This is a genomic window from Chryseobacterium gambrini (assembly GCF_900156825.1).
In the GTDB taxonomy this organism is placed as follows: Bacteria; Bacteroidota; Bacteroidia; order Flavobacteriales; family Weeksellaceae; genus Chryseobacterium; species Chryseobacterium gambrini.
Genome location: NZ_FTOV01000012.1, coordinates 1 through 57,671, shown reverse-complemented (window position 1 = coordinate 57,671; position 57,671 = coordinate 1). Strand labels below are relative to the sequence as shown.

Annotated in this window: 61 protein-coding genes and 1 tRNA gene (1 of these 62 running past the window's edge); 20 read left to right on the top strand and 42 right to left on the bottom strand. The window is 36.0% G+C overall.

What is annotated here, in order from left to right; all coding sequences use genetic code 11:
- The 11 genes from BW951_RS17845 to BW951_RS23070 all read left to right on the top strand — a co-directional run.
- Nucleotides 1-383, top strand: partial view of a heavy metal translocating P-type ATPase gene (locus BW951_RS17845; RefSeq protein ID WP_034741361.1) — the end only. It extends 2,158 nt beyond the left edge of the window; only the last 383 of its 2,541 coding nucleotides appear in the window; its start codon lies beyond the left edge, outside the window; its stop codon occupies nucleotides 381-383.
- A 525-nt stretch (nucleotides 384-908) separates the two neighbouring features.
- On the top strand, nucleotides 909-1,091 hold the full coding sequence (locus BW951_RS17835) for a hypothetical protein (protein WP_028122604.1): 183 nt from the start codon (nucleotides 909-911) through the stop codon (nucleotides 1,089-1,091).
- Between the two features lie 226 nt (nucleotides 1,092-1,317).
- Nucleotides 1,318-2,202 (top strand): DUF3347 domain-containing protein, encoded by an 885-nt coding sequence (locus tag BW951_RS17830; protein ID WP_034741366.1) that lies wholly within the window; start codon nucleotides 1,318-1,320, stop codon nucleotides 2,200-2,202.
- Between the two features lie 12 nt (nucleotides 2,203-2,214).
- Nucleotides 2,215-2,736 (top strand): DUF305 domain-containing protein, encoded by a 522-nt coding sequence (locus tag BW951_RS17825; RefSeq protein ID WP_034741369.1) that lies wholly within the window; start codon nucleotides 2,215-2,217, stop codon nucleotides 2,734-2,736.
- Between the two features lie 39 nt (nucleotides 2,737-2,775).
- Nucleotides 2,776-3,435: a DUF3347 domain-containing protein gene (locus BW951_RS17820; RefSeq protein WP_034741371.1), complete on the top strand. Its 660-nt coding sequence runs from the start codon at nucleotides 2,776-2,778 to the stop codon at nucleotides 3,433-3,435.
- Between the two features lie 2 nt (nucleotides 3,436-3,437).
- Nucleotides 3,438-3,887, top strand: coding sequence for a heme-binding domain-containing protein (locus tag BW951_RS17815; protein WP_034741374.1), 450 nt, complete (start codon nucleotides 3,438-3,440; stop codon nucleotides 3,885-3,887).
- 23 nt (nucleotides 3,888-3,910) lie between these two features.
- Nucleotides 3,911-6,181, top strand: coding sequence for a multicopper oxidase family protein (locus tag BW951_RS17810; RefSeq protein WP_034742681.1), 2,271 nt, complete (start codon nucleotides 3,911-3,913; stop codon nucleotides 6,179-6,181).
- 106 nt (nucleotides 6,182-6,287) lie between these two features.
- Nucleotides 6,288-6,701, top strand: a complete 414-nt coding sequence (locus tag BW951_RS17805) for a bleomycin resistance protein (RefSeq protein ID WP_198417452.1) — start codon at nucleotides 6,288-6,290, stop codon at nucleotides 6,699-6,701.
- Between the two features lie 59 nt (nucleotides 6,702-6,760).
- Complete coding sequence (locus BW951_RS17800) at nucleotides 6,761-7,135, top strand: ArsR/SmtB family transcription factor (RefSeq protein ID WP_027381139.1); 375 nt, start codon at nucleotides 6,761-6,763, stop codon at nucleotides 7,133-7,135.
- Nucleotides 7,132-7,734, top strand: a complete 603-nt coding sequence (gene merTP, locus BW951_RS17795; RefSeq protein WP_028122596.1) for a mercuric transport protein MerTP — start codon at nucleotides 7,132-7,134, stop codon at nucleotides 7,732-7,734. Before BW951_RS17800 ends, merTP begins: the two co-directional genes overlap by 4 nt.
- Nucleotides 7,734-7,943: a GDCCVxC domain-containing (seleno)protein gene (locus tag BW951_RS23070; RefSeq protein WP_072410579.1), complete on the top strand. Its 210-nt coding sequence runs from the start codon at nucleotides 7,734-7,736 to the stop codon at nucleotides 7,941-7,943. The genes merTP and BW951_RS23070 overlap by 1 nt, the downstream gene beginning before the upstream one ends.
- A gap of 382 nt (nucleotides 7,944-8,325) precedes the next feature.
- Here BW951_RS23070 and BW951_RS17785 read toward each other — a convergent pair whose 3' ends face one another.
- The 17 genes from BW951_RS17785 to BW951_RS17700 form a co-directional block, all read right to left on the bottom strand.
- Entirely contained in the window at nucleotides 8,326-9,132 is an 807-nt protein-coding gene (locus BW951_RS17785) for a PRTRC system ThiF family protein (RefSeq protein WP_028122595.1), read from the bottom strand.
- 2 nt (nucleotides 9,133-9,134) lie between these two features.
- Complete coding sequence (locus tag BW951_RS17780; RefSeq protein WP_051259640.1) at nucleotides 9,135-9,881, bottom strand: PRTRC system protein B; 747 nt, start codon at nucleotides 9,879-9,881, stop codon at nucleotides 9,135-9,137.
- A gap of 44 nt (nucleotides 9,882-9,925) precedes the next feature.
- Nucleotides 9,926-11,101, bottom strand: coding sequence for a hypothetical protein (locus BW951_RS17775; RefSeq protein WP_034741379.1), 1,176 nt, complete (start codon nucleotides 11,099-11,101; stop codon nucleotides 9,926-9,928).
- A gap of 90 nt (nucleotides 11,102-11,191) precedes the next feature.
- Complete coding sequence (locus tag BW951_RS17770) at nucleotides 11,192-11,410, bottom strand: PRTRC system protein C (protein ID WP_027379053.1); 219 nt, start codon at nucleotides 11,408-11,410, stop codon at nucleotides 11,192-11,194.
- 11 nt (nucleotides 11,411-11,421) lie between these two features.
- The gene (locus BW951_RS17765) at nucleotides 11,422-11,964 is read right to left on the bottom strand and encodes a PRTRC system protein E (RefSeq protein WP_028122592.1); all 543 of its coding nucleotides are present in this window, start codon (nucleotides 11,962-11,964) and stop codon (nucleotides 11,422-11,424) included.
- Nucleotides 11,937-12,179, bottom strand: a complete 243-nt coding sequence (locus BW951_RS17760) for a hypothetical protein (protein ID WP_028122591.1) — start codon at nucleotides 12,177-12,179, stop codon at nucleotides 11,937-11,939. The genes BW951_RS17765 and BW951_RS17760 overlap by 28 nt, the downstream gene beginning before the upstream one ends.
- A gap of 385 nt (nucleotides 12,180-12,564) precedes the next feature.
- Complete coding sequence (locus BW951_RS22425) at nucleotides 12,565-12,795, bottom strand: hypothetical protein (RefSeq protein ID WP_051889993.1); 231 nt, start codon at nucleotides 12,793-12,795, stop codon at nucleotides 12,565-12,567.
- Nucleotides 12,796-13,509 (bottom strand): DUF1281 family ferredoxin-like fold protein, encoded by a 714-nt coding sequence (locus tag BW951_RS22885; RefSeq protein WP_159437613.1) that lies wholly within the window; start codon nucleotides 13,507-13,509, stop codon nucleotides 12,796-12,798. It lies immediately after the preceding gene.
- A gap of 13 nt (nucleotides 13,510-13,522) precedes the next feature.
- Nucleotides 13,523-13,918 (bottom strand): single-stranded DNA-binding protein, encoded by a 396-nt coding sequence (locus tag BW951_RS17740; RefSeq protein WP_076395285.1) that lies wholly within the window; start codon nucleotides 13,916-13,918, stop codon nucleotides 13,523-13,525.
- A gap of 570 nt (nucleotides 13,919-14,488) precedes the next feature.
- Nucleotides 14,489-15,331: a toprim domain-containing protein gene (locus BW951_RS17735; protein ID WP_074231924.1), complete on the bottom strand. Its 843-nt coding sequence runs from the start codon at nucleotides 15,329-15,331 to the stop codon at nucleotides 14,489-14,491.
- A 417-nt stretch (nucleotides 15,332-15,748) separates the two neighbouring features.
- Nucleotides 15,749-16,873, bottom strand: coding sequence for a hypothetical protein (locus BW951_RS17730; RefSeq protein ID WP_117590634.1), 1,125 nt, complete (start codon nucleotides 16,871-16,873; stop codon nucleotides 15,749-15,751).
- Nucleotides 16,874-16,914: 41 nt separating this feature from the next.
- A complete protein-coding gene (locus tag BW951_RS17725) occupies nucleotides 16,915-17,577 on the bottom strand; it encodes a hypothetical protein (protein WP_034741385.1) in 663 nt (220 codons plus the stop codon).
- 2 nt (nucleotides 17,578-17,579) lie between these two features.
- Nucleotides 17,580-17,831: a DUF3853 family protein gene (locus BW951_RS17720; RefSeq protein ID WP_034741388.1), complete on the bottom strand. Its 252-nt coding sequence runs from the start codon at nucleotides 17,829-17,831 to the stop codon at nucleotides 17,580-17,582.
- A complete protein-coding gene (locus tag BW951_RS17715) occupies nucleotides 17,831-18,388 on the bottom strand; it encodes a hypothetical protein (RefSeq protein ID WP_076395281.1) in 558 nt (185 codons plus the stop codon). Before BW951_RS17715 ends, BW951_RS17720 begins: the two co-directional genes overlap by 1 nt.
- Nucleotides 18,389-18,398: 10 nt before the next feature.
- Complete coding sequence (locus BW951_RS17710; protein ID WP_034741391.1) at nucleotides 18,399-18,662, bottom strand: helix-turn-helix domain-containing protein; 264 nt, start codon at nucleotides 18,660-18,662, stop codon at nucleotides 18,399-18,401.
- A gap of 153 nt (nucleotides 18,663-18,815) precedes the next feature.
- Nucleotides 18,816-19,661, bottom strand: coding sequence for an RteC domain-containing protein (locus tag BW951_RS17705; RefSeq protein ID WP_034741394.1), 846 nt, complete (start codon nucleotides 19,659-19,661; stop codon nucleotides 18,816-18,818).
- 49 nt (nucleotides 19,662-19,710) lie between these two features.
- Nucleotides 19,711-21,378: a helix-turn-helix domain-containing protein gene (locus tag BW951_RS17700; RefSeq protein WP_051889997.1), complete on the bottom strand. Its 1,668-nt coding sequence runs from the start codon at nucleotides 21,376-21,378 to the stop codon at nucleotides 19,711-19,713.
- 307 nt (nucleotides 21,379-21,685) lie between these two features.
- Between BW951_RS17700 and BW951_RS17695 the strand changes: the two genes are divergently transcribed.
- The 3 genes from BW951_RS17695 to BW951_RS17685 all read left to right on the top strand — a co-directional run bounded on the left by BW951_RS17695 (nucleotide 21,686) and on the right by BW951_RS17685 (nucleotide 23,968).
- Nucleotides 21,686-21,970 (top strand): hypothetical protein, encoded by a 285-nt coding sequence (locus tag BW951_RS17695; protein WP_123855294.1) that lies wholly within the window; start codon nucleotides 21,686-21,688, stop codon nucleotides 21,968-21,970.
- 178 nt (nucleotides 21,971-22,148) lie between these two features.
- Nucleotides 22,149-23,690, top strand: a complete 1,542-nt coding sequence (locus BW951_RS17690; RefSeq protein ID WP_034741403.1) for a MauE/DoxX family redox-associated membrane protein — start codon at nucleotides 22,149-22,151, stop codon at nucleotides 23,688-23,690.
- A 5-nt stretch (nucleotides 23,691-23,695) separates the two neighbouring features.
- Nucleotides 23,696-23,968, top strand: coding sequence for a hypothetical protein (locus BW951_RS17685; protein WP_139326203.1), 273 nt, complete (start codon nucleotides 23,696-23,698; stop codon nucleotides 23,966-23,968).
- A gap of 18 nt (nucleotides 23,969-23,986) precedes the next feature.
- On the opposite strand, the gene BW951_RS17680 is transcribed toward BW951_RS17685, so the two are convergent.
- The 3 genes from BW951_RS17680 to BW951_RS17670 form a co-directional block, all read right to left on the bottom strand.
- A complete protein-coding gene (locus tag BW951_RS17680; RefSeq protein ID WP_164462451.1) occupies nucleotides 23,987-26,482 on the bottom strand; it encodes an alpha/beta hydrolase family protein in 2,496 nt (831 codons plus the stop codon).
- A gap of 62 nt (nucleotides 26,483-26,544) precedes the next feature.
- Nucleotides 26,545-27,930 (bottom strand): RagB/SusD family nutrient uptake outer membrane protein, encoded by a 1,386-nt coding sequence (locus BW951_RS17675; protein WP_034741412.1) that lies wholly within the window; start codon nucleotides 27,928-27,930, stop codon nucleotides 26,545-26,547.
- 219 nt (nucleotides 27,931-28,149) lie between these two features.
- The gene (locus BW951_RS17670) at nucleotides 28,150-31,137 is read right to left on the bottom strand and encodes a SusC/RagA family TonB-linked outer membrane protein (protein WP_034741415.1); all 2,988 of its coding nucleotides are present in this window, start codon (nucleotides 31,135-31,137) and stop codon (nucleotides 28,150-28,152) included.
- A 957-nt stretch (nucleotides 31,138-32,094) separates the two neighbouring features.
- Between BW951_RS17670 and BW951_RS17665 the strand changes: the two genes are divergently transcribed.
- From BW951_RS17665 to BW951_RS17645, 5 genes are all read left to right on the top strand, one after another.
- Nucleotides 32,095-32,439 carry a helix-turn-helix domain-containing protein gene (locus BW951_RS17665; RefSeq protein WP_034741419.1) on the top strand — a complete coding sequence of 115 codons (345 nt, stop codon included), beginning with the start codon at nucleotides 32,095-32,097 and terminating at the stop codon, nucleotides 32,437-32,439.
- A 28-nt stretch (nucleotides 32,440-32,467) separates the two neighbouring features.
- A complete protein-coding gene (locus BW951_RS17660; protein ID WP_034741422.1) occupies nucleotides 32,468-32,911 on the top strand; it encodes an HNH endonuclease in 444 nt (147 codons plus the stop codon).
- 80 nt (nucleotides 32,912-32,991) lie between these two features.
- Nucleotides 32,992-33,528, top strand: a complete 537-nt coding sequence (locus tag BW951_RS17655) for a hypothetical protein (RefSeq protein ID WP_034741425.1) — start codon at nucleotides 32,992-32,994, stop codon at nucleotides 33,526-33,528.
- Nucleotides 33,529-33,839: 311 nt separating this feature from the next.
- Complete coding sequence (locus BW951_RS17650; RefSeq protein WP_034741428.1) at nucleotides 33,840-35,252, top strand: caspase family protein; 1,413 nt, start codon at nucleotides 33,840-33,842, stop codon at nucleotides 35,250-35,252.
- A 97-nt stretch (nucleotides 35,253-35,349) separates the two neighbouring features.
- A complete protein-coding gene (locus BW951_RS17645; protein ID WP_034976031.1) occupies nucleotides 35,350-36,489 on the top strand; it encodes a hypothetical protein in 1,140 nt (379 codons plus the stop codon).
- Nucleotides 36,490-36,915: 426 nt separating this feature from the next.
- On the opposite strand, the gene BW951_RS17640 is transcribed toward BW951_RS17645, so the two are convergent.
- The 20 genes from BW951_RS17640 to BW951_RS17545 all read right to left on the bottom strand — a co-directional run bounded on the left by BW951_RS17640 (nucleotide 36,916) and on the right by BW951_RS17545 (nucleotide 55,360).
- A complete protein-coding gene (locus BW951_RS17640) occupies nucleotides 36,916-38,340 on the bottom strand; it encodes a bifunctional metallophosphatase/5'-nucleotidase (RefSeq protein ID WP_034741432.1) in 1,425 nt (474 codons plus the stop codon).
- A gap of 11 nt (nucleotides 38,341-38,351) precedes the next feature.
- Nucleotides 38,352-38,780, bottom strand: a complete 429-nt coding sequence (locus tag BW951_RS17635) for a DsrE family protein (protein WP_228427563.1) — start codon at nucleotides 38,778-38,780, stop codon at nucleotides 38,352-38,354.
- A 20-nt stretch (nucleotides 38,781-38,800) separates the two neighbouring features.
- Entirely contained in the window at nucleotides 38,801-39,406 is a 606-nt protein-coding gene (locus BW951_RS17630) for a TlpA family protein disulfide reductase (RefSeq protein WP_034741437.1), read from the bottom strand.
- An 18-nt stretch (nucleotides 39,407-39,424) separates the two neighbouring features.
- Nucleotides 39,425-39,967, bottom strand: a complete 543-nt coding sequence (locus tag BW951_RS17625) for a TlpA family protein disulfide reductase (RefSeq protein ID WP_034741440.1) — start codon at nucleotides 39,965-39,967, stop codon at nucleotides 39,425-39,427.
- Complete coding sequence (locus BW951_RS17620) at nucleotides 39,967-41,073, bottom strand: efflux RND transporter periplasmic adaptor subunit (protein ID WP_042279168.1); 1,107 nt, start codon at nucleotides 41,071-41,073, stop codon at nucleotides 39,967-39,969. Before BW951_RS17620 ends, BW951_RS17625 begins: the two co-directional genes overlap by 1 nt.
- A 14-nt stretch (nucleotides 41,074-41,087) precedes the next feature.
- The gene (locus BW951_RS17615) at nucleotides 41,088-44,246 is read right to left on the bottom strand and encodes an efflux RND transporter permease subunit (protein ID WP_034741443.1); all 3,159 of its coding nucleotides are present in this window, start codon (nucleotides 44,244-44,246) and stop codon (nucleotides 41,088-41,090) included.
- A gap of 9 nt (nucleotides 44,247-44,255) precedes the next feature.
- Entirely contained in the window at nucleotides 44,256-45,623 is a 1,368-nt protein-coding gene (locus tag BW951_RS17610) for a TolC family protein (RefSeq protein WP_034741446.1), read from the bottom strand.
- Between the two features lie 104 nt (nucleotides 45,624-45,727).
- Complete coding sequence (locus BW951_RS17605; protein WP_123851096.1) at nucleotides 45,728-46,096, bottom strand: hypothetical protein; 369 nt, start codon at nucleotides 46,094-46,096, stop codon at nucleotides 45,728-45,730.
- A gap of 97 nt (nucleotides 46,097-46,193) precedes the next feature.
- A complete protein-coding gene (locus tag BW951_RS17600; RefSeq protein WP_034741451.1) occupies nucleotides 46,194-46,898 on the bottom strand; it encodes a thioredoxin domain-containing protein in 705 nt (234 codons plus the stop codon).
- A 1-nt stretch (nucleotide 46,899) separates the two neighbouring features.
- Entirely contained in the window at nucleotides 46,900-47,196 is a 297-nt protein-coding gene (gene trxA / locus BW951_RS17595; protein WP_034976039.1) for a thioredoxin, read from the bottom strand.
- A gap of 10 nt (nucleotides 47,197-47,206) precedes the next feature.
- Nucleotides 47,207-47,440 (bottom strand): hypothetical protein, encoded by a 234-nt coding sequence (locus BW951_RS17590; RefSeq protein WP_034741459.1) that lies wholly within the window; start codon nucleotides 47,438-47,440, stop codon nucleotides 47,207-47,209.
- A gap of 8 nt (nucleotides 47,441-47,448) precedes the next feature.
- On the bottom strand, nucleotides 47,449-48,060 hold the full coding sequence (locus tag BW951_RS17585) for a class I SAM-dependent methyltransferase (protein ID WP_034741462.1): 612 nt from the start codon (nucleotides 48,058-48,060) through the stop codon (nucleotides 47,449-47,451).
- Nucleotides 48,060-48,374, bottom strand: a complete 315-nt coding sequence (locus BW951_RS17580; protein WP_034741465.1) for a rhodanese-like domain-containing protein — start codon at nucleotides 48,372-48,374, stop codon at nucleotides 48,060-48,062. The genes BW951_RS17585 and BW951_RS17580 overlap by 1 nt, the downstream gene beginning before the upstream one ends.
- A gap of 1 nt (nucleotide 48,375) precedes the next feature.
- Entirely contained in the window at nucleotides 48,376-49,767 is a 1,392-nt protein-coding gene (locus BW951_RS17575) for an MBL fold metallo-hydrolase (RefSeq protein ID WP_034976041.1), read from the bottom strand.
- A 99-nt stretch (nucleotides 49,768-49,866) separates the two neighbouring features.
- The gene (locus tag BW951_RS17570) at nucleotides 49,867-51,063 is read right to left on the bottom strand and encodes a hypothetical protein (protein ID WP_040995549.1); all 1,197 of its coding nucleotides are present in this window, start codon (nucleotides 51,061-51,063) and stop codon (nucleotides 49,867-49,869) included.
- A 124-nt stretch (nucleotides 51,064-51,187) separates the two neighbouring features.
- Nucleotides 51,188-52,387, bottom strand: a complete 1,200-nt coding sequence (locus BW951_RS17565; protein WP_034741473.1) for an NAD(P)/FAD-dependent oxidoreductase — start codon at nucleotides 52,385-52,387, stop codon at nucleotides 51,188-51,190.
- A gap of 218 nt (nucleotides 52,388-52,605) precedes the next feature.
- On the bottom strand, nucleotides 52,606-53,088 hold the full coding sequence (locus BW951_RS17560) for a DUF6691 family protein (RefSeq protein WP_034741476.1): 483 nt from the start codon (nucleotides 53,086-53,088) through the stop codon (nucleotides 52,606-52,608).
- 11 nt (nucleotides 53,089-53,099) lie between these two features.
- Complete coding sequence (locus tag BW951_RS17555; protein WP_034741478.1) at nucleotides 53,100-53,663, bottom strand: YeeE/YedE family protein; 564 nt, start codon at nucleotides 53,661-53,663, stop codon at nucleotides 53,100-53,102.
- 196 nt (nucleotides 53,664-53,859) lie between these two features.
- A complete protein-coding gene (locus tag BW951_RS17550) occupies nucleotides 53,860-54,654 on the bottom strand; it encodes a sulfite exporter TauE/SafE family protein (protein WP_034741481.1) in 795 nt (264 codons plus the stop codon).
- 73 nt (nucleotides 54,655-54,727) lie between these two features.
- Nucleotides 54,728-55,360 carry a Crp/Fnr family transcriptional regulator gene (locus tag BW951_RS17545; RefSeq protein ID WP_034741485.1) on the bottom strand — a complete coding sequence of 211 codons (633 nt, stop codon included), beginning with the start codon at nucleotides 55,358-55,360 and terminating at the stop codon, nucleotides 54,728-54,730.
- Between the two features lie 176 nt (nucleotides 55,361-55,536).
- On the opposite strand from BW951_RS17545, the gene BW951_RS23295 reads away from it, so the two are divergent.
- Nucleotides 55,537-55,917 (top strand): YidH family protein, encoded by a 381-nt coding sequence (locus BW951_RS23295; protein WP_034741488.1) that lies wholly within the window; start codon nucleotides 55,537-55,539, stop codon nucleotides 55,915-55,917.
- A 179-nt stretch (nucleotides 55,918-56,096) separates the two neighbouring features.
- Here the strand turns inward: BW951_RS23295 and BW951_RS17535 are convergent, their stop codons facing one another.
- Both BW951_RS17535 and BW951_RS17530 read right to left on the bottom strand, forming a co-directional pair.
- Nucleotides 56,097-57,332, bottom strand: a complete 1,236-nt coding sequence (locus tag BW951_RS17535; protein WP_034741491.1) for a site-specific integrase — start codon at nucleotides 57,330-57,332, stop codon at nucleotides 56,097-56,099.
- A 247-nt stretch (nucleotides 57,333-57,579) separates the two neighbouring features.
- Nucleotides 57,580-57,653 (bottom strand) — tRNA-Asp (locus tag BW951_RS17530).
- Nucleotides 57,654-57,671: the final 18 nt, after the last annotated feature.

The window sequence follows — 57,671 nt, the reverse complement described above, 5'->3', positions numbered from 1 at the left end:
AACGTTTACAAGCAGAAGGGAAAATTGTAGCTATGGCTGGTGATGGTATAAATGATGCTCCGGCATTAGCACAAGCCAATATCGGAATAGCTATGGGAACTGGAACTGATGTAGCCATAGAAAGTGCCAAAATAACTTTAGTAAAAGGCGATTTATTAGGTATCGTTAAAGCAAAAAATTTGAGCCATGCTGTTATGAAAAACATCAAGCAAAATTTATTCTTTGCCTTTTTCTACAATGTGCTTGGTGTTCCAATTGCAGCAGGTATTTTATATCCGTTTTTCGGAATTTTATTATCTCCAATGATTGCAGCTTTAGCAATGTCTTTAAGTTCTGTATCGGTAATCGTAAATGCATTGCGATTACGCAGTTTTAAACTTTAAATGAATTATTCAATAAACAAAATGGAAAAGAATAATCAAGACTTACGATTCAAAACAAATATTAACTGTGGTGGATGTGTAGCATCTGTAAAACCTCATTTGGATAATACCATGGTATAATATGCCATTGGGAAGTAGATACAACTAAAGACAAGGTGCTTACCGTAAAATCAGAAGGAATTACACAAGAACAGGTAATTGAAACTGTACAGAAAGCAGGTTTTAAGATAGAACCATTAAACAAAGATAATTTCCTTATCCTAATAACCTGTTTAGTTATTTAACTTATAACAAACACTTTAGGTAATTAACTGTATATTTATTTTAATAAGCATAAAAAGGACTATGCAGACTAGTGATTTAGATATTTTATCTATAATTCTGTGTTTGCAGTTCACGAAAGTGCAAAATATAGCAATTAAAAGAAATAATTTCATAATTTTGTAGTGTTGAAAAATTTGAGTAAACATATCAGCTTTGTCATCTTACTATGTTTGGGCTTTTTCCTAATGCCAAGCATAAGCTATGCTTGTGCAAAAAAAACAACTAAGACAGAGCAAAAGTCCTGCTCAAAAGATCAATCTGCAAAAGCAGAACATAAAAGCAGTTGCAAGGACAAGTCCTGTAAAAAATGCAAAAATGGTCACGACTGCGACGGCAATTGTAAGCACAGTTCATGTGGATGTAGCACTTCTTCATCTTCTGTAAGCTTACCAATACCAATAGATTTAAAAACAGCTAACCCTTTTGCTGAAATTAAAAAGCAAAAATTCGGTTTCAAAGAAGCCTACTATTCTTCAGGCTACTCTTCCATTTGGCAACCACCTAAAATAAGCTAAAACGATGGCTTGTTAGCCATACGTGTGCCTTGTCGAAAGCTGAATCCAGTTTTCGCAAACTCTTCGTATATCTTATTAAATTAAAAAAAATAAAAATGAAATCAATATCAAAAATATTGATGGTAATCATCGTATTACTATCAGCCGTAAACAGTTTTGCACAAATCAAAAATGCAAAAACAGAAACTGTAAAAATATATGGCAACTGCGAAATGTGTAAAACAACCATCGAAAAAGCAGGAAATTTAAAAAATGTAGCCACGGTAGATTGGAATAAAGATACCAAGATTGCTACACTCAACTATGATGGTAAAAAAACAAATCAGGACGAAATATTGAAACGCATTGCCTTAGCAGGTTATGACAGTGAGAAATTTTTGGCTCCAGATGATGTATATGCAAAATTATCCGACTGTTGCCAGTATAAAAGGGAACTAAAACCAGTTGCAAAAACCAGAGATGCAGGTATGGATATGAAAAATGAACACGCCAACCATAACCAAAGCGATATGGCTCAAAAAAATACCACTGAAACACAAAATGTACCGCAATTAAAAGCCGTTTTCAATAACTATTTTTCAGTGAAAGATGCGTTGGTAAAAACTGATGCAGGTACTTCTTCCGCAAAAGCTACCGAATTGGTAAAAGCCATTAAAGCAGTAGAAATGACAAAACTTTCCAACGAAGAACATACCGTTTGGATGAAAGTAATGAAAGATTTAACTGCTAATGCAGAAAAAATTGCTATAGCAAAAGATGTTACCAAACAAAGAGAAATTTTCGCTTTACTGGCTAATAATATGTACGAATTAGCCAAAGTTTCAAAACAAGAAACACCTGTTTATTATCAACATTGCCCAATGTACAATAATGGTAAAGGAGCAAATTGGCTAAGCAAAGAAGAAGCAATTAAAAACCCGTATTACGGCTCCAAAATGCTTACTTGCGGTAGCGTACAGGAAACTATTAATAACAAATAAAACGCTATTGTTATGGAAAGTATGGAAAACCAACACGAAATGCAACATAACCATAAGAATGAAAAGCATAATACTAATCACTCTTTAGCAATGTACAAACGCTTTGCTGTAATGGCTGTTGCTATGTTCATAGCTATGTACTTCATTATGTATGCTATGATTGACGGCTTACAGAACCTTATCCTGAACATCAATAATTTGTATATGACTTTGCTGATGGTTTCTGCAATGTTGATTATAGAACTATTGATAATGAAAGGAATGTATGAAAGCAAAAAAATCAACTGGGCAATCATAACGGTTTCCCTTGCGATTGGTATCTTTTCTTGGTTTGGTATTCGGGAGCAATTATTTGTGGGAAATAAAGAGTTTGTAAAAGGTATGATACCGCATCACGCAGCAGCAGTATTGATGTCTGAAAAAGCTAAGCTTACCGACCCCGAATTGATACAGTTACAAAAAAACATACTGGAAACACAGGCACAAGAAATCGAATTTATGAAGCGTAAGCTAAATGAATTTGAAAACAAATAAATAAGACAAATTTCTTCAATAATATCAAAAATAAATAAAATGAAAAATATAATTTTCTCAATCATTACATTAGTAACAGTTGCAGCGGTAACAATTTCCTGCAATCAATCTTCAAATAAAAATAGCGACCAGCAAGCTAATGATAGCACAACAATTGCTGCAACTCCGGAGTTACAATCACCTACACACAATGATACGGTAGCAACTGTTACTTCAACGGATACATCTTCTCAAGAGGCAGAAAAGTCCGATGTGAAGCAAGCTCAAAAGTTTACTGTCGCACCTATAATTAAGGATTATTTGGCTTTAAAAAATGCACTTGTTGCAGATAATGACAAAGCAGCGGCTAATGCAGGAAAGCAATTGTTTACTACCTTAAAAAATGTGGATATGAACGCTATCCCAGCGAATAAACATAAAGAATATATGGAAATAGCGGAAAATGCCAAAGAAAATGCAGAGCATATTAGTGACAATGCTGGTAAAATAGACCACCAGAGAGAGCATTTAGCATCGCTAAGTAAAGACGTTTCTGACCTTATCACATTATTTGGAACTACCCAAAAATTATATCAGGACTACTGCCCAATGTACAATGATGGTAAAGGTGCGGTTTGGATTAACGAAGCTAAGACTATCAAAAATCCTTATTATGGCAGCAAGATGCTTACCTGTGGCTCTGTAAAAAAAGAGTTCTAAAAATGAAGAGAGTATTAAAGATAATGTTGACAATAGTGCTGTTTATTTTTATTGCTATTCAATTTTATCAGCCTGCCCTTAATGTAGATAAAGGGCAGGTTTACACAACCGATTTTACCCAAGCGTATAAAATGCCTGTTGAAGTAAAAGCGATGCTTCAAACCTCTTGCTACGATTGTCATAGTAACAATACTAATTATGTTTGGTACGACTATGTGCAACCTATGAGAGCATTAGTAGAAAACCACATAAAAAACGCAAAAGAGGATTTGAATTTCAACGAATGGGGTACATACTCAAATAGGAAGCAGGACAGATTATTAAACTCAATTAAAGAACAAATCGAAACTAAACAAATGCCCTTAGCATCATATACAATGATGCATAAAAACACAAAACTGAATGATGAGCAAATCAAAGTTTTAACCAATTGGCTAAAAGAGCAGGATTAAGTTTCAAGAAAAAAAATATCAAAATGAATATACCTAAAAATGTTACGATCAGGTTGCTGCAAGCAGTTTTTATACTGTTATGTTCGCAATCTCTCTTTGCACAAAAAGTAGTTCGTTACGAGTTGTATGTAAAAGATACGCTTGTAAACTACGCAGGCAAAGAAAAAAGAGCCATTTCCGTAAATGGTCAAATACCAATGCCAACGCTCACTTTTACCGAAGGCGATACAGCCGAAATCGTTGTACATAACCAATTAAAAGAAAGTACCTCATTGCATTGGCACGGAGTGTTCCTGCCCAACAAAGAAGATGGTGTGCCCTGGCTTACACAAAAACCTATTAAGGCAGGCACAACCTATACCTATCGCTTCCCAATTATCCAACACGGAACGCATTGGTATCACTCACATTCTGGTTTGCAGGAGCAAATTGGGATGTATGGCAGTTTTATAATGAAGAAAAAGGATGATGATAAAACCTTTAGAAAAGGAATTGACGATTTGCCGACTGTACCCATCATTTTAAGCGAGTGGACAAATCTTAATCCCGACAACATCAACAGGATGCTGCATAATGCCAACGATTGGGCAGCTATTAAAAAAAATGCAACACAGTCTTATGCAGAAGCTATTAGAGAAGGACATTTCAAAACAAAACTAACCAACGAATGGAAACGGATGTTGGCAATGGATGTAAGCGATGTGTATTATGACAAAATTTTAATCAATGGAAACCATACGACCGATTTAAAAAAGGTGGACGGCAAAACGCTAAAAGCGGGCGATAAAGTACGATTGCGAGTTTCAAACGGTGGTGCTTCGTCCTATTTTTGGTTGCGGTATGCAGGCGGTAAAATTACCGTAGTTGCAAATGACGGTAATGATGTAGAACCTGTGGAAGTAGATAGATTAATCATTGCGGTTTCTGAAACTTACGATATTGTAGTAACAATTCCTGAAGATGGTGTTGCTTATCAGTTTCTAGCTACTACTGAAGACAGAACACAATCCGCAAGTTATTTTGTGGGCAATGGCATCAAACAATTAATATCACCACTTCCTAAATTAAAATATTTTGAAGGGATGAAGATGATGAACGATATGATGAAGATGAATGGAGATTTGGACGATATGGGAATGAAAATGAGCCTGAACCAAATGGATATGAACGTGGTAATGTATCCTGAAATTACTGGAGAGGCAAAACCAAAAGAAGACCATAGTCAACACAATATGAATATGGAAAATGATCCCAACCGTTACAATGCAAATGCTTTGGGAGAAATCAAAACGCTGAATTATGCAATGCTACAATCTCCTTCCAATACGGAACTTCCTAAAGATGCGCCAGTAAAAGAATTGAAATTTACCCTTACCGGAAATATGAACCGTTATGTGTGGAGTATGGATAATAAAATACTTTCAGAAGTTGATAAAATACCTGTGAAAAAAGGAGAAATTCTACGAATTACCATTCATAATAACTCAATGATGCGCCATCCAATGCACTTGCACGGTTTTGATTTCAGGGTAATCAATGGCAAAGGCGAAAAATCACCACTAAAAAATGTTATAGATATAATGCCAATGGAAACTGATACCATTGAGTTTTTAGCAAACGAAGAAGGAGATTGGTTTTTCCACTGTCATATCCTTTATCATATGATGTCAGGAATGAACAGGGTATTTGCAGTTGACGATTATCAAAATCCGAATTTACCTAACAAAAAACAAGCATATAATATGTTGCAAAGAGAAAGCAATATGCCACACTTAATGGCTCAGAATGATTTTGCTAGCAATGGAAATGATGGTGATGCGATGCTTCAGAATTCAAGATGGAGTTTAGGGACAGAATGGCGATTAGGCTATAACGATATGCACGGTTATGAAGTAGAAACACATTTAGGAAGGTACATTGGAAAAATGCAATGGTTTATGCCGTTTATAGGTTTTGATTGGAGGTATCGTAAAATGGGTATGGATGAACACGAAACCAATTTATTCGGACAGAAAAATGAAAAAGATACACGTAGAGCTATTAGCTTGGGCTTTATGTACACATTACCAATGTTAGTAAACTTTCAGGCAGAGGTATATCACGATGGAATTGTACGTCTTTCTTTAATGCGTGAAGATATTCCCATCACAAAGAGATTGAGGGCTGGTTTTATGGTCAACACCGATATGGAATATATGACAGAGCTAAAATATATTATCAATAAAAATGTGGGTATTCGTACACATTATGATAGCGATATGGGCTGGGGTATTGGGTTATCTTTAAATTATTAAAACAAAGGATAAACAGCTAAGCCAGGAAACCGAAAACGTTTTTTCAATCCGTTTGAGCTGTCTCAACTATTTACCACAATATTACAATTTAAAATTGCACATGACAATGATAGAACTGATAAAGGCAACACCCGCATTTCCTGTCAGGGAAATTGACAAAGCAGTTCAATTTTACAAAGACAAATTTGGTTTTGATTGTCGGCACAAGGAAGACACTTTTGCAATTTTGGTTCGGGGCAACATAGAACTGCATTTGTGGGCTTCCTGCAATTATAGTTGGAAATGGAAAAGCATTTTTCTATTTCTAAAACCGATTAGTAGTGGGGCAGAAAGCTTTTTAGCAGGAACACACAGTTGCAGAATTGAAGTAAAAGGAGTTGAAGAGCTGTATAAAGAGCTAAAAGAAAAAGAGGTGCTTCACAATGAAAAAACAGAGATAGAAAGTACCTATTATGGCACAAGAGAATTTGCAGCATTAGACTTATACGGAAATCTTTTATCCTTTTATGAAAATGTATAAAAAGATGTTTTTGTATTTTAGTATTTGCTTAAATAAACAATTTGCTTATCTTTGTACTTATGGATAATCTTTCTTGTATAAGGCAGCAGGCGGACGTTAAGCAGATAATGCGTTGCAAAGACCGGATTAGTGAAATCAAAGGGACAGTTGATTATTTATCCAGCGGACTTGAGTTAGCGGGTAACAATGTAAGACTGAAAATACTTTTTCTTCTTTATGAAGAAAAGAAACTTTGTGTTTGCGACCTAAGCGATATTCTCAGTATGACCATTTCGGCAGTTTCTCAGCACTTGCGAAAACTCAAAGACAGAAAACTCATTGAAACGGAAAGACAAGCGCAAACTATTTTCTATTCGTTGGCAAAAGAGTATGAAAAAATGCTCAAACCTTTTTTCAAAATCCTTAACGAAAACAAAATTTTGGAAGCAATATGAAAACAGAAAAAAAATTAATCGGTGCAGGACTTTTGACAGCAATTGCTTCGTCCTTGTGCTGTATTACGCCAATTTTGGCTATAGTTGCGGGTTCAAGCGGAATTGCTTCTACCTTTTCGTGGCTCGAACCTTTTCGACCTTATTTTATTGGTATGACTGTTTTAGTTCTTGGCTTTGCTTGGTATCAAAAACTGAAACCTCAACAACAAATTGACTGTAATTGTGAAACAAATCAAAAACAAAATTTTATGCAAACGAAATCATTGTTAGGAAGTATTACCGTAATATCAGTTTTACTTCTATCATTTCCGAGTTATGCTCACATCTTTGTTCCGAAGACAAAAATCACGGCAATTGTTACTTCGACTTCTAAAATTCAGAAAGTTGAATTTACTATTAAAGGAATGACTTGTTCAGGATGTGAACATCATGTAAAGACAGAAATTAGCAAACTAAAAGGCATTGTTGAAGTTATTGTTTCTTACGAAAAAGGCAACGCAATTGTAAAGTTCGACAACAAACAAACCAGCATCGAGCAAATCGAAAAAGCTATCAACTCTACTGGTTACAAATCACTAAAAAGCAAAATTATTTCATAATGGACATCATTTTAATATCCGAAATAACTTGTCCAACCTGCGGACATAAGAAATCCGAAGAAATGCCAACTGATGCTTGTCAATTTTTCTATCAGTGTGAGAGTTGCAAAACAACTCTAAAACCTATAAAGGGAGATTGTTGCGTGTTTTGTAGTTACGGTACAGTAAAGTGCCCACCTATTCAAGAGGGAAATGCTTGTTGTAAATAACTAAACCACTATGGACTTTCAGTCCATAGATTTGAACAACGAATGAAATTCGTTTAAAAAACTCCACAGATGCACAGATAATAAAATATTAAAAAATTCATTTTATTATCTGTGCATCTGTGTCGAATAAAAAATTTATAGAAACTGAAATTCTTGCACTGAAAGTGCATAGTTTCAACTAACTATTTTAATGCTTAATTGAAACTATGCACAACGAGTTTTCTATAGTCAGTTAATACTTACAACCTTTTTTCTAAAACAAACCAAAGCCAAAGTCCGGAATTGTTTTAGAAATGGGGTTGTTCCGCTTTCCGCAAAAATACGTTTCCGACCGCAGGGAGGAATTGCATTTTTGCCGCCCAACTTTTGGTCAGGCGGTTTTTTATATTTTTATCAGTTGAGAATGGAAATTTTTTAGATTAAGGAAAAAACCTCTGTTTTCAGTCAGTCCGTTGCGAAACAAGTTCCACAATAGAGAACATCCCATTTGTGCTAATGTAGAATTAATAAACAAATCCTGCTTTTCTAATGCTTCTGCTAAACTGCAACTTGGTGTATCATCTTGCGTTTCAGACTGCAAAAGCAGTTCTCCAAATTCTTCCGTCACATAAGGAAGATTCGACGTTGTTTGATATTTTTCGGAATCAGGTTGTTTTATATTCTCAACTGTAGAAAGCAAAACCTGTCCAGAATATCGGTTGTTGCCAAAATCCATCCAATATTTAGCCTGGTTTCTGTATAATCTCCTACCCTCTTTCAATTCATTCAGAATATCAGCAATTTCAAATCGTGATTTGACATTATCAACACACGACATATAAATTGCGGACTGCATATTCTCTTGGATTCTTCCTAAAGAATCTCTTTCAAACTTTCTGACTTCGGCTTTCCAATTCGTTCCAGACCATCGGTTTGCCCGATTTATCAGTGCAACTGCCTTTGGTAATCCTACTTCACATTCTGCAAAACGCTGTCTGCCTTGATTCGCTTCTGTGACAATATCATCATCCCACAACCGCACCTGTAATCCTGCGTGTCCCAATTCAATCAATGAATGGTTCATTTCGATCAAGGCGGTCAATACTTTAGAACCTGTACCACCTGCACCTATGAGGTTTACCATTACAGGATTGGTAGGATTTAAAAGGCTATCATCGGTAAAATGGACTTTTGTTTTTTCAGATTGTATCATTAGAGTAGATTTTTTAAAGTTAGATTTGAATTGATTAGAATATCTGTCGGAAACGGCTCTTTTGAATCAATAAGGCTTTTCCAAAGGATTACCAAGTTTCCTTTAATCGGATTATGGCTGTTGACCAAATGGCTGAAATAAGAATTGAAAAAATAGTTTTCCCATTTCTTAGTAAACTCTTCGAGTGATGCGGAACTTTTAATGTTTACGTCGACCGTTCCCATACAAACACTTCCGCTTTCGTAAACATTAAAGAACGGAGCGTGAAATAGTGGTGTATCTGTATTGGGGCGTTGGTCTGTCTCCAATGCGAATATTTTCATTCCCTGCTTATTGGCACACCATAGCAAAGGTGGCACATTCGCTAAACCATTTGGAATGGAAAGCTTTTCGGTAAATAGTAACTGTCGTTCCTGTGCTTTTGTGTACCAGACCACTTTTCCATTTTCCGATGTATCTATAAATAGTACAGTTTCAGAAATAATACCACTTGGTCTTAGAAAATCTTTTTCTTTCTTATTTTGAATATTTAAAGATTTGGAGAGTCGTTGTGCCTCCCTTACAGTCAAAGGGTGGGCATTGACAGGGTTTCCATTAGGGTCAATATCAAAATGTTCAACATAACCATCGCGATTATAATCTTCTGTCTCATAAAAGACCAGTGCTGATTTAGGATAGTAAAGTGTTCCAAAATTATTGGTTATGTCGGTTTCTTCGTTCTTAATTGTATTGGCTGTATTTCTCATAGCTTGTTTTTATAATTGAATTATTTGCGCCGTGTATGCACAGATTAGTTGAGCAATCGGCACAATTCGTTTAAGACCTTAAACAACTGATTTTCAAAATCAAGGTTTTTATCCAATATATCACTTCCGTCAAAGGTTTTAAAAATCATTGGTTGCTGTGTTTCAGCATATTCGTTGAACTCATTATTGACCATACTCGTTAGATTATCATAAATCAATCCGTCACTCTCGGCAAAAAAGGAAATATATTTATCCATTGCGATAACAGTTTCCTCATTATAATTGTCATCTCCCTCCATTTCTGAGGGCTTGTTTGCATTATTATAGTGGGCATTTCTGAAAATGCTTTCATTAGGGTAATCACAATAAAGTTTAAAGGTTTTTTCTGCCAATTGAAGGCATTCTTTATCAAACCTGTTTTTCGGTATAAAACGTTTCAAGCGTTGCTCAAAAAAAAGAAGATTCTTAGCATTGGAAATTTTTTGTCCCATCATATCTCCGTTGATTTCCGCCCGTTGAAGTTCTTTTTTGCAGATGTGGTTATCTTCTATTTCTTCGTCCTGCTCTATCCAATCAGTAAGCATTTCGTAATTCCAATAGAGATAAGAATCTTCCTGTCTGTAATATGGAATATCTACATTTCTATACAGATAAGTGCATACGGACAATAGTAAGCAAGCTGCTTTTCTGTGTACCTTATTGCGGAGCAATTGATAAAGCGGTACGACGGGAACATAAAACAAGGTTGCCCCTGTGTTGCATCTTTCTTCTATTGCAAAGCAAGTCTTACTCCCTTTTTCTATCAGCCTAACACTCTGCCAATTTTCAGTCTTGGTTTTCAACTGCGTTTCAATATCTCTCAAAGCAAGGCTGATATTGTATGGATAATTAAAATGCTGTGTCGGCATTGGGGTTATATCATAATGCTTTGCTAATTGAGAAAGGGACTTATAAAAATCCCTTTCTGTTTTAGCAGACTTACGTTTGCCCTGTGTTATTGTTATTTCATTCTCCTTTAATTTCGGCATAAAGCAGGTTCTCAGAAAAGCATTGGAAGTTGGGAGATTGGAACGGATTTCCGTTGGTCTTTCTGAACTTCCGAACTGTCTTTTATCTGATGCATCCATTGTGCGTATTCCCTCAATTGTAAGTGAAGTTGCCTTTGTTTTTTTTCTTCGGGAGGTTGAATTGTCCCCGATATGGTTTTTCGTTGCATTCATTTTATTTTTGTTTGTCAGTTTATGGTTGATGGTTGTTAGCTTTTAGATTGTAATTCTATCAACTGTCAACCAAAAACCATCAACTATTTATTATCCTTTTGTTCCCATCACACTTTCAAATTGATATTCAACAGCATCATCCTTGATTTTCGGTGCTGAAATTTTTGAAGTGGTCAGTATCGGGTACGTGTTGGCGTAAAAGTTCATTACTGATTCTACGCTCCATTTTGGTTCAGGGTCAGGTAAACGTATTTCCTGTCCGTTATCTTTGAGTATAAAAACTCGGTCTAATAGGGTTGCAAGTAACATTTATAATATTTTTAAGATTCAACATTTTCATTGGTCGTTTCAGAGAATAGGCTTGGTGCAAAATGTTTCTCATATTCATCCTGCTTTTTGCGGATGATTTCAGCATAATCGGGAAATTCCGATACTTTTGGAAGAGCTGACCACGCTTCTTTGTATTTGCCGTCTTTTTCGAGTTCTTCGGCTTTTTGCAAGGCTTCTTTGTACTTTTTATCTTTGCCTTCCTTTTCTTTTTTCTCCTTGTCGGATTTCTCCTTTTCCATTGCCGATTTCTTCTTGGCTTCTTCGACCTGTTTCATAAAACTTTCCATATCTACCATTAAGCCCGATGCGGTCTGCAATGGTGTCGAAATACTTTCAAAAAATCCGTTGTCCAATTCTTCCGCTGTCCCCCTTAAATTGAGTGGCGGAATCGTTTTCCTTGCCTCGTCTCCGCATTGCTCATTGTTGAGCAATACGGAAAGAACGAAACTGTTTTCTGCCCCTTGTCGGAGTGTGATTTGCAAATCTCCTGTAAGATTGAGTTTGCCTATCTGTCTGAAAAAATTGGTTTGCATAATTTTGTTTTTAAAATTGATTTTTTACTATTTCTGTTATAATTAATTTTATATTCATTATTTTGAATAATGCTCTGTAATAGGTTTCTTGCGTTTGTGGCATTCCAATCATCTTCTTTGGTCATATCCAAATAGTGTAATTTTTCATATTGTTTTACCATTTTGGCAATAATGTTCAATGCTTTATACTCCGTTTTGTCTGCGAGATTGCTCATATTGTTTTGATTTTAGTAGTTTTCCGTACATATCTTTCCAAAACCTTCTCAGTCTTTTATCTAATTCTGAAAATTCTTTGTTTGTATGTTCATATTCCTTACTCTGCTGTAATTTGGATAGCTTCATCAAGATTGGTTACTTTAATCTTGCAACCGTTTAAGTCTGTTACTCTCATTGTTGTTGAGTTAATTGATATAATGAAAATTCTTCTGTCCAAAATTCTTCGCCTGTCTGTTTTCCAAAAGCGTTGTAAATGGCATTTCCGTTTTTATAGACTTGCATTTGGTAGCAATTCAGATTATTTTCGGGTTGCAAAAATTTTTTCAAATCCTCTTTTTCCAATTCGATAAAAATCCTGCTTCTCTCCGAAAGCCATTCTTCAACTTAGGGATAATTTTCTTCCGAAAATTTGAAAAACTCTACATTGGTATCGGCATAATTCAGCCATTTTAAATCATAGTCATTTTCCAAAGGCTTTACGGCTTCGAGCCTTTTCTTTTGGATTTCTTTCCATTCTCCCGTAATGTGGATAATGGCAAAATCGCCATTATCCCATTCACTGTTGGTCATTGATTTTATCAGTAAATATTCTGTTTGTTGAAGTGATGTTTTCATTTATGCAATTTTTTGTTTGTTATTATTTATTTTCCTGTCTAATAGGATTCTCATAATCTCCTCTTTGTAATCGTAATTTTCACCTTCGAATTCGTAACAATCTGTATCTACATTGTAGATGAAGTCTTGAAAGTCACATTGATTGAGAAAATAATCCTGTAAGATTTGGTTTTCGCATATGGTCTTGCCAAAAACCATACAGCCAGATTCTTCGTAATCCAATACAAATCCGACATCGTAATGATTTGCAACAATCCATAATGCTTCGATATTTGGGCTCCATCTTGTCTCATAATGGAAAGAACATTCATCTGTTTCACTTCGATAAATTTCACAGAAGTAACCGTTTTTGCTCTTGACAAAATCGGGCAGTTGCCCAATATTTCCCTTAGTTTCCTTTTCTATCATTTCTTGAAATACATTCGAGACTTTGTCCAAAACCTCTCGATTTCCTGTGAATGTTACTTTATTGTTGCACCAATTTGCCATAATATTTGTTGTATAATTGTTGTTTTCGTAAATGTATGTTCCGCTTGTTTTGAAAGGTTCTTTTCCCTCTGTAAGGCGGATTTCTGATTTGAATTTTCTTGAAAGACTTTTTGCATACCGTATTGCTGTCGTTCTCTCGCAATAGAATTGGGAAAAGATTTCCACCTTTTCCCAATCATTCTTATCACTTTTCGGCTTCATTTGAAAGTTATATTGTGCTTCCATATTTTGAATGCTTTTAGAATGGTAAATCATCGTCCGTATCTTCCGCAAAAGCATTGGATTTCTGTGGCTGTGAAGCTGGTTGTTCTTCTGTGTCAGACTTTTTTCCGCCTCCGTGTACTTTGATGTTAGAAGTATGGAAATTCAACCCCGATTTTATTTCTCCATCTTTTCCAATCCACGCACTCGCACTTGCTCTGCCTGTAAGCTCTACTAATGTTCTCTTCGTTAAAATCTTAGCTACGTTGGCACTTAGCCAATAGGAGCAGTTATAATAAGTGGTCTGTTCTCTTAGTTCGCCTTGTTTGGTTTTAAATCTGTCATTAATGGCTAGTGAAAAATTCACGACCTGTTTGTCATTTTTTAAAGTGTTGATTTCTGCGTTTTTTGTAATTCTGCCTACGATGTTCATAATGTTAATTTTTGATTGTTAATAATTGATTTTCGAGTTTGTTAAAATTTTCGATTTGATTGATTTGGTTTCGAGGACACTCGTTTTTTTTTCTGCTTATATCCAATTGGAAAAGCAGAATTATTTGTTGTTTTATTTTGTTGTTTTTTCCGTTGATGTCAAAGACCGTCTGCGATTTAATTGATTCGTATAACTGAGGTTCCGTCTTTTTCTTTGCCGATGATCATAGGAAAGTATCAGGCATATAAAACCACAATCCTCCAAAGCTTTGGAGGATTGTGGCTCGAAATATTTTTGTCCGAAGGATTCAGGAGTGTCTGAAAAAATTATTGGAACTCGTGGAAAGAATTTTTATAGAAACCCAAAAATATTTTTTTAGGTGAATGATGCTGTCCTACATTTGCAATAGTAAAAAGCCAAAAATCAGTTAGAAGTGATTAAATAGAGGGTTTTGATAGTAGGAAAAATGTAAAATTAAACATTAGGTAATCTGTTTTTTTTAAGGTTTAACCAGTTTATGATTTTTAAAATTAAATTTCTCTTTAAAATCATTTTCAGAATTTTTACATTTTACTTTGTTGCACAAAACCACTCGTTTAAATCCTTAAAATCTTTGTACAACAAAGAACAATCTTCAACATTTTTATAGTTTTTCCGGATAACCTGTTTGATTGTAATTCCATTATCATCATTATCTAGGAAAAGTGAGGTTTTATAATATGCTCTAAGTTCTTTATCGACTTTGAAAAGCATTGCCGTAGAATTGAGAATCAAACAATCTGAAATTGAACTTTCTGCACTTTCCAAATTTTTAAAAGTCAGATAATCAAAAAAACCTTCAAAAACTACAATTTCATTGGAAGTCTTCAAATCATTTTTTATCAAAGTCACATCTTTTTTGCCCAAACATATCTTTGAATATTTATTTCGGATTTCAACGCCTCCGGAATTATTAAAAAAGCCAATTCCGAAATATTTCTTACCATTCAACATATACTCAATTTCTTTTACCAAATCTTTTTGTTCACAAACTTTTCGGGATTTTAAATATTGGATTAAAGCTGGGTGCTGAATTTCATTTACTTTTATGATTTGATAATTTTTGATTTGGACAGATTCTTCAATCTGAGTATTATTTTGAACTGAGAAGTCAAATTTATCAAGGTACTTCAAAGCATCAGAAACTGAACATTGATTCATTTGCTGAACAATTGAAATAACATCATAACTTTTCCCGGTTCCGAAATCAAAAGCTTTATTTTTCACAAAATCAACAGACAAACTCGGGATTTTTTCCTCTCTGTCGAGCGCAAAATAAAATGCCGTTTTTCGGTTTTCTTTCACGGGAAAGAGATTGAACGATTCCAAAACTGTTCTAATATTTACTTTTTCTTTTGCTTCTTCGCAATTCATTTTTTTCTTTTTTAAAGCAAATTTTTTATCCACATTTTCCTTTTAAATAAAAAAAGACTTTTTAATTACTTTTATAATACTTTTAATGATGCACCGAATCGCCTTATGGTAAAGCATTTGAACCCCATTTTCGGTGAGTGCAATTCCGAATTTCAGTGAGTGCAATTCCGAAAGTGGAGTGAGTGCAATTCCGAAAAAACAACTCATTTGTGGTGAGTGTAAATCCGAATTGTATTTTCTACTTTCATTGATTTTTCGTTTTTTTTCACATTTTCTTACAGTTATCCCTATTTTTAACGGGTTTTGAATTTTGGAGTGAGTGCAATTCCGAATTCTCAATCAAAAATTTCAATATTTTAACATTTTCTTAACTTCAGTGAGTGCAATTCCGAATTTTGGGTGAGTGGAATTCCGAACTCAAATAATTATTGGGTAGCCATTTGGCAGCAACTCTCCCATTTTTGTATTCCTGTAAATCTGTATGATGTGTTCCTGAATTTTATTTAAAAATTCGGTTCCTTGAAATTCTGTCGATTTAATTCCTTGCAATCGTGCTGTTCTAATAAATTCTTCAAAAGCTTTCTCTATCAATACTCTGGTTTGCGGAATATATCTGTATTGATGCGAAAACTGAATCATTTCACTTGTCAGCAGACCATATCTTTTTCTAAAGTAGATCAATCTTCGGCTGATTTCTTGCTTTTCATTAGGATATGCTTTTCTTAATTTCCGTTCTTCGTTACTGTTTTCAGATATATGATCATCTTCCTTCTTTTTTGTCAAACGCGGTATTACAAAAATTGAATCTCTTTTGTACTTATAATCGAAAGAGACCGTATTGAATGTATTAAGACTGCTTCTTGCAGGTTTTAGAAACTTGAAACAAAAATCCTTGGCAGTTTGATAATTCAATCCAAATTTTTTGTTCAGTGTTGACAGTTTTAATACCGTTCCATTTTCAGGGATTTTCGAAAGCCAGATAGCAAATATTATATGTTTGTTGTTTCTTACATTATAGACCAGATTGTACAGCACATAATTATATTCCGGAATGACCATCAATTTTTTCAGCCAATAACTGCTGATTAGAAAAGTGGTGTACCCTCTTTTATCGTAACTCGGTGTTGAAATGAGTCCACCGAAAGTTTTGATTTCTCTTCCTTTAGAATTAAACGATTTATACCAGCTCATTTTGAATTTTGCGAGAAATTCATAAGCATCTATCACTTGTTTTGTGGAACCGCTAGGAGAAATTTTGCTATTTCTGATTTTTATAGAAGCGAAAATATTGTTTTCGGTTTCAAATTCTTCATCAAAAAGTGAAAGCTGTTTTGGTCTGTCTTCCGGACGGAATTGTTCATTGCTGATGATGGAAATAATATTGAAAATCACCCGAAGTGCATTGATAGGAATATCGGCAGCTTCATGATCTTCAAAAATGAAATCGTCCACGAAATGGTTCCCTATTCTGATTTTTTCGGGAACTCTTTCGCTTTTATTGTCAAATTCCTTTCGGATAAGTCTTACATGCGGATCCCCCATGCTGTACATCTTTTTTATGTGTTGAATTTTTTATTTTAGTATTACTTTCGGTCTGGATTTTTAGGACGCTTTATATTTGGAATGCTTGATACGGAAAGCTGAAGGTTTGTATCCTCATTTTTTATGAACGGCAATATACTTTTTAGGGAAGATTTCCAGTTGGTAATACGTCGGTTTGAACTATTTTGCCAATCATTACGTACCCAGACTTCGTACTTTTTTTCTATGACGGAATCTAATTCAGATTCATAAGTTTCTAATGTTTGGGCATATTCAATAAATTCATCAAAACTTGGAATGTTCTTTTGATTGATTACAGGTGGTGATGGCTGTTGTTGTGATGGAATTTCTACACTTCCTGCTGTAAGAAAATCTGAACTTTTTACAATTTTAGCTTTCTTTATTTTTTCGGGTTTAGCAATTTTCAAGGGATAATCTAAAAGCAATCTGTAGTAACATGGAAGTCCGTTCTTGGTTTGAAATTCAATTAATCCAAAGTTCTGGAGTTTCTCTTTTACAGATTTTACGGTCTTTCGGGTTAATCCCAACTCTTTACTCACTGCAACATCAGAAATCTGGAACTCATACCCGTTATTGTCATATCCAATTTTAAGCAAATACAGATACATCGAAATTCCCGTAGAACCTATTTGATTTATTTTATTAAAATCCCAAAATCGGTGTATCAATTCAAGATAAGTCATCTTTATTTTTTTCCGAAAAGCGATAATGCTTTTTCTTTGTCTATGATGATAATGTTTCCGTTTTGGATGATGGCTTCATCCAATAACCCCGATGATTTTACTTCTGAAGCTTTTGAAACAGAACATCCCAATATTTTCGCTAAACCTTTCAGACCATATTCATATTTCTTTTCAGAGTTGACACCGCTCGAAATTTCTAAGAATTCTCCAACAGTCAGTTGCCAGATCGGAGTTTTAGGATCAATTTCTTTCATTAGTTTTGGTTTTGGTTTTGATTTGAATTTTTCAGCTTTGAAATCCAATTTCTTGCTGCAGATTTCCAACACTTCATGGGTTGATCATTGCACAACTTCCAATCCTTAGATTCGTATAATGAATAAAATTGATTCGCTTCTTCAGATTGAAAATCACACTCGTTAAAATATAGTTCAACCTCATACAGCATCGGTACAGAAAAGGAAATCTTTTTGTCGGGTACTATTTTTTGGTCATGTACTATTTTACTTTTTTCAAAATCTTCACTTTCAAAATCAATAATTTCGATTAAGCTTCCTTCATAAGGGTGATAACTAGGGGAATAAATGATAAACCCTGCGCTATGCAGTTCTTTTATACATTTGTGGTAAGTCGCAAAAGATTTTATTTTACCGAGCTTCATCACCTCTTTCCGACTCACACGAAATGGATTTTGGTATTGATGCCTACTCCACAACTGGAAAAGCGAAACATATAAACTGATGTGCGAGGGAACCATCCGATGATCCCTAATGACATTTCCAAAAAAATCAATAATTTTATTAGACTGCTTCATAACTACCGATTTAATGTTTGAAGTCTGTCAGTAGTTTCTCAATGTCTTTGTAATTGTAGTACAGAGTCCCTCCTACCTTACTGTATGATAACGTTCCGTTGATTCTCAGATTTTGTAATGTTCCTGAAGAGATGTTCAACAGCTTTTTGACCTCGGAGGTCCGAAGCCATAATTTTTGTTCTGTTGTATTATCGTGTAGTAATTCTTTAATCCCTTCCAGCAATTCAACTTTAAACTGCTGAAGATCTTCTTTGGTGATAATGGATATTGCCATGATTTCAAATTTGTTTTGTCTGACAAATTTTCGAAATCACGCAAAATATCTTTCGGTAGTTTGTCGGTACTACCGAAAGATTCCCTTGTGAAACCTATGAATAAAAGGTTTTAAATTAAAGATTACAATTTGTTTTATCTATCTTCATCCAAATCACACATCTAAATTATCCAGATATTGATCTAAATTCTTTTGAAGCAATGACAAAAATTTAGTTCTTTCCGTTTTACGTAAGCGTATTTCACCTAAAGTTTTATGATAATTGCCTAAATTAATATGAAGTGAGTTTTCTGCCCACCTGAAAATTTCAGCCAGATCTGAGTGACCACCGTTGAAACATTTTGTTTGGTGAAGCGCATACAACAACTCAATCAATGCAACTTTAGGAGCTGTCCATTCCAGATTTCTGATATGTGCGATTGAATTTTCTCTGACTTCTTTCGAATTTATTTTATTAGATAAATAGTGATCCAAAAGATCATTCGCTAAAATCTGAGATACCATATGATCATGGGATGTCGAAAATTCTTCATCATAGCTGTACAGTTCGGGGCTTAACTTCAACTTAAAGTCGAATTTGAACCTGACGAAATATTTCTTATCCAGATAGGTAGATTTTCGGCGGTAGTAACTAATAAATTCTCTCTGCTCATTATAAAAATACAAAAGATTGCTTCTCTCATTTTCGTAGTAGGATTGTAAGGCTTGAGGATCTGCATAAGGTTTTGAGGCTTCTATAGCTAAAACTTTGGAGTAGTAAATATAAACTGCTATGAATTGCGGTTTGGTATTTTTAAAAAAGTAGATTTCATCACTCCAATCTGAAAATTGATATTGCCGAAGGTGATCCTTCAATTGTCTAATGGCAATGTCTGTTTCCATCAGAATCTCTTCAGAACGAATGACAATGTCATTTTCGCTCCTGTTGATCTGATCTACAGTTGTTGTAAGATTTTTCCAAAGCTGGTCATTTTTTTTTCGGAAATTTTGTCCGTTCATACGTATCATTTTTTTGGTCACGTAAAAATCGGGCTAAAAAATAAAAAAATCAATTCTTCTGAATTTCATCCAGTCTTTTCCGGATAAAATCGGTAGGTCTAATTCCGTTGATTTCCAAGAAATGTGCTGAAAAGATTTGCCGGTTTGCCATTCCGCATTTTTCCGCAAGGCTGTCAATTTTAAATTTAAGATATTTACTGTCTTCTAATAGTAAATTGGTGATATACCTGATTCTTAAAATTTTTAAATACGTGGTAAATGTTACATCAAGATGAACATTGAGTACGTATGATAGATGGGTACGGTTGCTTCCAATCATTTTAGCCACAATCGGAAGCGTTAAATTTTGCTTCAAAAAGTTTTTTCTCTCTTCAAAAATCTTGAGATTTGCTTTTACTTCTTCAATAATTTCTGCGCTGTATATATTTTTTTCTTCGGAAGAAACAGGTTTCGATTCTAAAAAATGATCTGTAGGTTGAGAAGTATTAAATTTTTCTAACAATTCCTGATACTTGATCGTCAGTGCTTTTTCTCTCTTGCGGAACTTCCAGATTGAAAAGCATAATATCATCAATCCAAAACCCATAGAATAATATAAAATAATAAACCCATTTTTATGAACCCTTTGCAATTTATTCTTCTCTTCTAATAAAGTATTGGTATCGTATTCCCTGTGAATTTTTGAAGAAAGCATGGCAAAATCAGCATTGATAATTGAATCAGCCTTTAACAGCTGATTGGTATAATATAATTGCCTTTCATAATTTTTGTTTTGTTTGGCATCTTTAATGAGATATTCATAACCGGATCTGATCTCCGGAGTGACAAACCAAAATTTATTGACCAAAGAATCAACTTTATTAAGATACTGTAAAGATTCTGCTCTTTTTCTATCTGACCAATACGCTTTTCCCATATAAAAATAAACCGTCATTAATGAAGCATCATCCTGATGGTGACTCAAAATATCCTTTGACTGTTTAAAATATTGTAATGCATCATCGGTATTTCCCAATCTTAACAACTGTACCCCTTTTCCTTTTTGAAAATATCCATACTCCGTGGACAGCTGAGCGGTATTGTGAAGTCTTCTTAATCCTATATTAATCAATGAATCTTCCTTCTGATACAACCGTAAGTTCCTGTAACAGGTACTTAACCGGTAAATACTGTTAAAGTATCCTGATTCGTTATTCAGCCTGATGTTAGGATGAACATTCTCTTTGGATTTTTTTTCAAAATAATCTGCTGCTTCTTCAAAATGTACTGCCGCCTCCTTATAATAACCCAAATAGCTTTTAACCATCCCCAAATGATACGTGATCTTATTCTTGAGGTAATCATCTTTCGAATTCTTGGAAAACTTGAAGGCTATTAAATACTGCTCTAAAGCAGGTTTATATTGTCTTCTGTTATAATAGTATATGATCCCCTTTCCAAGATAAGCCCTGGAAATATCATCATCATTTTTGTTTTGTATGGCTGTGATTATCGTACTGTCTGCATATAATAATTTGCGGTTCACATCTCTGCTGTAGTAGATCGCTTCCTCGTATCCTCTTATGAGCTTTTTATAATTATGATCTTTTTTTGCTTTGCTGATGTACAGATTTACAAACACCAAGGCTCTTTCATCATTCTCGGAATACGAATTAAATAAGCCTGAAATATTCTTGTAAGACTGTTCATTTAGATTCTGACCTTGGATTAATGACAAAAAGAAAGTAAATATTAACAATAATAATCGATTATGATAATACATATAGATAGCGTATTCACAAATTTAATTAAAAAATCATAATTCAAACAGTTGTTTGATCTATTCAAAAGTTTTTATGACCTATGAGCTGATTTACAGCGTTATAAGATTCTATTTTGTGGGAATAATGTATCAATTATTCCCTTCTAATGAATCCATAGACCCGCATAAAGCTTTTCTGAATACCCCAACACTCCTAATTTCGACATCAGAATTCTAATCATATTTCAAACCGGCCGGGATAACTTTTAAAGCCATTTAAAAAATGAAAAAGTGTATCTCAATTTTAAGTTTAATAACTGTATTGCTTATGCAGTCTTGCGAAAGATCTGATAATGATTTTAACATAACAGAACAAAAAAATCTGAAAATCGAAGTTCAAAACTATAATGAATCTGAAAAAATTGGAAATAAAGAATCCGGAGAAAGTGATTCTGAAAATCTGGATACAGGAGATGATGATGACGATCCACCAAGAGATAAGCAGCATTGGAGGATTGAGCAGGATACCACCAGAAATAAAAACCTCTTTAACCGACAAAGTTTCTAAGTGTGGAAAACCAAAAGGTACTGATAAGCACAGGAAAAAAATGCACTGTGAGCGGTGAATGGGAAATTGAAGGGCGGATCAGTACTTCAGTTTTTGTATCAAAAGGTGAACTTATGCCGGCATATTGCGGAAAGAACGTACAATGGATTTTAGTTAGAAAAGGATAAATATTACGATTATGAAAACCGTCAGAACAAGATTTATAGAAATTGTCAGCTATTTTTTCATCCTGCTGTTTTGCTATGCGAGCATCAGTAAGATGATGGATTTTGAAAATTTTCAGATTCAGATTGCACAGTCTCCCCTATTGAGTGCATTTTCAAATGTTATCTCTTACGGAGTTCTAATCATTGAACTTGCAATATGTATTTTATTGATCTTTGAGAGAACCAGAAAAATCGGATTATACTTTTCTTTTGTTCTGATGGTTTTATTCACTGTCTATATTTACATGATCTTGAACTACAGCGAGTTTATTCCTTGCTCTTGCGGTGGAATTTTAGAAAAAATGGATTGGAAAACCCATCTGATATTTAATATTGCCACAGTTATCATAGCTGCTTTTGCAATTGTTTTATATTCAGGTTCTAAACGACAAGAGATTTTTAAATCTGTAAGTCTGCTGATTGTTTTATCGATTGTAAGTTGTTCAGCAATCATTCTGATGTACAGACAATCAGAATTTATGATCAAAAAGGAAAATAATTTTACACGAAGGTTTTTGCAGCATCCTATAACAGAAAAGAATCGTTTCAATCTTCAGATCAACTCCTATTACCTTGCGGGCATTTCAAAAGATTCAGTATATCTGGGCAACTATACTGCTCCATTTCTACTGACATCAACTGATTTGAATTTTAAAGCAATGAAAGATCACAGGATAATACCGGACAGGTACGACTTTGATTTTAAAAGAGCGCAACTGAAGGTGAATGCACCGGATTTCTATCTGTATGATGGAAGCGTACCTGTTATCTATCAGGGAATGCTGGGAAATCATCAGGCAAAGACCTTGAGCTTAGGACAGGCATATTTCAGCCAATTGGTGAATATCAGTAAAGATTCCTTTGCAATCAGCACTTATTTCAAAGATTCAGAAAAGCAGACCTTAGGATTGTTAAATCCTTTGCAGAAAAATCCTCTGAATCTGAAATCAGGAATTCTTGGAAAAACCAATGACGGAATCTTTGATACTGATGGACAACTGCATTTTGACCCAATCACTCAAACTGCTGTTTATGTACACTATTACAAAAATCAGCTCTTGATCATGGATAACCATCTTACCATCAAAGCGAAGTATAAAACCATTGATACGATAAGCATTCCGCAGATTGAAGTTTCTGAACTTTCGGACGGAAAAAAGAAGATGAGCAAACCTCCATTAAAAGTCAATAAAAAAGCATTTGCGTATGCGGGTCTGTTGTTTATCGAATCAAATCTCATCGGAAAATTTGAAGACAGGGATCGGTGGAAAAATTCTTTTATCATTGATGTTTATTCTACCGTAAAACAAGGATACATCGGAAGTTTTTATCTACCAAATCCCAAAAAGGAAAAAAAGATGCAGTTTCATATTGCAGATCAGCATCTTTATGTATTAACAGGAAATGAAATCATTAAATATCGTTTTGCGCAGAACATCACTCAGCATTTCATTGCAGGGGGAAGCCGAAAACCTGAACTAAGAGTAGGCACCAAATTTAATTTTACATCATGAAAAAAATGAGAAAAATCGCATTGCCCTTAGCAGTATTGCTTTTAGGCGCAGGAAGTGCGTACGCTACAAGCGTTGTGAAAAAAAACAGTTTAGTGGAAAACGGCTATCGTTTTGATCCTCTAGCACCTGTTGAAAAATGTATTATGACAGAAAAATCATGTCAGCCAGACGTTATTACGGAAGTATGTACCTGGTCTGATGGGGTCAACACTCATAATCTATTCCAAAATGCAGGTGGAACCTCTTGCGGGAATCCACTGTATGAAATTCCTAACTAATTAAAAAGGTGAAGGGTGCTACAACGCACCCTTCATTTGTTTATCAATCCATTCAACATCTCTTTTATCTTTTAAAAAATAATCCAGCCACTCCAGCATTCTTACAGATAAATCTTTTTGTTCTGCTCTACCGGAAAGAGAATGTCCTTCATCCTGATAAAACAATGCTATCACAGGCTTGCGGTATTTTCTCAGAGCCACAAATAATGAGCGGGTTTCCTCGCGATCTACATTACTGTCTTTTTCACCTGTCCAAAGTAATATGGGAGCTTTAACCTCTGAAGCAAAATACAACGGATTGTTATCCATATATTTTTGTTTATTTTCTACAAAGCTGCCACCCATACGCATTTGACCATATTCATACCGCCAATAGTCAGGACTTCCAAAATCGTAATTGAAAGAAAACGGAGTATGGATAACGTCAGATACCGATGCTCCCGAAATAAATGTAGCAAAGCGATCTGAGTGCGTTGCGACAAAGTTGGTCTGATATCCTCCGAAAGACTGTCCTGTCAAAGCAATTCGCCTCGCATCTACTTGTTCTATTTTTACCAATTCATCTAATACATTATGGATTGACTCCAGTGCAGACAAACCAGATCCTTTATCTCCGTATGTAATATCCGGAATGAGCACCATATAGCCTGATTCCAATAGCAACCGTACATTAAAGCCTCTTCCGTTTTTAAAGGTCGGAAGCAAAAAGGCTGACATGCCTTTCTGTTGTTTTTCGTAAATATTAAGTACGACAGGATATTTTTTACCCGAATTATAATCATGTGGCAAAAATAAAGTTGCAGTTAAAGTTTCTTGAGTTGCTCCTTTGTAATGCAGCTGAATCTTTCTTATTTTTTCCGCAGTTTTATCATGAACATTGGACGTGAATACGACATGATGTTTCTTTCCTTTTTGTTTAAATACAATGGATGGCGCTTCATTGTAATTTTCTTTAGTCCACACAAAATTTGAATGATTATCTGTAAAGATCAAATTTCGTATTTTATCTGTAGTTTCAGCTATAATTTTTTTTATTGTACGATGATCCCACTCTACGTATGATTTCAGCAAATCACCTTTTGAGAGACGAAATAAATAATTATTTTCAGGTACTGAAATAATTTCTCTAGGCAGCCCTTCCGTTATCTTTTGGTGTTGACTGTTGATAATTTCAACATGGTCACCATCTAAATTCACTTTCCTCACCAGTTTGCCGTTCAAAATATTTTGTTCCCATACCTTATTCCCTTTTACCCAGGTAATCAACTCAGTTCCTTTAAAATAGGGTGAAGCTTCACGATCTGATAATTGCTTTTTAGTTTTAAGGGTAATTGTGTTTAAAAGATTCCATCCATCGTTATCAGCCGTAAGAATCCATTTTCTATCCGGTGAAACATACAGTCTTTCATCAATCACACAAAAAAAACGATGTTCATTTGATCTTGAATTCCATACAAACAAGGAATCTCTTTTGGGCATGAAAAAATCATCTTTCTTATCTACAAATGAATGATCTTTTTTTATCTTCAAAAAATCTCCGGAATTGCCAATCGCTATTTCTGTATGAAAAATCGAATCCATCGGGATTACTTTACCTGTTTTGGGATACCACAAAAATTTTTCTTCAACCTGCATATCTTTAATATGATGAGTGAGATCTTTTTCAACGCCATACCAAAACTCTATCATTTTTTTTTCTTTCGGAATCTTTCTGATCAGCTTGATAAATAATGCATCAGGATCTGATGAATAGTCAAGATTTACATAATGATAATTTTTACTCCGCATCAAATCAAGGTTTCGCGGAATCGGCAAACCATCAACATAGTGCTTTAATGTATATTCATGCTTGTCTTTACCAAAGACTGTATATCCTCCTTCCGTAGCAGTGCCTTTCCAAACTTTCAAGACTTCTTCTGAAGTACTTGCAATCAGTTTTTTATTGCTCCCTTCAATCTTCCAAACTTTAATTTCTTGTGCTTTAGAATCGTTTTTCGTCCATAGAATCAATTCATTGTCAACCTTAAGAAATCGTACGACTTGATCAATCGACTGCAGCTGTTTTCCGTTCTTACCATAGATTTCCAGTCTGTTATTCTGATGCTCATCATAATGAATCAAAAATAAAGATTGCGGTTTCATCTGATCAATCGTCTTTATATGATTTTTTGTTTCAATAGTTTGAGTTGCCAAACTAATCAGTTCTAATCGGTCACCACTCAAAAAGGCAAATTTTTCACTGCCCATAAAAAATGAAGTCCTGATTGATTTTCTTTCAAACTTTTGAGTCTTATCATGTACATTTTGTAAAATGTACATCGGCGATTTACTTTCATATTTCATCAACCAGCTTACCCATTCTCCATCTTCTGACATTTTCAGAAAATCCGGGACTTCGGCTTTTTCTGCCAATGCTTCCAATTTTTTCAGGTCATCATGTTGTCCGTTGAATTGTAACGGCAACAACAGAAAAGTAAACACAATGAGGAGCCCTATTTTTCGAATCGTTTTCATCGTCTTATTATTTTCAGGTATGTCTTCCCTATTCTTCCAATTCTTCGAACTTCTGTTCATTATCAATATCCTGTATTTTGTGGATTAAGATTTGGATTGAGAAGCAGTTCTTTCTGCGGAAGCGGCCATTGGGCATGGTAGTTTTTCCAATTAGGTTTTACCGGAATCAACTGGTCAAGCAGTCCCCATCTTTTCAGATCAAAAAAACGGATGCCGTGTTCCACAAAAAATTCCCTGCGCTTTTCCTCTCTCAATTCTGTGGTTGCCGACGAAACGGATAATGAGGTGCTAAGAGCCGGTAATCCTGCCCGTTGGCGGGAACGGTTGATATACAAAACGGCTTCTCCTGCTTTATTTTGCTCGATCAGGCTCTCTGCCATCATGAAATTGACTTCATCCAAACGATAGATTATTGAATATTCATTAGGATTATTGACCGCAAGGTTTTTATATTTTGAAGAGCGGTAATTGATCTGCTGGTTAAAAGGAACTGCCGTTATATAATACTGTCTCCGCAAATCTCCCACAGAAAAGGTATTGATGAGATTCAAATTGAGGACAAACGATAAAGGTGCTCCCGTAAAGTTGTACAGTGATGCCTCTTTCGTAGCATCATTCGTATTTTTGGGCTTCAACTGCCAAATGATATGCGTGCCGCTTTTCTGAAATACTTTGGAAGGATCTGTTTGAAATGTATATTGTGATGATTGCAATATCGTACTGCAAAGCACTTCTGCTTCCGCCCATTTCTTCAACAGAATCTTCATTTTTGCCAATGCCATATATCCCGCAAATTTGTTGGGATAGATTCTTTCTGCATTTCTGTAAGCGGATGGTAAAAGATTGACCGCCTCAGACAAATCGGTTTCCAGTTTTATGAGGAACTGATCTTTATTCATTCTCCCCAAGTGGCTATTTATAAAATAGTTCGTAGTTTCTGTGTAAGCTATTTCTCCAAAAATCTGATAGAGATTAAAGTAAATAATGGATCGAACCAATAATGCTTCACCTTTGATTCGGTCTTTGGATGCCTGACTTAACGATTTTGAATTCGTAACGCCTTCTATGATGCTGTTGGCAGCATAAATCTGCCCGTAAGCATTCGTCCAAGCCGTCGTTACTACGGTATTAGTAGCAACCTGCTGATTGTTAGCAATATCCAAAATACCGTTTGATCCTGATGTGTACACACAGGTCAGGTCGTCTGTATACGTTCCCATCAATGCACCCATTCCATCAATACCTCCCGAAATAAGCGAGTTCGTCCAAAGTCCTGCATACAGTCCTGCCAATGCCGCTTCAGCGGTTTGCTCGTCTTCAAAAACGACTTCTGTCGGAAGCTGGTTATTGGGAAAATCAGTTTCTACGAATTTTTCACAGGAAATAACGGTAGTCAGTACGGCGGATATTATAGCTGCCACAATAGTATGTTCTATTCTTATTTTCATTTTTTCAATTTTTTAAAGATTTAATTTTTATTCAATGCTTAGAATGTGAAAATTTCACATCATCTGATTTTCAATTTTCGCAATGGAAAACATCCATTCATAAAGTCTCAAATTCTTTAAGGATAAGTCTTACATTAGCTAAAGATTTATTCTTAATTCTTATAAAAACTTTTTTTATAATATGGATTCAATTTTGAAATACTAAAAGCTTAACCCTTTTTAAAAAGTCAACTGAAAGCCCATTGAATAGGTCTTCAGTGGCGGTAAATATCCGGTCAGTACAAATTCAGGATCGACACCGAAATATTTTGTAAAGGTCAAGAGGTTTTGTCCCTGCACATAAATCATTGCTTCTCTGATTCCGAATTTCTGAACGGGAATGCTGTAATTAAGCTGTACATTTTTCAGTCTGATGAATGATGCATCACCAATCGCAGCAGTAGAATTCTGGAATAAAACGTGTGAAGCATTCTTTTGAGCATTGGCTCCCGAACTGTACGGCATATACATTCCAGAAGGATTTGAAGGAGACCAAACATCCAAGACTTCCACAGGCTGATTGTTCATTGATCCCGGCACCAGCATCTGACGGTTGTAATTCCAGTTTCTCTGCTTTACAAATTGCCAAAGAAATGATGCCGACCATTGTCCGTAACGGAAATTACTTGACCAGCCTCCGAAAAATCTCACGCCTATTCTTTCAATCACTTTATTGTCATTGGGAGAATTAATCTTTCCGTCTCCGTCAAAGTCGGTAAATTGGTATAAACCGGTGGAAGGATTTACCCCTTCAAACTGATAGACTTTGACGAGTGACATCGGATATCCTAAAACATATTGATTGGCATACGTTGATCCTTCCAGATTCGGAAACTCCAATAATTTACTCTGTGGTACAGAAAGATTGAATGACGTGTCGTATTTAAACTTGCTTTGTCTCAAAACCTGCATTGATGCCTCAAACTCCCAACCTGTATTCTGAACCTTTGCAGGAAGATTGGACTGTATCGTAGCAAATCCTGTCGTAGCAGGCAGTGGAATACCCACCAATTGATTGGATGATGTATTGTTGTAATATGCTGCTGAAAAATTAATTCTGCTTTTCAGAAATGATAATTCCAGTGCTATTTCTTTCTTTAATGTTTTCTCCCAGCTGAAATTGGGATTATAAAGTCTTGAAGGATTCAGAGCTGTGATGTTGTTGTAGATGTTGGATGAGATTGTATAGGTATTGAGATACTGATAATCTCCGATCCTGTCATTTCCGGAAGTTCCGACACTTCCTCTGATTTTCGCAAAGCTCAGCCATCGAACATTTTTCATCCAGCTTTCTTCTGAAATAAGCCATGCTGCACCTACCGCTCCAAAGTTTCCGAAACGATTGTCGGGACCAAAACGGCTTGAACCGTCCCGTCTTCCGGTAAGGTTGACAATGTATCTTTTCATGAATTGATAATTGATTCTTGCAAACGCAGCATTGTAGTAATACTGATTTCTGACCTGGTCGCTGATGACTTTTGTTTTAGCTGCTCCCAAATTCTGAATCAAGGCATTGCTCTCAAAGCCATAGCCCTGTATAGAACCCTGATTGGTTTCAGACTGCTGTAAGGTTGTTCCCAACAACATTTCGAGGCTGTGGTTTCCCCAGCTTTGATTGGCAACCAATTGCGGTTCCAGAATATAAGAGAATGTGGAAGAATTGTTTTTAAAAGATGTGGAATTGGCACTCGTCAATCCTGATGAGGGATTGTACATCGTGTGGGGCTTCAATGAAAACTCTTCAAAATTCTGATACGTTAAACCTCCGTTGAATTTTAGTGTAATGAACGGAAATAAGCGGTACGAAATCTGCGCTCCACTGTTTAAAAAATTGCTAGAATTGAGATATTCGCTTTTGAAAACACCCAGAGGATTCGTAAACGTATTGTTCTCCCAATTCAATGAACCATCCTGATTGTAGAGTGCTGGAGCATTCGGACTAAGAGTTAAACTTCTCTTTGTTAAATCATCATTCAGGACATTGTTACTTTGAAACGAAAAGGTATTGCTGAGATTGACTTCCAGTTTTTTATCAGGTGTTCTGTAACTGAAATTCCCTGTTAGATTATTAGTTTTGTATCTGAAATCTGCAGGAAATACCGTTGTCTGTTCGTTATGTCCGTAGCTGATTAAGTAGGAGGTGTTTTCAGAACCTCCGCTTAAAGAAAGCTGGACTACAGACGCATCTGCCGTATTACCAATGAGTTCTTTTTGCCAGTCGGTGTTTCGGGTCTGATCCCACACACCGTTGAAATCATACGCTGCCGCAGGAATTGTGGAGATGCCGTCATTCTGAAATGCTTCTTTTCTGATCTTAATATACTCATCAGTGTTCAGCAGCTTCAATCGGTTGGCTACCGTACTGAGAGAATAAGAGGTATTAATCTTGAAATCGGTTCTTCCTTTTCTTCCTTTTTTGGTCGTCACAATGATGACTCCGTTGGCACCTCGTGATCCGTAGATTGCCGTGGCATCGGCATCTTTCAATACCTCGAAGCTTTCTATATCATTGGGATTGATGGAATTTAGAGGATTTATGGTAGCGTATGGTAAAATTGCAGCACTGTACAACGAGGGAGTTTCTGAAAGAATTGGAACACCATCAATAATATACAATGGTTCATTTCCTTCTCTTCGGATGCTGTTCTTCCCTCTGATCTGAATATCAAATCCTCCGCCCGGAACTCCTGAATTTTGGGTAATGCTCACGCCCGACATTCTACCCTGTGCAGCGGAAAGCACATTGATAACAGGTTGGTTTTCGATGTCTTTTGAAGAGACTTTGGCAATGCTTCCTGTTCTTTCTTTGTCTTTGACTTTATAATACCCTGCGTTGAGAACGACTTCCTCTATCTCTTTTTCTTTACCTAATGAGATATTGACGTTTATCCTACTGCCTAAAGTGATTTTTCGTTCGGGATAGTCCGGATGGCGGTAAATAATTACGGGGTTCTCTCCCGATACCTGAACACGGTAAACGCCTGCTGCATTGGTCACAGCCACTTCTTCACTACCCTCCTGGAATACGGAAACTCCTTTGACTGGCTGGTTATTTTCCGAGACAGTGCCTGTAATGGTGCGCATCTGCCCTATTGCTACGCCGGAGACGAGCAAGGTGAAGCCAAAAGCCAATTGAAGATGACTTAGGCTGCAAAAGTTTTTTTTCATACTTTTGAATAGGTTTAATTCGTTAGACTTTGCTCTTTCTACGCTAGCGGTCAACTTTTGTGGAAAGGGCTTTTCTTTTTCTATGGTTACATTCTACTTTCTGTTTCTTGAATATGTTTTCAGCGTATCTACTTGATGATGCTTGGGAGGAAGCTTCAGTAAGGACATATCAAAACCTCCTTCCCAAGCACATCTTGAAATAATATGAATGAAATTGTGTCCCGTGTAAGCTGTAAAGCCGCAATGAGTTTACTCATTGTAAAGTGTCATTTCTAATAAGAAAACATTCTATTGAAATCTAAAAACAGCCGTAACCATCTGCATTATTCAGACCGTTGAATTTTTTTGTCTTCAGTATTAAATTCCCTTCGTTCTGAAAATAATTTGGAATATCAAAAGAAAGCGAGTACTTTTAATGTGCGAGATTAAATTGTAGTCTGGCTTTCCTTTTACTTTTAAAGGAATTTCGGAGTTTGTCGATAATAGCCAGGTAATACCAATCCAGCATTTTGCAAGCAAAACTGGCATAAAGCCGTATTTTTTTTCTGTTATGCTGGCGGACTACTCCGGTGGGCAAATTAGAAGAATGGTTGAAAATGTCGTCCTCATAAATATTATTTTTATATATGGAACGATGCTTTTAGATATGAGAATTATACGCAAAAATAGCATGCGGCGGTCTCACACTCTAGAATCAGGGCGACCAACCCACTTTAAACCGAAGATTAAAGTTTCCACCTAAAGTATACGTGAGAACCGCTCGCATGCCGTATACAAAAGTAAGAAACTTTTAGACATGGAGCGATTTCACGAGGTTCTCGATGGAAAATTGGTCTTTTTGATTCGAGATACATCGTTCATTTTACCTTGTTGAAGGTTAATGATTTATTCGCTAAAGCAAAAATAATAAATATTTATTTAACACCCAACATATTGGGTTATTTTTTTTAAAAATATATGGAACAAATTACTTATTTAGAAACAACACAATTCGATTTGGATTTTATTAATCACGTAAGAAACATTCGCAAAGCAAAAAAACTAAGCAAAGATCAGCTTAGCCTAAAAATGGGTTTGGCCAAAAGTTTTGTTAGTAATGTGGAGTCATTAACACAGCGACATAAATATTCTACTCGTCATATAACATTACTTTGTAAAGCCTTTGATTTTAAAAATATTTCAGATTTAATGAATTTTCCTACTCCTAAGAATGATAAAATTAAAGTTACAATTAGACAGAAGATGAATGATACAAATACAAAAGTGGTTAGTAGTGAGGTAGTAAAAATCGAAGTTATTTAAAGTTAATGAAAAATAATACGGATAACTAATGAACATATATACATACTCTGGAAATATTGAGCATCTAAAAGCTTTTGATAAGGATTATCAATTAAAAAGTATGTATACTCCTCCAATAAATAATCAAAGGCGTCCTCTAAAAAAAATATCAGAAAGAATCTGTCGCTTCTGTGGTAAAAAGTCCGATGCAACAACCTTTAAAAGCAAGCCTCACATTATTTCAAGATTATTTGGAAATAATTCTGGGGTGTCAGATTACGAATGTGATAAGTGTAACAATCATTTCTCAGGTTTCGAAAGTGATATGGCAAATTTTTTAGGTTTGAATAGAAGTGTTAATGCCTTAGGAGCACAAACTCCTCCAACATTTAAATCATACGATGGTAATATTGTAGCTAAAAAAAATAGTTTTAATGGTTTTCATGGCATTGATATAGAATCAAATAAACAAGGGGTAATTAAAAAAAATTAGATGGAGGTATTATAGAATTTAACGTTATACATAATCCTTATATACCGATTAACATTTTTAAATGTTTACTGAAAATTGCCTTGACTGTAATTCCTGATGTTGAAGTAGACAACTATAAATTCTGTTTTGATTTTCTGATGAGAAATAACAATGAGGCTTATTTTGTACAGCATGCCAAACAGATTCATAGGGGGGCATCTGGTTTTAATGTAAAATTTCCCTATGTATTAATTTTCAAAAAAAGAAATTTAGAAAGTAAATTGCCTTCTCACTGGATTAAACTTTATTACCAAGATTCGTACATTCAGTTTTACATACCTTGCCATAAAGAAGATGAAGTTTTACTTCAGGGTGAAGAATTAATTTATTCACTTTGCCCACCATTAATTTTCGCTGAAACACAGCCACAAGGAATTGCAAAGTATTATGAAAAGTTAGATCTATCTTCAAATGTTATGACTAAGGGAAAGACTTCAAAACTCAATTTAACTTTTGATGAAAATCTTTCAAGGGAAGGGAGTAACAACAATCAGGAAACACACAATTCTGATAATTTTAATTCAGATGAAATTATAAAAGTTTTTCTTACCAAAAATTCAGGTTTATTAGAAGAATAAGACCGGCTCATATTATTACTGTGTGTTACCTTGCATATTAGTAAAACACAATTCTTTTATTTTGCCAAATTTAAATATTCTGGTTGCGTTATTGTCGCGACAAACTTTTTTCATATTGAGAGGAAACCGTAATTTTCTAACAATATCTTTTGTATATTGAGGTCTAAAGTGATGGAGAATATCAATATCGAAAAACACAAGTTGATTGTTTAAAGGTTATCCTTTTAGGTAATCAGAATAGCTTGCAAAATTCTAATTTTCTACATTTTATCAACGAATATTTTAAAAACATCCAAAATCGACTTAGATATATGAAAACATTAGCAATTATAATTGGCAATAACAACTACTTTAAAGGAAATGAATTAACTAACGGAGAAAATGATGCAAATCAAATTGCTGGAATCTTTAAAGATTACAATTATGAGGTAAAATTATATCTAAATATCGATCAAAAAAACATAGTTGAAATTTTACAAGAATATAGCGACTTACTAAAAGATTTTGATGCATCTATTTTTTATTTTGCAGGTCACGGATTCGAAGTAGATGGAGAGAATTTTTTGGCGAGTATCGATTCGCAAATTCCTCCTGAAAATAAATATGTGGCAAAACAAAATTGTATTACTTTAAATGATTTATTTGACATATACAGGCAAAATCCTACTAAATTAAACATAGTGATATTAGATGCTTGCAGAAGATCATTTGGTCGCGGGACTGCACTTGGATTTAGTCCAATTATAGCTCCTAAAGGATCACTAATAGCATTTTCAACATCTCCAAATGAAGGTGCTTTAGATGTCGGATATGAGAATAATAGTATTTATACGGGCTCACTAATAAAGCACCTCTCGTCCGAAAGGATAGCTGTCGAAGATCTATTTAAATCTGTAAGAAAGACAGTTTTTGCATTGTCAGGAGGAAGACAAACAACTTGGGAACACACCTCATTAATTGGTGATTTTTACTTTTACAAACATCAAAAGCTAAATATTTTAAGCCTACCTTATAATCCGAATGTTTTGAAAGATGAAAATTATTATGAAGATTCAGAATTTTACAAAAAAATTAAAGAACTAAAGACCTACAATTGGTACAAACAAAATCCTGCAATTGATTATTTAATAACAATACCAGTAAGTCAATTAGATAAGGACCAAATGTTCATTTTAGGAAGAAATTTATTACAATGCGCTATTGGTGGGGCAAATTCCGCTATGACATTTTTTGAAAATCTTAATAGGTCACTACTAGATTTTCAAATAAACTCCGAGAATCATATTCTAAATGGAATTCTATTTGAAATGTATTACGACAGCAAAGGTGAATTCAGATTTAATAATTTTAAAGGAAATTATAGAGAAGAAATTTTTAAATTAAGAGATAATCCAGCATTCAATCAATCATTCGATTTCATAAATGGTATTTTAATTCAACAGGATTACTCTGTATTATTTTTACCAAATTCGCAGACAATAAATATTGAAATTAAATGCAGCCAAAAAACAACAAACGATGGTTTTGGAGATAGAATAGTCCAGGTGATCGAATCAATAATCTTTAACGGAAATGATATTAAAAAAGAAATATCGAAGTATTATATTGATGGGTATAATGAAAATGGATTAAAGACAGTCCTAGCCAAATATCTTAATGCGCCAGTTGAATCGATAAGAATTAATTCGAATTTTGAACTTAGATACATTAGATTTATTATATAAAAAACACATTAAAATAGTTTAAAATTATTTTATCTAAATCATTGAAGATGCTTAAAGCCGGAAAATGAAAACCCAACTACCTGCATAAAAATAGAATATGAATATTGAAAAATACAAAGAAAATGCCCTGAAAATATTATTTCCAATAAAGCAAGTCGATGATAATACAAAAGCAAACGAAAAACTATTATTTTTTGCTGAAAGAAGTGATGCAGGAAGGGAGATACAGGATTACTACTTAGTTTATTTTCTATTTGTAAATTTATTAGGTTTCAAAGACACAGGAAGATCTGAAAAGCTGGCTTGGTCTATTCCAATTGATTTTAATGGTAAAGCATTTCTGATTGAACACAGGAAAATGGGAGTTGGGGTTTTTATTCAAAATAAGGAAGATGAAGAAGATGCGAAAATAATTACTAAGAAAATTAACGGTGCGATAAAATCTTCAAGACCATATTTTAACCACTTGGCAGCAGAGGCTATCAAGAGTTCCGAAATAAATATTGTAAATAATAATGGATATTTATTTGAACGATTTAACTATTTTCTAAATCTATATAAATCAGAAAATAAGAAACTAGAAAAATTATCTAAAGAAAGGATTTCTATTGATGGCACTTTTGTTCTAGGTTCCAAAAATTACTACAAGATACGGCAAAGCACAAAATGGTTAGCAATTTCAACTATTGAATCATTTTTTAGCTGGACAGAACATCTATTTATTCATCTTGCTATCCTTACACAAAAAATAAAAACAGGGGAAGAAGTCACAAAATTAATCGATGCCGAATGGAAAACTAAATTCAATACTGTCATATCTGACGATATGTTAAAGGAATATTATATTGAATTACTGATGATAAGGAATCAGGTAAGGAACTTTGTTGCTCACGGTGCATTTGGAAAAGACGGCAATGCATTCCACTTTCATTCCGGAGCCGGTGCTGTACCAGTAATGATGAACTTTAATAAGACTAAAAATAGGTTTTCTTTTCAAGGCACACTGGAATTTAAAGATAATGAAGTTATATGTTTGATAGAATCTTTTATCTCTGATATGAATAGCAGCAATTTAAAACCTGCACTCACATATACCCAAGGGCAAGGTTTGATCACAATATTACCTTATGCAAGCAATGGGATGTATGAATCTGCAATGCACGATAATGATATTATGGAAAAATTTTGTGATCATTTGCAGGGAATATTTGATAACTCAGCAAATATGGATTGGTAATCTAAATCTATAAATAAACTTACAAGCCAATGACAAAAATTGAAAGGGTAGAGCAATACTTACACGAATTTTTTACATATAATATTTTTGAGTTCAATGATTTTTATAGGAAGTTTATTACTAGAGACTCGTTGTAGTTTATCTCTTAAAAAAATATTGTGGAAAATTTCAATTTGAACGATTAATATCTCACAGATTTCCTACGATATAAAACCTACTTTATTTTTACAAATATTTTTAGATTATATTAATAATAAAACAGACTGAACTTGAATGATGCCGCAGACGGATCAGTCATCACTCTAACAGGATTTACTAATCTGGAAAACTTTATCAACAGCCTGATCTTATAGCAACATTCAATCATCGTAATTGCCCAGCACATAAAATAAAAGGCAGAGGATCTTCGGATCTTCTGCCTTTATTTCAGACCAAAAGAAAAGAATCTTCAGATCTTTCAATGTGAAAATTATTCTCAAGATAATATGTCATTGCTGTTATGGCATTAGATCCTGTCTCTGTGCGGTTTTTCCCATATTTCTTTGGAACATCCTGCTCGGTGAGGAAAGCAACTTTGTAAACCTTGTCTTTTTGTAAATGTCTTCCCTGAAAATAGATTTCCTGAATTCTGTAACCCGGCGGATTTTCAATGCGCATCAAAATTCTCAATCCGTTGCAACGCTTAACATAACCTCCCATTTGTTTCATCGGCTCTGCGGAAAAGGTCCGCTCCAGATTTTCTTCTAACATTTCAAAGATCTCTTTTCCAGTAAGCTCTGTGGTGGAAATAGGCGGATTCATCGGCACGATTTTGTATAAGTCCCAGAGGGTAATATTTCCGACATTTATAGGTGCACCATAGCGCCATCCGTTGGAAAAGGAGATCTCAACGTCCGTCGCAAAATTGACGGCAGACAGAAGAAAGTCATCCATAGTAGAAGACAGCGTGGAATAGCGGTGCAAAATATGTTCTGTCGTCCCCAATACTGTACTTTTCATTTCAGCAAAAGACTGTAGACTTTTTTCCACCAGATCTTTAACTTCTACATCTTCATCAATACTGTCGTCAGTTTCAATGATCTTGTAATCAAAATGTGTAATCATTCCATTTTCGACATCAAGCTTTAGATTTCCTACAAATGATCCGTGGCAGCCACATTGGATGATAATGCAGTTTCCTGCTTTTTCTGCTTCGTACATCCTGTTATGGGTGTGTGCACTGAGACAAATATCGATTCCTTCCACTTTTTTGAGCAGTTCGATATCTTGCGGATAACCATTGTGCGACAAAAGAATAATAATGTCCACAGCATCCTCTCTTAATTCTCTGACGCATTGATTCGTCTCTTCAATTCCATCGGTCACCGTTATGCCTTCACTGAACTTCTCCGGCATTGTCTTATCGATAATATTGGAACAGATCCCGATTATACCAATTTTGAGTCCTCCAATTTCAGATATTTTGTAAGGTAGTAGAAATCGTTTTCCCTGCTCATCAAAAACATTGCAGCCCAAGACGGGATAATTGAGCTGGCTTTCCAGTTTTAACAGATGTCTTGGTGTATAGGCAAAGTCCCAGTGTCCTACCATTGCATCAAATCCAAGTTGGTTAAGTATGGGAATCAAGACCTCTCCTTTCGACTGTACCACCGGAACTGTTCCGTGAAACGTATCCCCTCCGTCAAAGAGCAATGCGTTCGGATTTTCTGCCCTGATCTTTTTGAAGATGGTCTGAATTCTGGCATAACCTCCTGCACTTTTAACATATTCTTTCTGATAGTCATAAAACAGCTCTGGATGGGGTTCCATATAGCCGTGCACATCGTTGATGAATCCTATTGATAATTTCATAATTTCCAATTTTAGGGTTTAACTATTGCCCATCCTTCATCCTGTCTCAAAATCATTTCCCCGTTTCCGCTGGGGGTGTAATTTACAAACTCAAATAATTCGGACTTTTCGATCTTTTTTTCACGAAGGGTATTTTCGCACTGTACCATCACTACCCCCTTATCTTGCAGACCTGTAAGAAGTTCCCCGTAGGGGTTTTTCTTTCTGAACATTTCCACTCCGCCCCCAAAGGCCAGCAGTTCGACCTTCAGTTTGCCTTTCAGCCTGGGATCTTCCATCGCGTTATTGATATTTCTGATAATGACTCTGATTTTCTGGTCATCACCTTCATTGATCACATACAAAGCCTTGTACTCCTTATTAATAGATTTTGCAGGTTCGTAAACTGTTGCCTTTTGCGCAAAACCCATAAACCCTGTCAGGAAAACTGAGAAGGTCAATATCTTAATTAAGTTTTTCATTATTTTTCATTTAAAAGTTGATTGATTTCTTGATAGAATGATTCTTTGCTGTAGTCTGCCATTCCCGCATGATGCATCCTAATTTTTCCTGATCTGTCCAAAACGACGGTCGTAGGAAGTGAACCATTAAAAAAAGCAGTTGGAATCGAACCTTCTGCAACTAAAAACGGAACAGTGAATTGTTCTTTTTCAAGATACATCTTACCCAAGGCGGTCTGCTCATCCAGATTGACTGTAAGAAAAACAAGATCTTTATTGGATTTAAATCGGTCGTAGAATGTCTGAATCGAAGGGAATTCCGCACGGCAAGGCGGGCACCAGGACGCCCAGAAGTTAATAAATACCACTTTTCCCTTGAGGTCAGAAGTATTGATGATCTCACCTTTATCATTTCTGACACTGAAGTTTTCAGTACTGGACAAAGGAGTCGACTCAACGGCCGGCTCTGTTTCCTTTTCTTCAATCTTTGAGTTCATAAGACCGGTAGAGATGATCTGGCGCATCAGCCAGGCTTTTGCATCGGGACTCACAAGCAACACGATGAATATTGACACCAAAAGTGCCGTACTCCAGTTCTTCCGAAGCCATATTTTAAATTTTTCCATTGTTCTTATTTTAATAAATTATTGTCCGGTTAACTTTTTCAGCGCTTCATAAATCTCAGGTCGGTCAAAATCTTGCCCTCCCTGCATCTGTGCTTCGAGTTCTCCTTTTTTATTAAAGATCAAAGTCGTCGGAATTGCTCCCTGAAAGTACTGCGAAGGAATAGTGTCTGCTGCTACATACACCGGAAGATCGTAGTTTTTATCCTTCATAAATTTCTTAGACTTTGTCAGGTTGGCTTCCACATTGAGAAGGACAAAAACGATATTGTCATTTCCCTTGAATTTGTCTTTCAGGTCTCTGATGCTCGGCATTTCTTCGACACAAGGCCTGCACCATGTGGCCCAGAAATTTACAAAGACCACCTTCCCTTTCAGTTCACTCAAAGCAATTTTCTTTCCGTTCTCATCGATTAAGATGATATCCTCATTATCATTTACATTATTTTGTGGGATGGGCCCATCCTGATTCTCAACTCTTGATTGCATCGCACTCAAAGAAAAAGAAAACAGGGTCATCATAAGAATGAAAATAGGTGTTTTAAATTTTAAGGTCGTTATCATTATTTATTTTTTTTTGGGGTTGATATCTTTCCTTCCTCAATTTCTTCGGAAGGTTTTACTAGAACTTTGTCATGGCCGAATAGTGCACCAAAGACCTCGGTCATTTTTTCGTAGGTGATTCCTTCTTTCACAGCAACTCTGCTTACCGTATTATCATTGAAGGTCATCACAAAGGTTCCGGATTGAGTCTGCAGAATACTTTTCGTGGGTACAAAAAATGTAGGTGCACTTCTTTTCAGATTGAGCTGGACCTGTGCATATTCCCCCCCTTTTAAGACAGTGCCCGGATTTGGAACGTCAAACTCAAGGGTCATCGAACGGTTTTCCTGACTGATAACACCGGAATTCCTTGAAAGATGCGCTTCAAAATTTTTTCCCGGGATAGAGTTGACCGTAAATTGCGCCACTATCCCCTCATTGACACTTGATGCATGTTTTTCAGGAAGAGATACCGTCAGTCTCAGCTTATTTTTCTGAGCAATACTGAAAAGAGCCATTCCTGAATTGGGACCAACCAAGGCTCCTACCGACAGATTCCTATCCATTATCACACCACTGAAAGGTGCCGTGATCCTAAGGTACTGATTCATCTGTGAAGACCTACCGGTGCCCGCTTTTGATGCCTCGTATGTTGCTTTGGAACTCTGCATAATGCTTTTAGCCCTATCCAGTTCTATGTCGGCAACAGCTCCTTTTGTACTGGCCGCGTCCTGCAATCGCTCAAAAGCCTGTTTAGCATAAAGATAGTCGGTGTATGTTTTCTGCTGTGAAGATTTATCGGATAGGTAATCCTGATTCATTTCTGGTGCTTCCAGAACTGCAAGAAGCTGACCTTTGGTCACAACTGAACCTCTGTCAACATAAATTTTCTTGATAAATCCGGCAACCTTCGCAAAGATCTGCACCGATTCATAAGGTTTCAGTTCGCCTGGAACGGAAATCTGATAAGTGGGATTTATCAGCTTGATTTCTGTGGTCACGAAAGACCGAGCAGGCTGAACTGTTTTTTTTGTTTCATTTTTACTTTCCTTTTCGCCCGAGCAGGAAGCCATTCCCAAAAGAACGACCGGAATGAAGATGTATTTTATTTTATTGATGATTTTCATTATTTTTTAATTATTTAAGATTGTACGAAAAATTTACTTTCCTCATCTTCCGGATCCAAGGAAGGATTTGAATGTCCTGCATTGGACATTACTGCTGCAAAAAAATGCGGAACCAAAAGCAGAATGGTAAGAGTGGATGCGATGATACCACCGATAACAGCTCTACCAAGTGGAGCAACCTGCTCAGAACCTTCCCCGATACCGATTGCCATAGGAATCATCCCGGCAAGCATCGCCAAAGCGGTCATCAGTACAGGGCGGAGTCTGGACGCCGCTGCCATTCTCGCAGAATGAAGCGCACTGATATGGTAATGTTTACGGTAGTACTCTGCCTGATTGATAAGTAATACGGCATTTGAAACCGAAACACCGATGGACATAATCATCCCCATATATGACTGGAGGTTGAGCGTACTGCCGGTAATGAAAATCAAAACAAGACTTCCCACGATCACGGAAGGAATCACGGAAAGAACAACAAAAGGTACTTTAAATGACTGATAATAAGCAGAAAGCATTAGGAATATCGCTAGTACTGCCGCCAAAAGTCCCATTGCAAGACTGTCGAGTGTATCATCCAGTAGCTGCAGTGTGCCTTCTGTCCAGACAGAAACACTTTTTGGAGGTTTTCCGGTCTCACTGATGGCATTTTTTACCGCTTTGGAAGCAGAGCCCAGGTCTTTTCCGTACACATTTCCGATAATTGTTACATATCTCATAGGTCCCTTTCGGTTGACCTGTGCAGGTGCGGTCGTTTTTTTAACTGTAGCGATATCTTCAAGAACGGGTCTCGGGCTGTCTTTTTTCAGTGGAAGTGATTTCAGGATCTCTTCAGAGTTCATTATACTTTCTGGAATCTGGACCTGTGTCTGAAAGACAAGTCCTGATTTTGGGTCGACCCAGAGGTTCTTGTCGGTGTAGCGGGTTGAAGAGGTAGCGGTCACAAGACTGCGTGTCACATCCTGCATCGTCAGTCCGAACTGCGCAGCGAGATTTCGGTCTACGTTGATCTGTAACGTCGGATATTGAAGTGGCTCTGCAATGCGGACGTCTCGCAGGAAATCGTTGCTTTTCAGCTTTTCCTCTATTTTTTTTGCGTGAGATGCCGCCAGTTTCAGATTCGGAGATCCTACCTTGATTTCTATCGGGGTCATCGATCCCTGTCCAATAATTTTTTCGGTAAGTTCCATCGGTTCAAAATTGATTTGTGCTTCAGGATGCTTTTCAGCAATCTTCTTGCGGATCTTTTCTTTCAGATCTTCCATAGACCCTGAAAAGATCTCCTTATTTACAGAAACCTGCAAAACAGACTGGTGTGTTCCGTTGGTGAAAAGAAATATGGGATTGATCGGCGTTGCTGCCGGATGTAAACCGACATAGGCCGAACTGATGCTGACCGCATTTTCCGGCAAAATACCTTCAATATCTTTGAGAATATCCTTCACCAGCTTTTCAGTTTTCTCCAGACGGCTTCCCTGTGGCGCATCAATTCTCATCTGAAAATCACCGCTGTTGGAAAGAGGCATAATATCGGTTCCCAATGAGCGCATCATTAAAAATATTAAAAGGCCCGAGAAAATGATATAGGCCGAAAACAATACCAAAGTCCTTCCCGACCATTTTCTCATTTTGTGACTGTAGCCCGTTCTGAATCGATAGAAAAAACTCCTGTTTTTAACATAATGCTTCTCAATATGCTTATTCTTCATCATCCAGTTAGCCAGGATCGGAACGAAGGTCTGGGATGCCAGAAAGGAAGCTATCATTGCGAATGCAACTGCAAAAGAAAGCGGAAGAAACATATCTTTTGGAATGCCCGTCATAATGAAGGCAGGCGTAAGAACGGCCAGAATACATAATAATATCAGCACCTTCGGAATGGAAATTTCAAGTACTGCATCAAGAATGGCTTTGGGTTTGGTTTTCCTCATTTCCATATGCTGGTGGATATTCTCGATCGTGACCGTAGCTTCATCTACCAAAATTCCGATGGATAGGGCTAACCCACTCAAGGTCATTATATTAATAGTATATCCTGCAAAATAGAGCACACAGACGGCTGTTAATATTGCTATGGGAATTGTAAAGACCACGATCAGTGCACCTCGAAGGTCACCAAGGAAAAGAATAATGACCAGTCCTGTAAAAAGTGCACCCAAAAGTCCTTCATGAATTAGATTTGAAAGGGAACGTTCAATATATTTTGACTGGTCAAATTCATAACTCACCTTCACATCATCCGGAAGCTGATCTCTCAGTTTTGGCATTGCTTTTTTTAGATTTTCAACTGCTGTCAGTGTTGAAGCATCTGATTTTTTGATCACCGGGAGATACACAGAGCGTTTCCCATTGACCAATGCATATCCAGATGTCTGGTCAGCTCCATCCTGAACATTGGCTACATCACCCACGTAAAGAGTTCTACCGTCTTGGGTCTTTATCGGGATTTTAAGAAACTCCGCAGGATCTTTGGCTATGGAATTGATCGGTGCCATATAATTCGTTTCGCCCATTCTGATATTTCCTGCTGGCGAAGGATGGCTGCTTTTTGTGATCGCCAAAGTAATTTCTTCCGGACTTAGTCCGTTACTCTGCATTGCAGCCGGGTCAATATTTACAACGATCGAACGGATGTTACCCCCAAAAGGTGCCGGAGCCGTAATACCGGGAATCTCAACAAACATCGGCCGGATTTTGGTTAGGACCATTGTCTGAAGCTCTGTTACAGAGTGATTGTCACTTTCAAAGACAAGTTGACCGACCGGGAGTGAATTACCGTCAAACCGCACAACCATAGGCGGTACTGCACCGGGTGGTAAAAATCCCATTGCCCGTGAAACCTGCGTGGAAACCTCACCTGCAGCCTGCGCCATATCGGTGCCTGGATAAAAGGTCAGTTTCATTAAGGTCAGTCCCTGAACACTTTTGAAATCAATATTCTTGACACCATTCACAAAGAGTAAAACTTTTTGAAATTCATTGGACATAAAACCATCCATATATTGAGGTGAAAGCCCTCCGTAAGGCATCGCAATATACATTGACGGCAACTCTACCTCCGGGAAAATATCTACTTTTATTTTTTTTATAGCTGTAAGCGAAAGCACAATGACCGACAGGAAAACGACCATGACGGCAATGGGCTTTCTGAGCGCAAAACGTATTAAATTCATTCTAAAATTTTAAAGTTGGGTAAATAAATAATCAAAATCGCCGGTGAGTTCAGCCTTTGCTATGACCTGCTCCCAGAATTCTTTTGCGGCATCGATCTGACTTTTTTCTGCATTTTCAAGAATCTGACGGATCTGTAACAGTTCAGTGAGGGTAATAAGACCACTCTTGTATCTTGCTACATACATTTCGTAGGCATCTGATGCGCCTTTCACAGAAGCACTTTCTTTCTTAAGTTGTTTTTGCTGTTCTACAATCCTGCTTTCAAGGGCTTTAATCTCAGTCTGCATTGATAGCTGATACTGGTTTTCGAGATAACCCAGACGTTCCGCTTCTTTTGACAGCATATTGGCTTTTTGCCTGTTCGTATGAAGACTGCTGATATTCCACGTCAATCCAAGTCCAACAAGAGCATTGTTGGCAGAATTGGAGAAACCATCGGTAAATTTCCCTGAGACATTGCCATATGGATCGGATCCTGAACCTCTGTAAGCATAACCTCCCAAGATCTTAAGCGACGGAAGTGATGATCTTCTCTCTGTTTCCGCTTTGGTCTGATAGTATTCGGACTCCTGATGGATGGACTTTAAAAAAGGATGTGATGGATTAACCTTCTCACTGTTAAAAGAATTTATTTCAGGGTCAAGAAAATGACTGACCTGGTAATCCTCTACTTTAAAATTATCAATGTAAAATTCCTTAAGTTTTTCTGTGGCTGCCTGCTGCTTTCCAAACCAATTATCTTGCATTGCCAATGCCTGAACGTACGATGAATAGGTAAGTACAGAATCTGCTTCCGGTTTGAGACCGGCACGCGAAAGGGCTTTGCTTGAACTGTGGATTTCTTCGAGCCTCGTCGAGTTTCTCTCTGCCCATCTGAGCTTGGCGCCATTAAAGACATAGTCAAGATAACGTTGTGATAGCAATTTTTTGAGCCTCAGCAAATAGGATTCTTTATCTGTCCTGAGCTTTTGTGTGAACTCATTTGCTGATCTTTCCTCGGATCTCTGACGCCCGAAGTTGTAGATCTCGTACTCCGCAATGGCTGAGCCGAAATTGTTTGAGGATAAAGAGGAGCCCGAATTCCTGTTTCCGGAAACATTAAAAAAACCGGACTGTGGGAAAAAACCACCACTGCTTCCCTCTAATGTTCCGTAGGTATTTTGATATTGAAGCTTTACCTGTGGTAATGCCTTGGATTTTACTGTCTCTTCGTTATATTCTGAAGATTCTATTGCAGACTCGGCTGCACGGATCCCTGAATAGTTTTTTTGTGTTTCTGTCCATATTTTACCCAAAAGTGATTCTTGCTGGGCATAAAGGACAGACTGCTGAGTAATCAGCCCAAAAATAAGGACTGAAAGACTTTTTCTTATCATTGTATGAAAGATTAACAGTTACCGAAATGATTCCGATAAGGATTAATAAAAATTTAAAATCAATCGTTTGAGTCTCTACAAGAAGAGACCAATTAAATTTTAAATCAAATGATAAGTTTGCGGTATTGTATGAAGATGGGAACCGTAATTCCAATTTTGGAAGTACTGTAAAATGGATGTTCTCTAAGATTTATAAACAGAAATGCCCCTGCAAATAGAATGAATGTAAATGCAGCAAGCTCCTGAAATTCCGCCACTGAAAAATGGGTATCATTTTTAGCGGTAATTTCTCTTTCCTTGCAAAAGTTGCAGACAGAGGCCGTGGTTGTGTTGGTGGTAAATTTCTCCTTTGGTGCGGAGGTATGACTTTTAGCGGAAGGCTGCAGACTGAGTAGGTTTTTGATACCGTATTTTACAGCGCAGGAAGAAATTAAAATACATATAATGAAAAACATTGCAATAACGCTTTTCATTATATGATTGGTATTTAATTTCTGATAAGTCATTCCTGCAAATATAAATTTTTAATTACTAAGGTCAAAAACATTAACAGAATTTATATGAAATACATTATTGTGCAATCTTGTTTTTCACTTCCTGCTCTGTTGCAAAACCTAAATTATCCCAGACTAATTTATCGTTTTTATACAGCTTCAGGACCGGTAGTGCAGAAACATTCAGTTCTTTGCAGAGTTCTGTATTTGCATCTGCATCTATTCTTAAAATTTTCACCTTATCCGGCATTTCAGCAGCCATCTTTTTAAGGTAAGGCTCCATCTTTTTGCAGGGAGCGCACCATTCTGCATAAAAATCCACCAGAACGGGAGTATTGCTTTTCAACATTTCCTTATACTGGGCAAGACTAATTCCTGTAGCAGTTGATGCTTTGATCTCCGGAAGCTCAGCGTTCCTCCACTTCATCATTCCTCCCTGCATTTCATATACATTTTTAAAACCGATTTCCTGAAGTTTTGCAGCGGCGGCCGTACTTCTGGGTCCGCTCATACAATACACAAATACAGGTTTATCCTTATCGAGCGCTTTTGCTTTCTCTGTGAAGTCATCTGCATTCCAGTCGATGTTCATTGCACTTTTAAGATGACCGTTACGAAATTCTCCAGGTGTTCTTACATCAACCAATTGTGCATCTTTGGTCTGGTCCAATTTTTTAGAAAATTCTTTGGCAGGAAGACTGCTCTCGCTTTTGTTACTCTGAGCTTTTCCGCATCCTGTAATTGCGATGAGAAAAAATACAACGATTAGGTTTTTATACATTTTAAAGGTTTTGCTTGATTAATCTTTCCAGTTCATCCGCCTGAAAAACACCGGATTGTTTCCATTTTACTTCTCCATTTTTCAAGATCATCAAAGTAGGAACACTTCGGATTCCGAATTGCGAGGCAACCGCCTGGTTTTTGTCGATGTCAATTTTAACAATGCTTGCTACATCACCAATATTCTTTTTGAGATCCTGAAGAATAGGCGCCTGCATTTTGCATGGACCGCACCATTCTGCAAAGAAATCTACCAATACGGGTTTCTCCTGACTGATTAGTTCCTGAAATTTATTCATTTTTCAGATTTTATTTGATTTCTTCATATTCAACCTTATCCCCATTTTTTTTTGAATTTCTTGTTGGGACAGAACAGTTTCCCGCAGCACAACAGCCGATATTGAATAGTGGCATTACAACAAAAACCATTCCGACAGCCACCAAAATCCACATTCCAGATTGTGTGGCTTCTACAACAAGGAAAATTCCCATTGCCAGACGAAGCAACCTTACAAAGTTCCAGTTTTTAAATAAATTATCCATACTTTTCTTTATCTTTTTGTACCAAAAAAGCGTACAACCGAAGCTTTTCCTTTGTGATAAGCGCCTTCACTCAGTATGGTTTCGGAAATATATGCTTCCTGAAAATCGAAATCGGAAAAATCAGTTTTCAGTTCTTCTAAATCATAAAGCATTTCCCAATGTTTTGGTCCGCCTGCATTTGGATTTTCGTCTTGAAATTTAGAATGCTCTTTACTGAAACCTTCCAGAATAATTCCCCCACCTTTCTTCACAAGCGATGAAAACCATCTGTGCAAATCCCGCCTCAATATTTCAGGAAAATGGGCAAAAACCATTACTAAAAGGTCAAAACTTTCTTTTTTATAACCTATTGTATCTGCCGAAACCGTTGTGTAATTTATTTTCACCGAGTTTATTTCAGCAAGCTGCATCGCTTTCTTTTTGCCTTCTTCACTTTGGTCAAAAGCCTCAACTTCAAAACCCTGAATTGCCGCATAAACAGCATTCCTACCCTCTCCTTCAGCAGGAAAAAGAGCTTTTCCGGGAGTGAGTTCAGCCAATTTTTCGGCAAAATAGATATTTGGTTGATCTCCGTACACAAAATCTGACTGGCGGTATCTTTCGTCCCAAAAATCTTTCATTATTGTTCCGTTAGTTTTATCATATTCTGTACACTGCCACCGTTGAGAACATTCGTGATTCCGTTTCGTTCCAATGTTCCTTTTGCCATTGCGCTACGGTTTCCACTTCTACAGAAAACAATGATGTTTTTCTTATTCCTGAACTTGGAAATCTGGTCTTTGACGACATCCAAAGGTATATTAACAGCCCCTTCAGCACTTCCCGAAGCAAATTCTACGGGCGTTCTTACATCTACCAAAAAAGCACCTTCTCCCAACGCAGTTTCCAGCGCAGCATTGTCTTTTTTTCCGAATAACATTGATAATAAATCCATCTTAATTTTTTACAGGGTTTGCTTTTTCTGTCCATTCTTTCATTCCGCCAGAGAAATTTTTGACGTTCTCAAAACCGTTTTTCTTCAGTAGAGAATAGGCAATTGCTGCTCTGTCGCCACTTTGACAATGAATTACAATTGGTTTTTCATGGGAAATTTTATCCAGATTATCCTCCAAAGTTCCCACAAAGACATTCTCAGCATTCTCAATACGTCCTGCGTCATATTCGGTTTTATTTCTTACATCAACCACCTGAATATTATCTCTGTTCAGATAAGATTTGAATTCCTCAATATCAATAATATCGGCAGTCTGTAATTCTAAGTCTAAATTTTTCACGTCATCAATATAGCCCATCATTTGATCCATCCCGATTCTCATCAGTTTTCTGGTAAGATCTTCCATTTGTTCTTCCTGAGCAACCAAAATAAACGGCTCGGAATAATTGACAATCCATCCCATCCACGTGGAAAATGAATTATTACCCTGAATATTGATGCTGTTTGGTATAAAACCTTGGGCAAAATCTACTTTATTTCTCGTGTCTATAATTTTAACTCCATTTTGATAAGCTTTCAAAAATTCTTCTTTGGAAAGTTTCGGATGTTTTGGAACTTCTTTTAATAAAGGTCTTTCCACTTTGTTGAGTTTTTTCATCATTGCAAAATATTTTGGAGGTTCCGGCTGTCCTTCCAGCAGATATTCTACAAAACCTTCCTCATCTTCTTCATATTGAAAAGCCCAGTTTCTGATTTTTTCATAACCTACCGTTGAACTCGGAACTGCACCCAAAGCTTTTCCGCAAGCCGAACCTGCACCGTGTCCCGGCCAAACTTGGATAAACTCCCGCAATCTGCTAAAATCCTGAACAGAATGAAACATTTCTTTCGCTCCTTTTTCCTGAGTTCCTGTAATTCCGGCCGCCTTCTCCAATAAATCTGGTCTTCCTATATCTCCCACAAAAACAAAATCTCCTGTAAAAATCATCACCGGTTCGTCCGTTGCAGGATGATCGGTCAATAAAAAGCTGATGCTTTCCGGCGTATGTCCCGGCGTGTGAATGACTTTTAAAGTTAAATTTCCAACTTTAATGATATCTCCATTCGTTAATCCGGTATGTGGAAACTGATATTGCCAATCTTCACCACCTTCATCCGAAAGATACATTTTTGCACCCGTCACTTCCGCAAGTTCTCTAGAACCCGACAAAAAATCGGCGTGAATATGAGTTTCTGTAATATGTGTAATCGTGAGATTATTTTCTTTGGCAATCTGAAGATAGGTATCGATATCTCTTTTGGCATCGATAACAATGGCTTCACCTTTTGCCTGACATCCTATTAAATAGCTAGCCTGCGCAAGGCTCTTATCATAAATATGCTGAAAAAACATAATGTAATTTTTTAGGGTTATACTTTTTTAATATTATAGTACAAATTTCGGGGTTTACAAAGTGTTATACCGCTACTTTTGTTACATAAGTTAAATTTTTCAAAACCAATAATTCGTAATTAAATTTAACTGATTATAATTGGTCTTTTGATAGACTGCAATTGGGTTTGAGCTTTGCAGATTTCTTTTAAAAATGTAAAGCAAATCAACTTCCAGTTTATGACTGACTTTGTAAGCGACAAAGCTATTCCATTGCAAAAAATCATCTGTATTGTACTTATTATTTTTAAAATCATTTTCGGAAACTCCGTTGCTGATGCTAAAATCTGAGTGAGCCGACCATTTTCCATGATGAAATAAGACCGAAACTTTTATAATATCAACATTTCCAAAACCTTCCAATCTGCTTCTCGGAAGCGATGTGAAAAACTGATCTCTTCCCAATTCTTTCGGAAATAAAAATCTGCCGGTATCAAATGCTTTAGAATAAGCAAACTCCAAAGCGAAATTTTTGATCTTATATCGAAACAAAAAACTTGCAACCTGACCGTTTTCATCTGGCTGGACATATCTTTCGTAATATTTTAATCGACTTTGGTAAGAATCCGGAATCTGATAACTGTAAATCAACCCAAAATCCCATTTAGGAAAATTTAAACCCAGCTGAAACCAAGATGTATTGAGTGTTTTATCTAAATGTATGTTGTAAAAATTAATATCTGCAATTCGAAATTTTCTTCCGTAGTGAAAGATGGCAACACCTGTGCTGTTATTTTCACTGAGATAATCTGCTTTTGAGCTGTCTGGTTGAAATCCGTTATCCAATACTCCGATTGCGTCTTTCATTTTTGACCATTCTGAATTTGAACGCATTGAAACAGAATTCAGCAATGCTACATCAACCTGTGATTTACCGGAAGTAAAATTCCAGCTCAATCCGCCATATTCTATAGGTAACATTCTGCCGTCACTTGGATTGATAAGCGGAGAATATTTAATCGGAATTTTTCCTATCGTAAATTTTGATTTCCCTTTCTCGTATTGTAAATACAACTGATTAAGCCTTGAAACGGCATAAAGATTCTGAGGAGAAGATAAGTCAAAAAGTTCCCGTTCCCACTTGGAAGATTTTCCGGATTTCAAATCCTTTTCTTCCAAATCTGATGATGCAACTTTAGAAAGATACGAAGCAGAAACTCCAATGGAAATACGTTTTACGGGTTTGTATTCAACCTTTAAATTTCCTGCTAAAGCATCTGCCCAATAATCGGTACCTGTAAGATTGTCTGTTGACATCAAAAAGTTTCGTAGATTTCCTGAGATGATGACTTTATCACGATTATCTAAATTAACAGATTGCGTTTTAACCATTGAAAAAGCAAACACCAAAATTATTGACGTAACTTTTTTGGTATACATTTCAAACTTCTTTTCCTTTCAGCATTTTGTTCCAATAGAGATACGGGAGAATATATTTCTTGAGAATCCAAAGTCTCCAATGCTCTTTTGAACTGTCTGAAATGAGCATCTTTTTGAGATTCGGGTCTGGTGTGAACTCATTTTTATAGTTAAATTCTGCCAAAACCATTTTTCCGTAACCTGTTACAAGCGGGCACGAAGAATATCCATTATAAGATTTGTTATCTGGTTTTGCACCTAAAATCATATTGATGAGATTAGAAACCACTACAGGAACTTGTTTTCGAATTGCAGCACCAGTTTTTGCAGTTGGAAGTCCGGCTACATCTCCTACTCCGAAAATATTTTGAAATTTATTGTGCTGAAGACTGTTAATATCAACATCAAGCCAGCCTGCCTCATTAGCTAAAACTGAATTTTTAATAAAACGTGGAGCTTCCTGTGGCGGCGCAAGATGAAGAAAATTAAACGGAATCTCAACAATACGATCTTCGTTTTTGAAATAGGCAATTTTATTCACCGGGTCAATCTTAAAAAGTCCGTGCAGTGTTTTTAAATCGATATGGTAACGGTAAATGACTTTCATCAACGTTTCAGCGACTTCTTTTACGCCAAAAATAACACCACCGGGAAGCGCAAAAGTAATTTTTACCTTATCTGAAATACCTTTTCTCCTAAAATAATCTGCGGCAAGATACATTATCTTTTGCGGCGCGCCTCCACATTTGATGGGCGTTGTAGGCAAAGTGAACAGCGCATTTCCTCCTTTAAAGCTCTGAAGAGATTTCCACGTAAACTCGGGATCTATATAGTTACTGCAAACAATACCCGTTTTCACCGCCTCTTCTAAACCTTCTACCAGAGAAAGATTATTCACCAGCCCAGGTGCAACCACGAGATATTCGTAAGAATAACTCGTGCCATTATCTGCAGAAATCTTGTTTTGTTCGGGATGAATTTCTGTAACCTTGTTTTTAAGCCAGGTTACACCATTGGGAATTAAATCTTTTGTCTGTCTTGCTGTGTCTTTAAAATCGTAAGTTCCAGCTCCTACGAGAGTCCACGCTGGTTGGTAATAATGTTTCTCGGAAGGGTCTATGATGAGAACATTGAGGGATTCATTGGTATTTATGAGAGAAGCAGCAGTCATAATTCCTCCTGTTCCTGCTCCGATAATGATGATTTGAAAATGATTTTCCATAGCCAGACTTTTTGATGATTTGTAAAGCTAAATAATCTGATAAAAACAGTAAGTAACATTTGTTACATAAGCTAAAAACTAAGCATAAAATATAAAATAATTTAAAAATAAACTCAAAATACCTCAATATTAACAACAGTCATCAAATAATATTGTAAAAAAGAGACTGATTCAAAATTGAATCAGTCTCTTACGATTAGATTTTTACTGAAAATATATTAGTGGGGCAATTTATCCCTCAAATATCCATAGACCCAAGTTCCAAAAATGGCACTCAGCAAAGTAACTCCAACAGCCAATGCACCTGTTCCAATCTGTGCGAAAAGAGGTCCCGGACAGGCACCCGTCATTGCCCAGCCAAATCCAAAAATCAGCCCGCCATAGATTTGTCCTTTGTTAAATTTCTTCGGTGTAATTGAAATCCTTTCCCCGTAAATTGTTTTGATGTTGAATTTCTTAATAATAAACACTGAAATCATTCCTGTAAGAACTGCACTACCGATTACGCCGTACATAAAAAACGACTGCAAACGGAACATCTCCTGAATCCTGAACCAGCTGATGATTTCTGCTTTTACAAATACAATCCCAAATACAATTCCTACCAAAAGGTATTTAAGATTGTAATACCATTTGTGAGTAAGATGACTTTCGTTGGTGCAAACGCTGTCCTGATGACGTATATCTTTTTCTGTTGCCATATTTTTTTAAATTAAAGTGAAAGAATTATCGGCAAAATCACGTTCGCCATTAGAAAACCTCCTGCCATAAAGCATATTGTGGCAATAAGTGATGGTAACTGCAAATTTGCCAATCCCATAATGGCGTGTCCACTGGTACAACCACCTGCATAACGGGTTCCGAAACCTACCAAAAATCCACCGACAACCATAGTAATGAAACCTTTTATCGTTAAAAGACTCGCAAAATTCATCAATTGAGCAGGAACGAGATTGCTGTAATCGGTAATTCCGTAGGTTGCAAGTTCGGCTTTCAGATTCGGATTAATCGATAATTCTCCAGGATTCATAAGGAATTGAGATGCGACAACTCCACCGAGCAAAATCCCAAAAACGAAAAACAAATTCCAGAGTTCTTTTTTCCAGTCGTATTTGAAAAAAATAATGTTGGCTGGAATACACGCTGCGCAAATATGCCTTAAAGATGAACTGATTCCAAAAGATTTGTTACCCAGTATCAGCAAAGCCGGAACTGTAAGCCCTATTAACGGACCCGCAATATACCACGGCCAGGGTTGTTTTATAACTTCTATCATTTTAATTAATTTATTTCAAAAATATATGTTTAAGATTACATATACGGTTACTTTTGTTACAGAGCAGTTTATTTCTCTTTTCTAAAATACAAAATAGATTTTTCGAATAAAAATAACTGAATTCTTTTATTGAGAATCAGCGAACCTGGATGCAATAATTTTCCGACAAACTCACGCTGCAAAAGATGCTCAAAAGCTACATTAAAAGCTCTCTTACAATAATGTAAATTCCCATTATTAAGATGAACCAGCCGAAAGCAGGTTTGAGTTTTCTACCGTCTATTTTTTTTGACAATTGTGCTCCTATAATAATCCCCACTATGGAAATGGATGAGACCGTTGCAAGTAGTTTCCAGTTGATCGGGACGTTGTGCATTGAAGTGAAAAATCCGATAAGGGAATTCAGGGAAATGATGACAAGCGAGGTACCGATGGCTACCTTCATTGGTGTCTTGAGCAAATTGACGAGTGCAGGAATAATCATAAAGCCACCACCCGCACCGACCAAACCAGTAAGCACCCCGACAACCGACCCTTGCCCTGCTGCCAAAAGATTGTTATTTTTATTAAAATGAATCGATTCTATCTGCGGCGCTACTCTACTTTGAATCATTTTGTACGATGCGAGAATCATTAATAATGCAAAAATCAGAAGTAATAAGATATCTTTGGTAACCACTAAAGTACTGATTGTAAGAACTTCATCAGGAATCAGTGGCAAAATAAAATTTCTGGTCAAAAAAATAGATATTATTGACGGGACACCAAAAACCAAAGCTGTTTTTATATTAACCAGCCCTTTCTTAAAGTAGGAAAATGAACCTACCACACTGCTGATTCCAACTATGAAAAGTGAATATTCTGTGGCTACGAAGGCATCTATACCAAAGAGATATACTAAGACAGGCACAGTAAGAATACTTCCCCCTCCTCCTATCAGCCCTAAGGAAATACCAATAAATATTGCGGCAATGTATCCGAAAATTTCCATCTCTTTAATTTTATATGACAAAAATGGATATTTCTATTTTACTGCACCGCTACTTTTGTTACATAAGAAAATTTTAGTTCAGATCTGAAAAAATAATTTTGTTTCTTCCCAATTTCACTTTTCCAGAATCTTCCAATTGCTTTAGAAGTCGGGAAACAACAACTCTTACTGTTCCAAGTTCATTCGCAAGCTGCTCGTGAGTAACGACTATAGTATTTGAATTTGCTATTTCTGCTTTTTTAGTAAGAAGATTTAGTAGTCGCTCATCTACCTTTTTAAAAGCTATAGCATTAATAATATCCAGTAATTCTTCAAAGCGTTTGTGATATAGTCTGAAAATATAGTCCAGCCATTCCGGATATTCTTTGATAAAGAGCGAAACCTTTTCTACAGGTAAGAAAAGTATCTCGGAATCTTCTTCAACTTCTGCCTTTACAATACTCTTTTCATTATGCATTCCACCAAGAAAAGACATAATGCAGCTTTCACCTGCTTTAATATAGTATAATAATATTTCTCTTCCATCTTCTTCCGTTCGTATTACTTTCAACAATCCCTTCATTACAATTGGTATAGATCGGATCGAAGCATTTTCATCTAAAATGATTTCACCTTCCCGGTAGGTTTTTATATTACCATTTTGGTAAAGCTTATCAAGTAATTCCTGTGAAGAAATGACATCGGAAGAAAATTCAGTATGTTCCATTGCAAAAATATTTCTTCTAATATAATATATTTCTTCTGAATATAAACCGTCAATATGTAACCTAGAACATTTTATTTTGTTGCAAATTGCTAATAGATAAAAAATCTATTTCAAACTTAATTTGTAAATTTGGTATTGTTAGCTATTGTAGGCATAAGATAAATTTTGAATAAGATATGAATAAAGATAAACCAAATCATACCAGTGAACATTTGGCAAATGAAAGAACATTTCTTGCGTGGATGCGAACATCGATAGCATTGATGGGTTTCGGATTCATACTAGTTAAATTTTCCCTATTTCTTAAGCAGATACCTTTAGTTGCAGAAGCTAAAAACACAGTGCACGCTCAAAATGGACATTCCAGTCTTGTAGGGATTGTAATTGTCATTGTTGGAGCTATAGTTTTATTATTTTCATATATTAATTACTACAATAACAAAAAACGTATTAATAATAATACATTTTACGAGAACAACATTTTCTTGCTCATAGTCACCACTGTTTTATTTTTGCTGAGCATTTTTTTAATACATTACTTATTAAATAACATATAAATGATACTCACAGATTTCAATTAATTAGCTATTATAAATCAATAAAAATCGAAAGAGTGTTTCACATAGATGATGGGAAAACGCAGTCCGATTTCCTTGAAATTAAGGTTTTTTCCAGAGTTCAGTAGATAATCTTTATTATTACAATTATCAAGAATCCTTCAGCAAAAATGAGTTACCTAAAAAATTACAACAATTTCCTTATTAGTAAATTTTTGCTTCAATTCCATCATATCCTCACTGACTTTTTTATCAAGTATTTTCGCATAATGCTGTGTTGTCTTAATGCTCTTGTGACCTAGCATTTTACTAACACTTTCAATGGAAACCCCATTAGATAAAGTTATCGTTGTTGCAAAGGTATGTCGTGCAATATGATAGGTCAATTCTTTGTTAATTCCGCACAGGTCGGCAATCTCCTTAAGATATGCATTCATCTTTTGATTACTCAGAATAGGCAGCAACTTTCCATTATTAAGACATACTGGATGATTTTTGTATTTTTCAATAATTTTCTCTGTTTGAGAAAGTAAGGGAATATTAGAAGTAGTTTTAGTTTTCTGACGTTTTGTATAAATCCATTGAGAGCCATCAAGTCCCAAATTGATATTTTGATATGTTAGTTTTTGAGTATCAATGTACGCTAGTCCGGTGAAACAGCTGAACAGAAAAATATCTCTTACCAAAGACAATCTCTCATTTTTAAAATCTTTGGCAAAAAGTACTTCTATCTCCTTTTCATTAAGGAACATTCTTGTCACTTCATTAAACTTAGAATGATAGTTCATAAAAGGATCTCTTTCCATCCATCCATTTGCAAGACAGATACGTATAATCTTACCAAAATTCTTGATATATTTTACTGCAGAATTATTATTACAGGATCTTTCAGTCCTTAAAAAAAATTCAAAATCGTTTAGAAAAGCATAATCGATCTTTTTTATTTCAATGTCGGTAATACTATATTTCCATTTCAAAAAATCTTTGGTATGTTTCAGACAGGTCTTATAACGGGTTAACGTTCCTTGGGCAAATTCTTTGTCTATAAGTTTCTCCATTCGATCATTATGATCCTGAAAAACGGGAATGAGTGTTCGGGTTATTCTACCTCTACCTACTAACTTATTCTTAATAGCCTCAGAAGTTACGGCTTCCTTATCTCTGATTAATTCGTGATAGGTATCGTAAACTTTTTGCTCAAATGTTTTCAAATAATAATTAAGGGATCTGCATTCTTCCGAAGAGCCACTAACCTTCTGCATTGCAGAATTCCATTTCGTAGGCTTTACTGTACGCTTTGTGCTTATTTCGGTTATTTTGCCGTCGATGGTAATCCGCAAATAAATAGGAGACTCTCCTACAGAATTGATTTTCGATTTCTTCACATAGAAAAGTAAATTGAATGTCTTGTTCATATCGTTTAGCTTTTGAGATTTAAAATTAACCTTAGTAAAAACTTAACACAAGATGTTCAGTTGCTGAACCAGCTGCTGAAAAGGGTTTGTCTGAATTTCCAGTGACCTTTTTAACCTATTTCAACAGGTCACTGAATAGGTCACTTTCAGATTATGCTTTTTTAGTTCTCTTTGAACAGACATAAAACAAAAAAAGCTTTAAAACATACGTTTTAAAGCTTTTTGTACTACTTTGATATTGTAGTTGCGATCCGGACGGGACTCGAACCCGCGACCTCCGCCGTGACAGGGCGGCATTCTAACCAGCTGAACTACCGGATCAATTTTGTTTTAAAAGTA

Coding starts and splice junctions, on each gene's coding strand:
- BW951_RS22425 (WP_051889993.1), bottom strand. CDS start 12,795: ATGAAAACATCACTTCAACAAACAGAATATTTACTGATAAAATCAATG.
- BW951_RS17740 (WP_076395285.1), bottom strand. CDS start 13,918: ATGAACATCGTAGGCAGAATTACAAAAAACGCAGAAATCAACACTTTA.
- BW951_RS17680 (WP_164462451.1), bottom strand. CDS start 26,482: ATGAAAACGATTCGAAAAATAGGGCTCCTCATTGTGTTTACTTTTCTG.
- BW951_RS17685 (WP_139326203.1), top strand. CDS start 23,696: ATGAGAAAAATCGCATTGCCCTTAGCAGTATTGCTTTTAGGCGCAGGA.
- BW951_RS23070 (WP_072410579.1), top strand. CDS start 7,734: ATGGACATCATTTTAATATCCGAAATAACTTGTCCAACCTGCGGACAT.
- BW951_RS17590 (WP_034741459.1), bottom strand. CDS start 47,440: ATGGATAATTTATTTAAAAACTGGAACTTTGTAAGGTTGCTTCGTCTG.
- BW951_RS17815 (WP_034741374.1), top strand. CDS start 3,438: ATGAAGAGAGTATTAAAGATAATGTTGACAATAGTGCTGTTTATTTTT.
- BW951_RS17735 (WP_074231924.1), bottom strand. CDS start 15,331: ATGAATTGCGAAGAAGCAAAAGAAAAAGTAAATATTAGAACAGTTTTG.
- BW951_RS17535 (WP_034741491.1), bottom strand. CDS start 57,332: ATGAACAAGACATTCAATTTACTTTTCTATGTGAAGAAATCGAAAATC.
- BW951_RS17810 (WP_034742681.1), top strand. CDS start 3,911: ATGAATATACCTAAAAATGTTACGATCAGGTTGCTGCAAGCAGTTTTT.
- BW951_RS17625 (WP_034741440.1), bottom strand. CDS start 39,967: ATGATAACGACCTTAAAATTTAAAACACCTATTTTCATTCTTATGATG.
- BW951_RS17675 (WP_034741412.1), bottom strand. CDS start 27,930: ATGAAAATAAGAATAGAACATACTATTGTGGCAGCTATAATATCCGCC.
- BW951_RS23295 (WP_034741488.1), top strand. CDS start 55,537: ATGAATAAAGATAAACCAAATCATACCAGTGAACATTTGGCAAATGAA.
- BW951_RS17640 (WP_034741432.1), bottom strand. CDS start 38,340: ATGAAATTATCAATAGGATTCATCAACGATGTGCACGGCTATATGGAA.
- BW951_RS17565 (WP_034741473.1), bottom strand. CDS start 52,387: ATGGAAAATCATTTTCAAATCATCATTATCGGAGCAGGAACAGGAGGA.
- BW951_RS17780 (WP_051259640.1), bottom strand. CDS start 9,881: ATGAGAAATACAGCCAATACAATTAAGAACGAAGAAACCGACATAACC.
- BW951_RS17710 (WP_034741391.1), bottom strand. CDS start 18,662: ATGGCAATATCCATTATCACCAAAGAAGATCTTCAGCAGTTTAAAGTT.
- BW951_RS17645 (WP_034976031.1), top strand. CDS start 35,350: ATGAATATTGAAAAATACAAAGAAAATGCCCTGAAAATATTATTTCCA.
- BW951_RS17560 (WP_034741476.1), bottom strand. CDS start 53,088: ATGGCAACAGAAAAAGATATACGTCATCAGGACAGCGTTTGCACCAAC.
- trxA (WP_034976039.1), bottom strand. CDS start 47,196: ATGAATAAATTTCAGGAACTAATCAGTCAGGAGAAACCCGTATTGGTA.
- BW951_RS17610 (WP_034741446.1), bottom strand. CDS start 45,623: ATGATAAGAAAAAGTCTTTCAGTCCTTATTTTTGGGCTGATTACTCAG.
- BW951_RS17725 (WP_034741385.1), bottom strand. CDS start 17,577: ATGACTTATCTTGAATTGATACACCGATTTTGGGATTTTAATAAAATA.
- BW951_RS17715 (WP_076395281.1), bottom strand. CDS start 18,388: ATGAAGCAGTCTAATAAAATTATTGATTTTTTTGGAAATGTCATTAGG.
- BW951_RS17820 (WP_034741371.1), top strand. CDS start 2,776: ATGAAAAATATAATTTTCTCAATCATTACATTAGTAACAGTTGCAGCG.
- BW951_RS17760 (WP_028122591.1), bottom strand. CDS start 12,179: ATGAGCAATCTCGCAGACAAAACGGAGTATAAAGCATTGAACATTATT.
- BW951_RS17690 (WP_034741403.1), top strand. CDS start 22,149: ATGAAAACCGTCAGAACAAGATTTATAGAAATTGTCAGCTATTTTTTC.
- BW951_RS17615 (WP_034741443.1), bottom strand. CDS start 44,246: ATGAATTTAATACGTTTTGCGCTCAGAAAGCCCATTGCCGTCATGGTC.
- BW951_RS17805 (WP_198417452.1), top strand. CDS start 6,288: ATGATAGAACTGATAAAGGCAACACCCGCATTTCCTGTCAGGGAAATT.
- BW951_RS17670 (WP_034741415.1), bottom strand. CDS start 31,137: ATGAAAAAAAACTTTTGCAGCCTAAGTCATCTTCAATTGGCTTTTGGC.
- BW951_RS17545 (WP_034741485.1), bottom strand. CDS start 55,360: ATGGAACATACTGAATTTTCTTCCGATGTCATTTCTTCACAGGAATTA.
- BW951_RS17575 (WP_034976041.1), bottom strand. CDS start 49,767: ATGTTTTTTCAGCATATTTATGATAAGAGCCTTGCGCAGGCTAGCTAT.
- BW951_RS17835 (WP_028122604.1), top strand. CDS start 909: ATGCTTGTGCAAAAAAAACAACTAAGACAGAGCAAAAGTCCTGCTCAA.
- BW951_RS17730 (WP_117590634.1), bottom strand. CDS start 16,873: ATGGGGGATCCGCATGTAAGACTTATCCGAAAGGAATTTGACAATAAA.
- BW951_RS17550 (WP_034741481.1), bottom strand. CDS start 54,654: ATGGAAATTTTCGGATACATTGCCGCAATATTTATTGGTATTTCCTTA.
- BW951_RS17775 (WP_034741379.1), bottom strand. CDS start 11,101: ATGAATGCAACGAAAAACCATATCGGGGACAATTCAACCTCCCGAAGA.
- BW951_RS17830 (WP_034741366.1), top strand. CDS start 1,318: ATGAAATCAATATCAAAAATATTGATGGTAATCATCGTATTACTATCA.
- BW951_RS17585 (WP_034741462.1), bottom strand. CDS start 48,060: ATGAAAGATTTTTGGGACGAAAGATACCGCCAGTCAGATTTTGTGTAC.
- BW951_RS17765 (WP_028122592.1), bottom strand. CDS start 11,964: ATGCAAACCAATTTTTTCAGACAGATAGGCAAACTCAATCTTACAGGA.
- BW951_RS17825 (WP_034741369.1), top strand. CDS start 2,215: ATGGAAAGTATGGAAAACCAACACGAAATGCAACATAACCATAAGAAT.
- BW951_RS17600 (WP_034741451.1), bottom strand. CDS start 46,898: ATGTATAAAAACCTAATCGTTGTATTTTTTCTCATCGCAATTACAGGA.
- BW951_RS17665 (WP_034741419.1), top strand. CDS start 32,095: ATGGAACAAATTACTTATTTAGAAACAACACAATTCGATTTGGATTTT.
- BW951_RS17695 (WP_123855294.1), top strand. CDS start 21,686: ATGAAAAAGTGTATCTCAATTTTAAGTTTAATAACTGTATTGCTTATG.
- BW951_RS17555 (WP_034741478.1), bottom strand. CDS start 53,663: ATGATAGAAGTTATAAAACAACCCTGGCCGTGGTATATTGCGGGTCCG.
- BW951_RS17660 (WP_034741422.1), top strand. CDS start 32,468: ATGAACATATATACATACTCTGGAAATATTGAGCATCTAAAAGCTTTT.
- merTP (WP_028122596.1), top strand. CDS start 7,132: ATGAAAACAGAAAAAAAATTAATCGGTGCAGGACTTTTGACAGCAATT.
- BW951_RS17580 (WP_034741465.1), bottom strand. CDS start 48,374: ATGGATTTATTATCAATGTTATTCGGAAAAAAAGACAATGCTGCGCTG.
- BW951_RS17620 (WP_042279168.1), bottom strand. CDS start 41,073: ATGAAAATCATCAATAAAATAAAATACATCTTCATTCCGGTCGTTCTT.
- BW951_RS17705 (WP_034741394.1), bottom strand. CDS start 19,661: ATGAACGGACAAAATTTCCGAAAAAAAAATGACCAGCTTTGGAAAAAT.
- BW951_RS17650 (WP_034741428.1), top strand. CDS start 33,840: ATGAAAACATTAGCAATTATAATTGGCAATAACAACTACTTTAAAGGA.
- BW951_RS22885 (WP_159437613.1), bottom strand. CDS start 13,509: ATGGAAGCACAATATAACTTTCAAATGAAGCCGAAAAGTGATAAGAAT.
- BW951_RS17800 (WP_027381139.1), top strand. CDS start 6,761: ATGGATAATCTTTCTTGTATAAGGCAGCAGGCGGACGTTAAGCAGATA.
- BW951_RS17605 (WP_123851096.1), bottom strand. CDS start 46,096: ATGAAAAGCGTTATTGCAATGTTTTTCATTATATGTATTTTAATTTCT.
- BW951_RS17720 (WP_034741388.1), bottom strand. CDS start 17,831: ATGAAAGAAATTGATCCTAAAACTCCGATCTGGCAACTGACTGTTGGA.
- BW951_RS17630 (WP_034741437.1), bottom strand. CDS start 39,406: ATGGAAAAATTTAAAATATGGCTTCGGAAGAACTGGAGTACGGCACTT.
- BW951_RS17770 (WP_027379053.1), bottom strand. CDS start 11,410: ATGTTACTTGCAACCCTATTAGACCGAGTTTTTATACTCAAAGATAAC.
- BW951_RS17570 (WP_040995549.1), bottom strand. CDS start 51,063: ATGTCAACAGACAATCTTACAGGTACCGATTATTGGGCAGATGCTTTA.